A 56,334-nucleotide genomic window follows, 5' to 3' on the forward strand; every position below is an offset into this window, starting at 1 on the left:
AAGCACTGCCCGGCAATCCCTATGACGGCCACACGCTGGCAAGCGTCATCCCCGACATGGAAAAGACCATCGGCAACGAGATCGGCCGCATCCTCGCCGACGCCGGCTATCGCGGCCACAACGCACCGCAGAGCCACAAGCTCAGGGTCTTCACCGCGGGCCAGAAACGCCGCGTCACCCCAGCCATCAAGCGCCAGATGCGACGGCGGTCGGCGGTCGAGCCCGTCATCGGCCACATCAAGAGCGAACACAGAATGGGCCGCAACTACCTCGCCGGCCAGCAGGGCGACACCCTCAACGCCATCCTGGCCGCCGCCGGCTACAACTTCTCCCTCCTGCTCAGGTGGCTGAAGGGGTTTTTGTCGCTCTTGATTGCCCTGCTTCAAATCCGGCCGAAGCCGGTCGCCGCTTAGGGCTCGGATTGTTCACGGTCGACGATTTGATGCGGTAGTCGCCTATGAGCGGTCAAAACGAACGCAGCTGGTTCGCCGATCGACCAAACGGCGAGCGCACTGTGCTTTGCTCAGACCGCCACCGAGTGCCTCGCCGTTCCCCCTTTGAAATATGTATCGAACTTGGCCGCGATGGTTCGAATGAAGGGGCGACTTTCAGTCCGTACGAGGAAACTGTCACCATCGAATTCAAGCGCTCGGGCAGGATCGTGGAGTGCGATGGACCTCGAGCGATGAAGGAGCTGCTCGCCGGCTTTGCCGAACCGCTCCACCAGGTCGACTGCCGAGAAGGCAAAATCACACATCAGCCGCTCGATGATCCAGCCACGGACGCGATCGTCGTCGGAAAGGGCAACGCCGCGGACGGCAGCCAACCCGCCATCCGCAACCATGCGCCCGTACCCGGCAGTCGAAGCCATGTTCTGCACGTAGCCTTGGCGAAAACGACCGATGGACGAAGGGCCAAGTCCGATCAGTGTCGGGCAGCGATCCTCAGTGTAGCCCTGAAAATTGCGATGCAAAACCCCTGCGCGGGCCGCTATGGCCAGCGCATCGTCGGGCTTCGCGAAATGATCGAGTCCTATTGCCTCATATCCCTTGGCGACAATTGCCCGCGCCGCGAGTTGAGATTGGGCGAAACGCTCAGTGGGACTCGGCAGCCATGCCTCGTCGATCATCGTCTGATGCTTCTTGAACCAGGGCACATGTGCGTAGCCGAACAGGGCCATCCGGTCTGGCTCCAAGGTCAGTGCCTGCGCCACCGTGGAACAGATCGTCTCGCGTGTCTGATTCGGGAGCCCGTAGAGCAGGTCCAGATTGACCGATTCGACGCCCCGCGAACGAACCCCGTCGACGACTGCCTTGGTCTGCAAAAAACTCTGCTCACGATTAATTGCTTTTTGCACTTGCGGATCGAAATCCTGCACGCCGAGGCTCGCCCGCGTTACGCCGATTTGAGCAAGTGCATCAAGGCGCGCCTTGTCCATGTCGTTGGTTTCGATTTCGATGCTGACCGTAGCATCCGGGAGAAGGTCGAAGCTGTCCCGCAAGGCCGCTCCAAGAGCAACCATATCATCGGGCCTCAGAATAGTTGGCGAACCGCCACCGAAGTGGATTGCACGGACATGTGCCTTGCCGCTCACCAGACCGGCAATCGTGACGATTTCGGCATTCAGCGAGCGCAGATAAGCGGCCACCGGCTCATATTGGTGCGTCTGCTTGGTGTGGCAGGCGCAGAACCAGCAGAGCTTGTCGCAGTAAGGAATGTGCAGGTACAGCGAGATTTCGTCGCCGCTTTCCAGCGTCTCCAACCAGCCACGGTAAATGGCAGCATCGATCCCCGAATGGAAATGCGGCGCCGTCGGATAGCTGGTGTAGCGTGGGACGTTCTCGCTGAGTTTGACAGCTATTTCCGATTGCATCTCGCGTTCACCGTGTTGCCCGCCGGAACACTGCACGCATCGCTGAAGCAGACCCTGATCTCGATCAGCCGCGCTCATGGACAAACCGCCGCAGGATTTCTCTACCCTGGATGGGTATCCTGCCGGCAGTTAGGATCGGGTAAGGCGAACGCATGACCTTTCGGCAAGACATTCATAGTTCCGGCATTCCTGTTCTTTGCTTCCCTTGCGAGGCACGGCGTCGCGGTGTCTGCGGTGCGCTCGATCCAGACAATTTGGTTGGGCTCGCCAAGACTTGCTCGCGTCGCCGGATCGAGTCAGGAATGGAGTTGACCGGCGAGGCACAGAACGTCGACAGCTACTCCAACGTGCTTTCAGGCGTGGTAAAGCTATCAAAGAGCCTGTCGGATGGGCGCCAGCAGATCGTCGGTCTCCAGTTTGCACCGGATTTTCTGGGACGTCCTTTCAAGGAGGAAAGCTCGATCAATGCGGAAGCGGCAACAGCAGTCACGCTGTGTTCGTTTCCGCGAGCGGCCGTCGAACGGATGATGAAGGCGTCACGGGAATTCGAGCATCGCCTGCTCAAACAGACGCTGAATGAACTCGATGAGGCGCGCGAGTGGATGGTGACGCTGGGGCGCAAGACAGCTCCGGAAAAGGTGGCGACTTTTCTCCTCATGATGGCCCGGAATATCGATTCCAGTCTCGATGCGGCTTCCGGGTCGGCCTCCTTCGATCTGCCGCTGACGCGTGCCGAAATGTCTGATTTCCTTGGAATCACCAGCGAGACCGTGAGCCGCCAACTGACGCGATTGCGGGCTGACGGGGTGATTCGGATTGAGAACGCACGCCATGTGACGGTGGACAGCATAAGCCGTCTGGAGAAGCGCTGTGGCGGCGGACGCGAGCGGCCCTAAGCGGCGAGGCCATGTCGCATGACTCCGGGGCGGGCCGTGTTTGCCTTTTAATGCGATGTCGCCGCGCCTTCGACGAAGCGGCGTCACGGTTGTCGAGACAAACAGCTTTCGGGCTTTGATAGGAACGTGACCAATCGCCAGGTGTGTTTCGGCACATACCGGCGAAGCATGGTCCTTAATCTGCCACGGCTCGGCGGAACGATCGCGTTCGTTTCCAATGGGATCCGAACAACGTTTGGCAGGGCATCGGCAATAGCATCCAACGCGCGCAGAGCCTCAGCTTTCGCCTCAGCGATCGCGTCTGCGCCCGCCCAACCCAGGGAACGCCTTCCATGAGGGAGTGAGCCCGCGCTGCGTTCCTCGTTCATTCGCCACCTGCTGATTGCGCCGCACAAAATCGTGCGGCCTGACATAGATCAGGGCGAGGGGGCGGCGGCTGCGCGATTAGTGCGCTGCGGATTTGGCATCCACCAGATTCGAGATCGGGATCTGCAATGAAATTCGGCACAGAGATCGTCCTTCTAAGCGTGTTCGCTTTTGCGGCCCTGGTGGCCGCCGGCTTCGGCGTGGATGAACCTTTCCGCCGACACATGTGGGTGTTGTTCTTCGCAGTGGCTGGTTTCACTGCGATCCTGTTGCGCAACACGGAGTTCAGGCCAGCAGCTCCGATTGACCCATCCGCTTACATGGATGGTCCGATCCGCTACGGCGCGATCGCCACCGTGTTCTGGGGTGTCGTCGGCATGCTGGTCGGCGTGGTGATCGCGCTGCAGCTCGCCTACCCCGATCTCAACATCCAGCCCTGGTTCAATTTCGGTCGTTTGCGGCCGTTGCACACATCCGGTGTCGTTTTCGCCTTCGGCGGCAACGCGCTGCTTTGCACGTCTCTGTATGTCGTGCAGCGCACCTGCCGCGCGCGCCTCTTCGGCCGTGATCTCGCCTGGTTCGTCTTCTGGGGCTACCAGCTGTTCATCGTCATGGCCGCGACCGGCTACCTGCTCGGCATCACCGAGGGCCGCGAGTACGCCGAACCCGAATGGTATGTGGATGTCTGGCTGACCATCGTCTGGGTCGCCTACCTCATTCTGTTCCTTGGCACGATCCTGAAGCGCAAGGAACCGCATATCTACGTGGCCAACTGGTTCTACCTGTCGTTCATCGTGACCATCGCGATGCTGCATGTGGTCAACAACCTGTCCATACCAGTCTCGTTCCTGGGCTCCAAGAGCTACTCCGCCTTTTCAGGGGTCCAGGACGCCTTGACGCAATGGTGGTACGGCCACAACGCGGTCGGCTTCTTTCTCACCGCCGGCTTCCTCGGCATGATGTATTATTTCGTGCCCAAGCAGGCGAACCGGCCAGTCTATTCGTACCGGCTGTCGATCGTCCATTTCTGGGCTATCATCTTTCTCTACATCTGGGCCGGGCCGCATCACCTGCACTACACCGCCTTGCCCGATTGGGCGCAGACGCTCGGCATGGTGTTCTCGATCATGCTGTGGATGCCGTCCTGGGGCGGCATGATCAACGGCCTGATGACGCTGTCCGGCGCCTGGGACAAGCTGCGCACCGATCCGATCATCCGCATGATGGTGATGGCCGTCGCCTTCTATGGCATGTCGACCTTCGAAGGCCCCATCATGGCGATCCGGGCGGTCAATTCGCTGTCGCATTATACCGACTGGACCATCGGGCACGTCCATTCGGGTGCGCTCGGCTGGGTCGGCATGATCTCGTTCGGCGCGATCTACTACATGGTCCCGAAGCTCTGGAACCGTCAACGGCTCTACTCGCTGAGGCTCGTCACCTGGCACTTCTGGCTGGCGACACTCGGGATCGTCGTCTACGCCGCGGTGATGTGGGTGTCCGGCATCATGCAGGGCCTGATGTGGCGCGAATATGGCGAGCAGGGCTTCCTGGTCTACTCCTTCGCCGAAACCGTCGCCGCCATGCACCCCTACTATGTCATGCGCGCCATCGGCGGCGCCATGTACCTCTCCGGCGCCCTGATCATGGCCTGGAACATCACCAGGACCATCCTCGGCCACCAGCGCGAGGAGGAGCCGATGCCGAGCCCCGTCGCCATCCGACCTGCGCGATCAGGAGCCAGGTAATGGGCTTGATGGACAAACACGCAATCATCGAGAAGAACGCCACGCTTCTTCTCGTTGGCTCGCTGCTCGTGGTGACGGTCGGCGGCATCGTCGAGATCGCGCCTCTCTTCTATCTCGACAACACGATCGAGAAGGTGGAAGGCATGCGCCCCTATTCGCCGCTCGAACTTGTCGGGCGCAACATCTATATGCGCGAGGGCTGCTACCTCTGTCATAGCCAGATGATCAGGCCGTTCCGCGACGAAGTTGAGCGCTATGGCCACTACAGCCTGGCTGCCGAGTCCATGTACGATCACCCCTTCCAGTGGGGATCGAAGCGCACCGGGCCGGATCTCGCCAGAGTTGGCGACCGCTACTCGAATGCATGGCATGTCGCGCATCTTACCGACCCGCGCTCGGTGGTGCCGGAATCGATCATGCCGAGCTATGGGTTCCTGAAAGACACGCCGATCGACGTGAAGGATTTCTCGACGCATCTGGTCGCCAACAGGCTTGTAGCCGTCCCTTACACCGATGACATGATCGCCCACGCCAATGCGGATCTGGCGGCGCAGGCCGATCCCAATGCCGACACATCAGGCCTTGAGGCGCGTTACCCAAAAGCCAAGATCGGCGACTTCGACGGCAACCCGCAACAGGTCACCGAAATGGATGCCCTGCTCGCCTACCTGCAGATGCTTGGCACACTGGTCGACTTCAAAAATTACGACGAAGCCGCCGGCTACCGCTGAGGAGAACGCTGATGACCTACAATTTGATGCGGGCGTTTGCCGACAGCTGGGGCCTGGTTGCGATGGCGCTGTTCTTCGTGGGGTGCATCGCCTTTGCCCTACGCCCCGGCAGCCGAAGGCTGGCCGACGAAGCGGCCCGCATTCCGCTCGAGGACGAGTGATCATGAGCGACGAGCATATCGATGAAATCTCTGGCGTCTCGACCACCGGTCACGAATGGGATGGTATCCGGGAGCTGAACAACCCGCTTCCCAGATGGTGGGTTATCACTTTTTACGTCACCATTGTCTGGGCGATAGGCTACACCATTGCCTATCCAGCATGGCCTCTGTTGCACTCGGCGACAACGGGTGTGCTCGGCTATTCCAGCCGCAACGAGGTCAGGAACGAGCTGACCGCGGCTGAGGCCGCCAAGGGCAAATATATCTCGGCGGTGGAGTCCAAGAGCGTCTCGGAAATCGCCGCGGACGACGGCCTGCGCGAATTCGCAATCGCCGCCGGTGGCGCCGCTTTCAAGGTCAATTGCGTACAATGTCATGGCTCCGGCGCCCAGGGTTCCAAGGGCTTTCCCAATCTCAACGACGACGACTGGCTGTGGGGCGGCAAGGCCGAGCAGATCCAGCAGACGATTACGCACGGCATCCGCTTCGCATCCGATCCGGACACGCGCCTGTCGGAAATGCCGGCCTTCGGCGACATCATTACCGCCGACCAGATCGCACAAGTCAGCGCCTACGTGGCCAGCCTTTCCGGCAAGGTCCGCGATGCAAGTCTGATCCAACCCGGCGCCAAGGTCTTTGCCGAGAATTGCGTGGCCTGTCACGGCGACAATGCAAAAGGCAACAGGGAATTCGGCGCCCCCGACCTGACCGATGCGATCTGGCTCTATGGATCCGGTGAGACAGCCATCGCCGCACAGGTCCGTGCGCCAAAACAGGGCGTCATGCCGGCCTGGGTTGGCCGTCTCGGCGAGATCAAGGTCAAGGAACTTGCAGTTTATGTCCATTCGCTTGGCGGCGGAGAATAGGAATGGAAGGTCCTATTCTTCGGTCCCCCCTGCCAAGCGGACGAGGCCCGGCGTGAGCCGGGCCTCGACACCATCCCTAATGCGATCTGCACAACCCGGCAAGGCTATCCTACGGCGAGGCTTTACGACAGGTGCCCCTGACATTGGCTGGGAAAGTGGAGTTGCACATGCGTGACAAGACGCAGTTGACAGGGCTCGAAACAGAAACTGTCAATTCCGCCAAAACCCGCAAGCCGCTTTATGCCGCGCGTCAAAAGATCTTTCCGAAGCGCGCCTCGGGCAACTTTCGTCGCTTCAAATGGCTGGTGATGACGATCACACTTGGCATCTATTACCTGGCTGCGTGGCTGCCTTGGGCTCGCGGTCCATTTGCCCCGGACCAGGCAGTCCTGCTCGATCTCGCGAACCGGCGCTTCTACTTCTTCTTCATCGAGATATGGCCCCAGGAATTCTTCTATGTGGCCGGCCTCCTGGTCATGGCGGGCGTCGGTCTTTTCCTGATCACCTCGACTGTCGGCCGTGCCTGGTGCGGCTATGCATGCCCTCAGACGGTGTGGGTCGATCTGTTCCTCGTCGTCGAACGTGCGATAGAGGGCGACCGTAACGCTCGCATGAAACTCGATGCAGGCCCCTGGACCGCCCGCAAGCTGATGCTGCGCTTATCGAAGCACGCCGTCTGGCTGGTCATCGGTGCGGCGACCGGCGGCGCCTGGATTTTCTATTTTGCCGATGCGCCGACGCTGGTTGGCGAACTCTTCACCGGCACCGCGCCACCCGTCGCCTACATCACTGTCGCCGTGCTGACGGCTACCACCTACACGTTCGGCGGTCTGATGCGCGAGCAGGTCTGCACCTACATGTGCCCATGGCCGCGCATCCAGGCAGCGATGCTCGACGAAAGTTCGCTCACCGTCACCTATAATGACTGGCGCGGCGAACCGCGTTCGCGTCATGCGAAGAAGGTGCAAGCTGCAGGGCAGTCCGTCGGCGACTGCGTCGACTGCAATGCCTGTGTCGCGGTCTGCCCGATGGGGATCGACATTCGCGACGGCCAGCAGCTCGAATGCATCACCTGCGCGCTCTGCATAGACGCCTGCGACGGTGTCATGGACAAGCTCGGCAAGGAGCGCGGGCTGATCGCCTACGCGACGCTCTCCGACTACAACGCCAACATGATGCTGGCGACCGCGGGCGGCTTCAGTTCAATCAATCCGTCGCTGGTCAGGACCGCTGATGGCCTGTTCTCCGACAAGGTGGCGCATTTCCATGTCAGCAAGATCTTTCGGCCGCGCACCTACGTCTACATGGGCTTGTGGTCGCTGATCGGCCTCGGCCTGCTCTGTTCGCTGCTGACGCGCGATCGGCTCGAAGTCAACGTGCTGCATGACCGCAATCCGCAATTCGTCACGCTGACCGACGGATCCATCCGCAATGGCTATACCGTCAAGCTGCTCAACATGATCCCCGAGCCGAGGACGATCGTCGTAACCATGCAGGGCCTTGAAGGCGCTGACATGGTCGTCGTCGGCGACGACATCCCCGCAGGCCGTTCCTTCGCCATTCCGGTCGAACCCGACCGCCTGAAAATGCTGAGGGTCTTCGTTCGCCAGCCGGCGGACCAGATCCGCGCTCCGGCACAGACCTTCAAGTTCCGCGTCGAGGACAGAGCCAGCTTCGAGTCGAACGAGTACACCGCCACCTTCAACGCGCCGGAGCCCCCCAAATGACTGCCAATGTACAAAAGCCTCGTGAATTCACCGGCAGGCACATGCTGGTCATCATCCTGGCCTTTTTCGGCGTGGTCATCGCGGTCAATCTGACCATGGCAACGCTCGCCAGCACAAGCTGGACTGGCCTCGTCGTCGAAAACACCTATGTGGCGAGCCAGCAATTCAACAAGCAGGCCGAGGAGGGGCGCGCGCAGGCAGCCCTTGGCTGGACCGGCAAGCTGACCATTGCATGGGGCGAAGTTCGCTACGGCCTCACCGACGCCGCCGGCAAGCCGGTTCCCTTGCACGGCGTCAAAATGCTGTTTCGCCATCCCGCGTACGAGAAGGAGGACAAGTCGGTCACCCTCGCACCCGCCTCGGGCCAGGAATTCGCAGCCCAGCACATGCCGAAGGACGGCGTCTGGATTGTCGAAGTCGACGCCGACGCCGGTCTGGATAAACCGTATCGCGACGTCCGCAGGATCATGATTTCCCATGGAGCGCTGCAATGAGTTGTTGTGCACCGGGCGCCGAAATGGCGCTTGATCTGGGCAGCACCACGTCGGTCCTGCCGTCTAGTCAAGAGATCAGGCTGGCGAGCCGATCGCTTGGAGATGATCTCCGCCAAACCGATCTTTCGGTGCCGAGCGTTCATTGCGCAGCTTGTATCCAGACGATCGAGACGGCGTTGGGAACGCTCGATCGCGTCGAGAGCGCCCGCGTCAACCTGTCGACGAAACGGGTCTCGGTCCGCTGGCGTGGCGACGAGGTTCCACCGTTCGTCGCCGCGCTTGGACGGCTCGGCTACCAGGCGCATCTCTTCGCCCCCGAGATTGATGAAAAGGACAGGACGCTTTCGGAGTTGATCCGCGCCGTCGCGGTTGCCGGGTTCGCGGCGGGCAATATCATGCTGCTTTCGGTCTCTGTCTGGTCCGGGGCCGAAGGGGCTACCCGCGACCTGTTTCACTGGGTCTCCGCATTGATCGCCATCCCAGCGCTCGCCTTCGCCTGCGGCATCTTCTTCCGCTCGGCCTGGAATGCGCTGCGTCACGGCCGCATGAACATGGATGTGCCGATCGCGGTCGGAGTATCCCTTGCCTACGCCATGAGCCTCTATGAGACGATCAACCATGGCGACCACGCTTATTTCGATGCATCGGTGTCGCTGCTGTTCTTCCTGTTGATCGGCCGCACGTTGGATCACGTGATGCGCGAACGTGCCCGCACCGCGGTGAAAGGCCTGTCGCAGCTGGCCGCACGCGGCGCCATGGTGCTGCGCGGCGATGGCGCGCGCGACTATCTGCCGGTTGGCGAGATCGAACCGGGGATGCAGCTGCTGATCGCGGCCGGTGAAAGGATCCCCGTCGACGGCAAGATCATCCACGGAGCGTCTGATCTCGACTGCTCGCTGGCCTCAGGCGAAAGCGCGCCGAAAAACGTGGCGCCGGGCGAAGCCGTGCAGGCCGGCGTGCTCAATCTTACCGGCCCGCTGACGATCGAGGCGACCGCCGCCGCGAAGGATTCGTTCCTCGCCGAAATGGTTCGGCTGATGGAAGCCGCAGAGGGCGGTCGCGCGCACTATCGCCGCATCGCTGATCGCGTGTCGGCACTCTACGCGCCCGTGGTTCATCTCACCGCCTTCGTGACATTCCTGGGTTGGATGGCGGCGACGGGCGACTGGCACCGGGCGATGACGATCGCCATTGCCGTTCTGATCATCACCTGCCCGTGCGCGCTCGGCCTCGCCGTACCGATCGTTCAGGTGGTCGCCGCGCGGCGTCTGTTCGAGAACGGCATCATGGTCAAGGACGGTTCGGCCATGGAGCGCCTGGCGACGATTGATAACGCAGTGTTCGACAAGACCGGAACGCTCACGCTCGGACAACCCCGGCTCCTCAATGCATCGTCGATCGATCCGGCCATGCTGGCAATCGCGGCAGACATGGCCGCGCACTCGCGTCACCCGTTTTCAAAGGCCATAACCGGCTTTGCCGCTCCTGGCGGGCAACACAAATTCGATGCCGTCACAGAGCATCCGGGGTTCGGGATCGAAGCCACTGTCGCCGGAAGCATCTGGCGGCTGGGTCGACGCGGATGGGCTGGATGGAAGGCCCGGACCGGTGGTGAAGGCAACCATGGCTATGGCGGAACGGTGCTGACAAAAGACGGGTTCATTGTCGCGACCTTCGATTTCGAGGATGCGCTGCGCGCCGACGCGGCGGCGGCGATCAAGCGATTGAACGATACTGGGGTGTCGATGCAAATGCTGTCGGGCGATACCGCAGGTGCCTGCGGTGAAGTTGCAAGAATGCTGGGTGTCGAGGACTTCGTTCCGTGCCTGCTGCCGTCGGGCAAGGTCGAGCGCATCGAGACCCTGGCGAAAGACGGACACAAGGTTCTGATGGTTGGCGACGGCCTCAACGACACGCCGGCGCTGAGCGCGGCGCATGTCTCGATCGCTCCGGCCACCGCCGCCGACATTGGCCGCAATGCCGCCGACTTCGTATTCCTGCGCGAAAGCCTTCTGGCAGTGCCTCTCGCGCTGGACGTCTCGCGCAAGGCGGGACACCTGATCCGCCAGAACATCGCGATTGCGATCGTCTACAATGCCGTCGCCGTGCCGATCGCCATCCTGGGCCACGCCACGCCTTTGTTAGCGGCGATTGCCATGTCTGCCTCATCGGTGCTTGTTATTGGAAACGCATTGCGCTTGCACGGCTTCGGGGCGAATGCGACGCTGCAAGTTATTCAAAAAGTCGGACGCTCCGCAGTCAGCTATTCGGCATAATCCTCGTGACGACGTTGCTCTATCTCATACCAGTGGCCCTTTTTCTGGGTGCACTGGGTGTGTCCGGCTTCGTCTGGGCATTGCGAAGCGGTCAATACGAAGATCTCGACGGAGCCGCCGAGCGGATACTAATTGATCGGGACGACAAACCGGAACGCTGATTTCAATCCGCTGTGCATAAGATGCGCGGATCGCGCTCGTCAGTCGAGCCGGCTCGGTCGGGAACAAGCTGTCCATGCTCCATGCTCCATGCTCCATGACCATCTTGACCTAAGCTGCACACTACATTTGTGAAAAGCCTCTGTCGTGCGAAGGACTGCCTCCCATTGCACCCAGTATGAGGCGTGTGATGCCACGAGAGTACCTCGCGTGGCCGGACGAGAGCTTGGCAATGTGCGCACGGGTTCCAAAGTGGAACGTCACGGTCGATCACCTGACCGTGAACCGCCAGTGCCGATTGGTCATGTCTGGCTGATCCAGATCAGGGTCATACTCATCGGCGTGGTCTATTGACCAGTCTTCGACGGAGAAATGCATGACTTACGGAAAGATTGGTCGTCATTATCAGCACCTTCACGGTTCTGGGTTTTCTGTCGTGTGGTCGGCCATGCCTTGTGCTTACGGCGCAGCCATTAGCTGACCGGCGTCGTGTGTATCTCGCTTGCTGGCTGACCATCCGCGTGGCTGCGCGGACAGGGGGCCGATCAACAGCTTTCGCCTTTGATGGGTTGTGTGCGTCGTTGCCGATCCATCCCGATTCCCGGCCCGCGCCTTGAGGCTATGCGACGGTACCGGAACCCAGCGCACGTCACGCGGTTCCGCGCGCGTGGTGTCCGCTCGTCACGACGATGAACGAACAAGCGGCTGGAGTACCATGAACACCGTACACATCATCGACTGCCACAATGCAAATGACTACTTCGCCGACAGGCAAGAGGGACCGATCGTGCAGCACTTGTTAAAGGCTGTCAACATCCGCGCGGAGCTCCACATGGCGTTGAACCGAACGAAATTTGGTGAGGCTGTAGTACGAGCGATGGAGGCGGAGTGCGACGTGCTTCACATCGCCGGGCACGGCAATGGTGACGGGATCGCTTCGTCCAGTGGGCGAAGTGGCCTTCTTTGGGCTGACTTCGTAAAAATGTTCCAGGGCTCGCATCCAGCGCCGAAGATCCTCGTGATGTCAACGTGCTGCGGAGCATCATCGGGGTTGGGACGTGCGTTTTCGAAATCGATCAACCGTCCGAAGTTGATCATTGGTTCGAGTGACGCGCGCTATTTCGACGACTATGTCGCCGCGTGGGCTTTGCTCTATCGGCGACTGAATTGCAAGGACATCGACATCGAAGCCATGCAGCAGGTTCTTGATGAGATATGCGCGGTCGTGGATAAAAGTTTCCGCTACCTTGGCTGGGATGACGAGAGAGAGCGCTACGTTCGATACCCTCACCCTCGCAAGAGAGCCCGCTTCGACGTCGTGGAGCGTGAGTAGTATGCGCAAGGGTTCCAGGTGGAATGTGGCGATCGATGCGGCGCGGCCGTCGCTGACCAGCGTCGCGAGTGTCTCGCTTGCTGGCGGCGATCTGCGCGGCTGCGCGGCGAAAGGGCGGGATCGGTTAGCCGCATCCACCTCTGAGCGCTTTGAGTGCTTCGTTGCCGATCGATGCGAATCTCCCGGCCCAGCGCCTTTAGGCAATGCGGCGGGCACGGAGCTCATGTCACTCGGCTCAGTTCCACCGTTACACGAGGATAGGCGACCGGATGGCGGCACGCTGATGGGCTCTGACGATAATTTTGACATCGTTGTCGTTGGAGCCGGCCCGGTCGGCCTTTCGTTCGCTGCGTCGCTTGCCCAAAGCGAACTCAAGGTGGCAGTTGTTGAACAGAACACATTCGATAGTCTGGCGAATCCGGCTTTCGATGGTCGCGAAATCGCGCTGACCAACGCTTCGATCAGAACCCTTCGCGAGCTCGGCGCCTGGGATGTCATCCCGGCTTCGGACAAATCAGCACTTCAAGGCGCGCGCGTGCTCAACGGCTCGAGCGCATTCGCTCTTCGTTTCGATCCTCCCAGCAACTCTGGAGAACCGCTGGGGGTTTTGGTTCCAAATTGCCGGATCCGCGAGGCGCTGTTCAAAATCGTCCGCTTGCAGGATCGCGCCCGGCTGTTGTGCGGCCACTCGGTCGTCGATGCAACAAACAGCCAAGAAGGAGCAGTCGTAACGCTCTCTAATGGCGCGCGTTTAACTGCTCGGCTGGTTGTTGCCGCGGATTCGCGTTTGTCCGCCACGCGTGATCTGCTAGGCATCGGCGCCGATATCAACCGGCTTGGCCACTCGATGCTGATTTGCCGAGTGAGGCACGAGCGCGCCCACCACCAGTTCGCCATCGAATGGTTCGATCACCATCAGACGATAGCGATATTGCCCCTCGCGGAGGGCATGTCGTCGCTGCTGCTCACATTGCGCTCAAACGAGGCCTATAGACTGCTTGCCTTCGATGATGATTTGTTCCTGTCGGAGTTGACGAAACGGTGTCGAGGGCGCCTTGGAAAAATGACCTTGGCAAGCAAGCGCCACACCTATCCGCTGGTCACGACCTGGGCGCACAAATTCCGGGCGCCGAGCGCCGCACTCATCGGCGACGCTGCCATCGGCATGCACCCGGTGACCGCTCACGGATTCAACATCGGTCTCAGCAGCCAGAAGCAACTCGCCCGTGGAATCATGACTGCGTGCCGCGACGGCCGCAATGTTGGCGACCCCGACATGCTGCATATATACGAAAGGCGGCTGCGCCTGTCGGCGGCGCCGCTCTACCATGCAACGAACATATTGGTTGGACTCTACTCCAGAGACCACCTGGCGGCACGGCTTGCAAGGCATCTGGGGCTTCGCTTTGCCCAACATGTTCCCCTTGTCCGGCATGGGATTTCGGCGGAGCTCCAGCGGTGATACTGCACCAGCAGTCGCATTTTTGCGCGTGCTGGGCGAGCGATGAGAGAGTGCATGATGCACCGGAGTAATCCTGCTCCCCGACGCTGATCTCCGATTGAAGAATTAACCCGTCCTTCAGGGGGGCTGCATAGGCTGCGGACAAGCAGGAGTAAGCAAGCTGACCCGTCCAGCCTTGGAAAAAGAAGATCCGCTGGAGGCGAGAATCCTTCAGGACCAGCTCGCTGATCTGAGGGCAGGCCTTTTCGTCTCAATGCCGATAAGCATTGTGCTGTCCGGGCTGATTTTGACCGTGCAGGCCCTTTCCGGGAACGGTCTTGCTGGCGCGGCCTGGTTTTCGGTCGTTAATGCGATAAATGCCGCCCGCCTTGCACTCGCCCGTCATCAGCTGAAGGAACCCGGAGTCCAGGATGATCTGACACGGGTTTGGCTGCGGCTTCGCTGGTTTGGCAGGCTTGCTCTTCTGGCGGGATTCACCTGGTCATTCCTTGCCGTCCTAACGGCTGGATACACGACGTCTCAAGCATCGCTGCATCTAATAATTCTGGCGGGCATTTCAGCTGGCGCGGTCACGTACGGCAGCTCATATGCTGCGGCAGCGATATGCTTCATCACACCGCCACTCCTCATTGCCGCCGCATGTTTGCTGACGAAGGGAGCCCCGGAAAACTACATTCTGGCTTTTGCCGTCCTGCTTTTCGAGGGCGGCCTGGTTCGATCCTCGTTCGTTGGACAAGCGCGCTTCCGTGACGCGAGCCGCCTGAGACATCAAGCCGAGCGGCTTGCCGCGGAAATGGAGCGCAATTCCAGGGAGGACCATCTTACCGCGCTCCTCAACAGGCGGGGCCTCGAACATGCAATCGATCAGTTTGAGAACACCGATGGACCCTTTGTGGCCATGCTGATTGATCTGGACGGGTTCAAATCTGTCAACGATACCTACGGTCACAGAACGGGTGACGAGCTGCTTGCCAGGATCGCCCGCCGAATAGAGGAAGAAGCACCGGAGGGCTCAACGCTCGCCCGCATCGGTGGGGATGAATTCGTGCTGGTTTTTTCTTCGCGAAAGAATTCTCCTTCTCCCACCAATCTCGCGTCCAATCTCATAGCCAAGCTTGCTCGCCCCTATCCTGGGATCGCATCAGTCCGCATTGGAGCGTCTATAGGAATCTACTTGGCTGAAAACCCCGGACTAACGGAAATGTTGTTGCGGGCCGACATCGCCCTTTACACAGCTAAGCGCCGCGGCAGGAATGAATTTTGTCTGTTCGATGCCGAGCTAGCCCGGGAGTTGCAACGCCGCCAGTCAATCGAACGCGATCTTCATTCGGCGATAACGATGAGAAGCTTGGTCGCTTGGTTTCAGCCAATCGTAAGACTCGAAACTGAAGCCGTCGTCAGTTTTGAAGCCTTGCTAAGATGGTCTCACCCGCTTCACGGTCCCATTTCTCCGCCCGAGATCATGACAGCGGCACGCGAAACTGGAATGCTTCAGCTGCTAACTCAAACGGTATTCGCCGACTGTTGCGCTCTTATCGAGGGCTTGGTCAAAGCTGACCGTCGTGATGTTCGTGTGGCGATGAATGTTTCACCGTGCGAGTTGGAAGCTGGCGATATTGACGAGATGATTCTTAATGGTCTGGCGGCAAAAGACCTCCCTGCAACGATGTTCGACATCGAGATTACCGAAGAAGCCCCAGTGGATCCGGACAGAGTGGATGAAAAGCTCGCCCGGCTTTCACATGCTGGCATTTCTATCGCGCTCGATGACTTCGGCACCGGTTTTTCGACGTTGGCATCGCTCAAGGACAGTCGGATCAGGAAGGTGAAAATAGATCAGGGCTTCGTTCGCGGCTTAGCCAAGTCCCGGGAGAATCGGCTGCTTGTCAAAGCGGTGATTGATCTTGGTAGGACGCTCGGGATCGAGGTCATGGCCGAGGGCGTTGAAACAGAGGCAGATCGGCAAACTCTGTACAAGCTTGGCTGCAGAACCGCGCAGGGCTTCCTGTTCTCTAAGGCAGTGCCTCTCCATTTGGCACTTGATTCGGTAGTAAAAGAGCACGCGAAGGAGTTGTGACCGGCCTCTCCGTCCGTGCTGCTCGCGGAACTTTCATGTGGGGTGGACCTGACGCGCGAAAGCCGTTTCGGACGGTAGAGTTATTACGGGGGCGAAACTGAGCACGTGGTTTGGATAGCAGCAATCCGGTCCACCGGCGCACATGCAGCGGCTTCATACAAGCGTTCAAGTTGCGAGATGAGCTTGAGTGAACGACGTCGGAGAATTGCGTCCTTTGGACGCTGGTTTCGCGGTTCCCGTAGGATTCGATTACGGGAAGCGTTCTTGGCTGCTTCTCGGCTCAGCGCTCATCGGGATGAACAACGTACCCGCGGTCAAGGTCTTCGCGACCTCAACCCAGTCACCATCCCGCAACAGCAGCGGTCGGGTCCTGATCAAGCGCTCAGCCTCAGCACAGGTGCTGGAGCAACGGTAGAGCGCGGAAAACGTGTATCGGAATGCGCTGGCTCACCATAGGAAGCTGCCACGGCATGTCGAATGTCCCCAGGGGGCGGACCGTTCCCTTGCATTTGTCTCGATGACGGGCTCTCAAAGCTAAAGCCAAGAGAGCTTTATAAAAATCGCACCCGATCGGCTGCGCAACGACGACCAGCTGAGGCCCGATCGGGTGCTAAGGTCGTGCCAAAAAAGGCGCGTCACTGTCGCATTTCTAGCCGGCTTGCGATCGGACGTCATCTCTTGGCGATCGCGGCCCCTTCTCTCAAATGCGCTTAGCGGCGCCGATGGCGAATAGCGCAAGCTTTTCCACCCGTTTCTACTCCACTACCGAGACTCGTCACCAACCTCCTTTTATTCGCTTCCATATGGCCCATCCTGTCTCCAATCGAGGAGGAGCGCGAACATGGGCCAAGCCGTAGAACGTCTCAGTCTCGGGAATTCTTCTGCTCGCCAAACTGCCGTTGTCGCCGGCACCATATTTGGCAGGGTGACAGTGCACGACAAGATATCAGGCGTTCTTGTCTGGGCTGAACTATGCTTGCAAGCCATAACCCAAAAATCGCCGATCCCTTTGAATTCGAGCCGGATGAATGGGTGTTTCAAAATTTTTGGCGGTTTTAGGCAGAACCCTCCGATGGCCCGCGTACCGGTCAAGCTTCGTGAGCACTTTAGGTTCGTCGATCAGGCATAGGTTTCTTTCCCATGCCACATGCTGGCCGTTTGCCTAGTTCGGAAGCCCTCGAGAGGCGTTGCTCGTCTTGGTATGGCGTCGCCCCTTTTTCCGATCCATCGGCCACGGAGCTAGAATGGTGTCTAGCTGTTGCCGCCTACTTGGTCATCCGGCATGGAGATGCCTATATACCGACCTTCGAAAGGCTGGAATACGAGGTCGAACAAATGCGGCGGAAGCTCGGAAATCGCGAGCGAGCGCAGCGCGTGCTGGCCACGCTCAACCTAAATGGCTCGGACAGCTGGAGCCGTGAGGTTGGTTCTCAAGGCCTGGATGGCGCCGCAATCACATTCGCCCGGGCGGGGTAAAAGCGATTTTTTGGAGCCACTCGCGCTTTTGCGCTAACGAAGGTCCCGCGCCGTATTTGGGCCGGATCCATTTGTGGCCCATCAGAGAAGCAATTACCTTCTCCGGCGCCTCAACTGCCGTCAGCCGGTCCTCGAAAGTGTGTCGCAGGCTATAAAGACTATGCTCGGAAGTCGGCAGAAGTTCCTTGCTGGCGAGCACCTTGTTGACGAGCGCTGAAAGTGACGCGGCCTTGTCGCGATAACGAGGAAAGCCGTCCGGATGGAGCTTGATGGCTGCAAGTGCGCCGCCAACCAAGGGAATGTCACGGGCTGAATGACCGGTCTTCAAGCGACGGCCATTGGGGCGCACCCGCACATGCGGGATTTCTCGATCGAGGTGGATTGTTTCGGTGGTGAGGTTTGCCGCTTCAGAAAGCCTGAGTCCGGTATCGGCAATCACATAGATTAGATGGCGGGCTTCGTCATTGAGTCCGTCGAGCGCGCCTTCAGCGAGTATCTTCTCCTGAATGAACTCCGCTGTGAACGCAGCGCGTTGCCCGGGGACGGCGCCGGAAAGACGCAGGTTTCGAAAAACCGGCTCCAGCTTGAGCTGGTGAGTCAGATCGACGACGCGCAGCATTTTCGAAACATGGCCGATGTCCTTGTTGGCCGTACCGATATCAAGTCCATCCTCAACGATCCGCTTTTGCCACCACTCGCGGAACGCGATTGCGTCGTCCCGAGTGAGGCTTGCGATCTCCTTGTCGCCAATGACTCCAACCAGATTGGCAACTGCGCGCTTTTTGGGGTTACGCCATTTCTTGATTTGGTTGGGCGACATGGTCAGCAAGTTCTGTTGCTCGATCGTCTCGAATTCCTTGATAAGACCGCTCAGGCGGACCGCTGGCCGCTTCTCCCCACCCATGACGGCCGAGACGTCCTGCGCGTCCTCGATCGATTTTTTGTCGAGGAGCAGCTTGATACGGGCCATGAGTTCGTCGAGCGGCCCCGCTGCTAGTTCCTCGTTAGTGCGATAGGCCAATCCAAATGACCGCGCGCGCTTCCTCGCGGCTTCGAAACGCAGCCCCGCCTCGGCGGATTGGCCTTCCCGCAGTCTACGCCAATACGCCTCCAGCCCCGCGCCGAGGCTTTGCACTGCATCTCGCGCCCGTACACCGCGGGGATCGTCAGCCACGGCGACGCCCGTGGAAATGCGTACTAGGCAGCGGCGATCAAACGCCGCGAATTCCTTCGGCACCCTGCGGACGAGATACCAGATGCCTTCACGTTTATGCGGCTTTGGCGCTGCGGAACGTCGCATTATCTTTCTCTAATGTTACACAGTTTGTTACACAGTCTAAGATATGTTTCGCTTCGTGCTGGTCAAGCGCAACAAGGAAGCTTTTGAAAGGAAAGGATTTTTATGGAAGCTAAATGGCGGAGAGGGAGGGATTCGAACCCCCGATGGGCTTGCACCCATGCCGCATTTCGAGTGCGGTGCATTCGACCACTCTGCCACCTCTCCGCGGTCATGGTCGGCCGTTGTCGGCGCGGCGCACTAGATAACGGCTGATCGGGCAGGTTACAAGGCCAAATCCGCGGGGAAATTCAGCTGGCCGTCCCGGACCTTGCCTGGACCGATGCCGCCCGTCCTCGGCAGGCAATGTCGGCTGGTGCGCCAGGGCAAGGAATCGGGCTGTTTGCCTTGACTCCCACGCAACCTTCGGTTAGGGACAGCGCGCAATCGGCGTGGAGGGTTCTTCCGCGCCGCTTGTTTTTTGAACCCGCAGACTGACAAAAAGACGGCCGAACCGCCAGAGGCGGTTCATCAAGGCCGACCGAACAGCGAAAGGCAAAAAATGTTCGCAGTCATTAAAACGGGCGGTAAGCAGTATCGCGTTGCCGCCAACGATCTCCTGAAGATCGAAAAAGTCGAAGCCAATGTCGGCGACATCGTCGAGATCGGCCACGTGCTCGCGCATGGCGAGGGCGAGAATGTCACGTTCGGCGCGCCGTTCGTCGATGGCGCTCTGGTCACCGCCGAAGTCGTCGAGCAGGGCAAGAACCGCACGGTCATCGCTTTCAAGAAGCGCCGCCGCCAGAATTCGCGCCGCAAGATCGGCCATCGCCAGCTTTTGACCACCGTGCGGATCTCCGAGATCCTGCTGGGTGGCGCCAAGCCCGCCAAGAAGGCCCCCGTCAAGGCGGAAGCCAAGGCTGAGGTTGCTGCCGAGGCCGCGCCGAAGGAAGCCAAGGCCAAGAAGGACGCCCCCAAGGAAGAGGCGAAGGCCGAGGCCGTCGCCGCGCCGCTGTTCAAGGCGCCGAAGGGCGAGCCGGACGACCTGACCGTGATCAAGGGCATCGGCCCGGTCGCCGCCAAGGATCTCGCCGAGCAGGGCATCATCACCTTCGCGCAGCTCGCCAAGCTCAGCGACAAGGATGTCGCCAAGATCGACGAGCACATGCCGTTCAGCGCCGACCAGATCAAGGACTGGCGCGAACAGGCCAAGGAACTGGCGAAGAAGTAATTTTTCCGGCGAAACAACAGCCGGATCGGACTTGAAACGGAACGCGAACGCGTTCATAAGGCCTTTTAGGCGCCTTGCGGCGCAACGGAGTTAGTTAGATGGCACACAAGAAAGCTGGCGGCTCGTCGCGCAACGGTCGCGACTCGCATTCCAAGCGTCTGGGCGTGAAGAAGTTCGGCGGCGAAGCCGTCATCCCGGGCAACATCATCATTCGTCAACGCGGCACGACCTGGCATCCCGGCGTCAATGTCGGCATGGGCACGGACCATACGCTTTTCGCGCTCGAAACAGGCGCCGTGACGTTCAACAAAAAAGCCAACGGCCGAACCTACGTATCGGTCAACCCGATTGCCAAAGCCGCGGAGTAGCCGGTTCCGCACTAGAACACCGGCGCCCATCTCGGGAACCGGTGTCTGGCAAAGCCAGGAAAAGGATCAGGGGAGATGGGTTTCCATCTCCCCTTTTTCTTTTGCCTGGAGGACGTTGAAATGGTTGCCGAAGCGGAAGACTCAGAGGACGAAAGTTACGCGATAGATTGTCCGGTGCTGGTTACGGAGCGGCTGGTCATGCGCGCTCCCGAGGAGCGGGATATCGCCCAACTGGTCGAGCTTGCCGACAACCGTCACGTCGCCGAAATGCTGGCCCGCATGCCGCACCCCTATGGCGAAGCCGAGGGGCGTGCCTTCCTCGCCATGACCAAGGCGCGCCGCGCCGGCATCGCCTATGCGCTGACGCTGGCCGGCACCGACACTTTCGTCGGCTGCGCGGGCTTGAACACCACCGATCGCGGGCTGGAGCTCGGCTACTGGATCGGCGAGCCCCACTGGAAGCGCGGCTATGCGACCGAAGCAGCGCACGCGCTGGTCGATCTCGCCTTCCAGAAGACGTCGATTCAGGTGCTGCATGCCTCGACGCGGGTCATCAACCCGGCCTCGCGCCGGGTGATCCACAAGTGCGGCTTCCAGTATGCCGGCCAGGGCATGCTGAACTCGATCGTCGCCGGCCAGGTGCCAGTGGAGCGATACAGGCTGGACCGGAAGACGTGGACCAGCCTCAGGAACTGGGTCCACTTTTGATGCATCGGGTTGGTGAGACCAATGGTTGAGGGCAGAACCGATATCGGAACAGTCGCGATCGTGCCGTTGGCTCCGGGGCATATTGAAAGCTTTCATCACGCGCTCGATGTCGTCTCGCGGGAGCGGAAGTACCTGTCCTTTCTCGAGGCGCCGCCGCTGGATCACGTCAGGGAATTCCAACTGGGGCGTATCGGGAGAGGCGATCCAGGATGTGTGGCTGTCGTTGGTGGCGAGGTTGTCGGCTGGTGCGACATCACTCGCCATGATCGGCTCATACACGCCCATCGCGGCTCGCTTGGAATGGGTCTTCTCCCCGCCTATCGGGGCGGTGGCCTCGGGCGGAAGCTCATCGAAGCGACGCTGGCGCAAGCGCGTGAGGCTGGCTTCGTCCGTATCGAGCTTTCGGTGCACTCCGACAATGCGCGCGCCATTTCGCTTTACGACAAGGTCGGGTTTGTCAGGGAGGGCGTGCAGCGCGACGCTGTCTATATCGACGGGGAACACCGGGACGCGATCATGATGGCGATCGTCGAACGTCAGAATGCAGCCGGATAAGAAGCCATCAGCCCAGTTCGACCCAGACCGGGTGGTGGTCGGAACCGGCGGCTTGCCGGTCTACCCAGAGGCGCTTCAGGGATTTGGCAAGCGACGCGCTGGTGAAGACATAGTCGATGCGCTTGTGGCGGCTGGCGTTGGTGGGGTCCTTGGGATCGACCCAGGAGACGAGATCCTCGCCGGCGACATCGAGGCGCACGGCGGCATCGACGGCGAAGTCGGCGGTCAACGGCATGCCGAATTCATGGTCCGGCCGGCCGGCAAGTTCGACATATTCCGGCGAGCCGGCCAGCATGTTGAAATCGCCCATGCCGACAAAGGCTTCCGGATGGGGCAGTTCCGGCAGGCCGATCTCGGCGACGCCGGACAATGCGCCGCCTTCGAGCGCATAATTCAACAGGCGCTGGCGCAGGAACTGAATCTGGCTGGCGCGCTCGACCGGGCTGCGGTGATCGAGATGGATGGAATAGAAGCGGATGAAACCAAGCGGCGTCTCGATCAGCGCTTCGAGTGCGCCGCGCTGGAAGTTCATCATCTCGAAGCTGCGGCTGCGCGGCAAGAGCAGGTTGCGCGACAGATGAATGGGCGTCTTCGACAAGACCATGTTGCCGAGCTGGAAGGTGGTGGTGATGGCGCGGCCGTTCTCGATGCGCGAGCCGATATTGGCCTCGAAATTGCTGCCATAGACGGCGAAATAATCGGGCAGCGCCTCGCCGATCTCGGCGACCATGTCGCGGCTGCCGTTCCTGGGATTGTTGCGGGTGACCTCCTGCAGCGCGATCACGTCGGCGCCGCGCACGGCATCGGCGATGCGCCCGACATCGTAGCGCCCATCGAGACCGATGCCGTACTGGATGTTGTAGGTTACAAGCTTCATTCCGACATCTCCGGCCGACCCCACACGGCCATAGTCACAAAACGGCCTCGCCCTTGGCCGCGCCTTGGTTTAGAGCAAGGCCCAAGGTTTAGAGCAATGCCGCAAGGCCAATAAAAGAAACTGCGATCCCATGAAATTTCTCGATCAAGCCAAGGTCTATGTCCGTTCCGGCGACGGCGGCGCCGGTTCGGTGTCGTTCCGGCGCGAAAAATTCATCGAATTCGGCGGGCCGGATGGCGGCGACGGCGGCCGCGGCGGCGATGTCTGGCTGGAAGCGGTCGATGGGCTGAACACGCTGATCGACTATCGCTACCAGCAGCACTTCAAGGCCAAGACCGGCGTCCACGGCATGGGCCGCAACATGACCGGCGCCAAGGGTGCCGACGTCACACTGAAAGTGCCGGCCGGAACGCAGGTCTTCGAGGAAGACAACGAGACGCTGATCTGCGACCTGACCGTGGTCGGCCAGCGCTTCCTGCTCGCCAAGGGTGGCAATGGCGGCTTCGGCAACCAGCATTTCAAGACCTCGACCAACCAGGCGCCGCGCCGCGCCAATCCAGGCCTGCCGGGCGAGGAGCTCAACATCTGGCTCAGGCTGAAGCTGATCGCCGATGCCGGCCTGGTCGGGCTGCCCAATGCCGGCAAGTCGACGTTCCTGGCGGCCGTCACCGCGGCCAAGCCGAAGATCGCGGACTATCCGTTCACGACGCTGCATCCGGGCCTCGGCGTCGCGCGCATCGATGCACGCGAATTCGTCATCGCCGATATTCCCGGCCTCATCGAAGGCGCGCATGAAGGCGTAGGCATCGGCGACCGCTTCCTCGGCCATGTCGAGCGCACGCGTGTGCTGCTGCATCTGGTTTCGGCACAGGAGGAAAATCCGGGCAAGGCCTACAAGACCGTGCGCGCCGAACTCGAAGCCTATGGCCACGGCCTGATCGACAAGGTCGAGATCCTGGCGCTGAGCCAGGTCGACACGCTCGACGCCGACGCACGCAAGAAGAAGGTTGCTTCACTCAAGCGCGCCGCCGGGCGTGCGCCGATGCTGCTGTCTGCCGTCACCGGCGAGGGTGTCGAGGCGGTGCAGCGCGCGCTGATGGCGGTGATCGCCGAAGCCCGCGCGCAAATTGCCGCCCCGGTCGAGACGCGCTGGGAAAAGTAGGGCCATGCAGTCGCTCAGGAAATACCGGCGCATCACCGTCAAGATCGGCTCGGCGCTGCTCGTCGACCGCACCAGCGGCCTGAAGCGCGACTGGCTCGCCTCGCTCGCCGACGATATTGCCGTGCTTGCCAATGGCGGCGCCGAGATCCTCGTCGTGTCGTCGGGCGCCATCGCGCTTGGCCGTACCATTCTCGACCTCGGCAAGAGGGCGCTGAAGCTCGAGGAAAGCCAGGCAGCGGCGGCCGTCGGCCAGATCGCGCTCGCCGGCGCCTGGTCGGATGCGCTCGGCAAAGGCGCCCTGAAATCGGGCCAGATCCTTTTGACGCTCGGCGACACCGAGGAACGCCGCCGCTACCTCAATGCACGCGCGACGATATCGACGCTCTTGAAGATGAAGGCGGTGCCGGTCATCAACGAGAACGACACGGTGGCGACATCGGAAATCCGCTATGGCGACAATGACCGGCTGGCCGCGCGGGTGGCGACGATGATGGGCGCGGACCTTCTGGTGCTGCTGTCCGACATTGACGGGCTCTACACCGCGCCGCCAGCGCGCGACCCGCAAGCCAAATTCATTCCGTTGGTCGACCGCATCACGCCTGACATCGAGGCGATGGCGGGTGCGGCGGCGTCCGAGCTGTCGCGCGGCGGCATGCGCACAAAGCTCGATGCCGGCAAGATCGCCACGGCCGCCGGCACGGCAATGATCATCACCTCCGGCACCCGGCTGTCGCCGCTGATGGCGATCGAGCGCGGCGAGCGCGCCACCTTCTTCAAGCCGAGCGCAAATCCGGTCAAGGGCTACAAGACCTGGATCGCCGGCCAGCTCGAACCGGCCGGGCGGCTGACCGTCGATGCCGGCGCCATCGGCGCGCTCATTTCGGGCAAGTCGCTGCTGCCGGCCGGCGTGAAACTGGTCAGCGGCAATTTCTCGCGCGGCGATACGGTGGCGATCCTGTCGCCCGAGGGCCGCGAGATCGCGCGCGGGCTGGTTGCCTACGATGCCGCCGATGCCGTAAGGATCGCAGGCCTGAAGACGGCCGAGATCGAAACCGTGCTCGGCTACGAGGCGCGTTCGGCGATGATCCACCGCGATGATCTCGTGGTGAGTCACGCTGGAGGCGACATAAGCGGAGGATGAGCCATGCTGAAGCTGCATGAAAAATCCGGGGACGATACCGTGGCGCTGATGGCCAATATCGGCCGCCGTGCCCGCGCTGCCGCGCGACCGCTGGCCATCGCCACCACCGCCGCCAAGAATGCCGCGCTTGTCGCCATGGCCGAGGCAATCCTCGCCCGGGAACGGGACATTCTCGACGCCAACGCTGTCGACGTCTCGAATGGTGAGGAATCCGGGTTGTCGGCCTCGTTCATGGACCGGCTGAAACTCAATCCGGCGCGCATCCGCGCCATGGCGGATGGCATCCGCGAAATTGCCGAGCTCAAGGATCCGGTTGGCGACGTCATTGCCGCATGGGATCGCCCCAACGGCCTGCACATAGAGCGCGTGCGTACGCCGCTCGGTGTCGTCGGCGTCATCTATGAAAGCCGGCCGAACGTGACGGCGGATGCCGGCGCGCTTTGCCTCAAGGCCGGCAATCCGGTGATCTTGCGCGGCGGCTCGGATTCGCTCAATTCCTCCTCGGCGATCCACGCCTGCCTGGTCGAGGGGCTGAAGGCGGCCGGTCTGCCCGAGGATGCCATCCAGTTGGTGCCGACCACCGACCGCGCCGCGGTCGGCGAAATGCTCAAAGGGCTTGGCGGCAATCTCGACGTCATCATTCCGCGCGGCGGCAAAAGCCTGGTCGGGCGGGTGCAGAGCGAGGCGCGGGTGCCGGTCTTCGCCCATCTCGAAGGCATCTGCCATCTCTATATCGACCGGTCGGCCAATCTCGACATGGCGGTGCGGATCGCGGTCAACGCCAAGATGCGGCGAACCGGTGTCTGTGGTGCCGCCGAAACGCTGCTGGTCGACCGCGCGGTCGCCCCCAGCCATCTGGTGCCGATCCTCGATGCCCTGCGCGCCGCCGGCTGCGAGATCCATGCCGATGCCGAAGTGATGAAAGTCTTCTTCGACGCCAAGCCGGCGACCGATGCCGACTGGGTAACGGAATATCTCGACGCCATCATCGCGGTGAAGCTGGTCGACGGCATCAGTGGCGCGATCGACCACATCGAGACCTTTTCCTCGCATCACACCGAGGCGATCGTCGCCGAGGATGGCCAGGCGGCGGAACGGTTCTTCAACGAGATCGATTCGGCGATCCTGCTGCACAACGCCTCGACGCAGTTCGCCGATGGCGGCGAATTCGGCATGGGCGCCGAGATCGGCATCGCCACCGGCAAGATGCATGCGCGCGGGCCGGTCGGCGTCGAACAGCTGACCTCGTTCAAATACCGTGTACGCGGGTCCGGACAGGTGAGACCTTGACGCTGTTCGTCGCCAGAGCCTGAAGCGATGCTGGCTTCTTCCGAACCGGCGGTACCGTCCCACTATCTTCGCATGCCGCACGCCGAAAAGGGCCTCGCGGTGGGTCTGTTCGGCGGCTCGTTCAACCCGCCGCATGTCGGCCATGCGCTGGTTGCCGAAATCGCTTTGCGGCGCCTGGCACTCGATCAGTTGTGGTGGATGGTGACGCCGGGAAATCCGTTGAAAAGCACACGCGAACTGGCGCCGCTGAGCGAGCGCATCGCGTTTTCCGAGAAGATCGCCAAGAACCCGAAGATCAAGGTCACGGCCTTCGAGGCGGCACACAATGTGCGCTACACCGCCGACACGCTGGCTCTGGTCAAGGCGCGCAATCCCGGCGTCGACTTCGTCTGGATCATGGGCGCCGACTCGCTGCGCGATTTCCACCGCTGGCAGCGCTGGCGCGAGATTGTGCTCACCTTTCCGATCGCGGTCATCGACCGTCCGGGCGCCACGCTGTCGTTCCTGTCGTCGGTGGTTGCCAAGACCTTCGACTACGCCCGCATCGACGAGGGCGACGCACCGCTGCTCGCCCGCATGAAGGCGCCGGCCTGGACCTTTATCCACGGTCCGCGTTCATCGCTGTCGTCGAGCGCGATCCGCGAGATGGCGAAGGGCTGAGCGGCCGGTTCGGGTGGCGGAATCATCGGGCCAGCGATGTCGTTTTTGCAGCGGCATCCGCCCAATCAATAGGCGATGCTGATCGGGCATGCTGGAAAAGACCCACCCCACACTCGATCCCGAGCAAGGCGACACGCCCGCGCCGCTGATCGCGATTGCCAGCGTCATCGTATCGATGGCGCTGATTGCCATCGGCAATGGGCTGATGTTCGCCTACATCCCCGTGCGGCTCGGCGTGGAGGGGTTCGATCCGGTCTGGGCCGGGCTGATCGTCACCGGTCTGTCGGCCGGCGGCCTTGCCGGCTGCATCCTGACCGGGCCGCTGGTGCGCAGGGTCGGCCATGCACGCGCCTTCATGGTGCTGTCGGCGCTGATCGCGCTGTCCAATGCCGCTATCGGCGCCGGACCGCACCCGCTGCTGTGGATCGTGGCGCGGGCGCTTTACGGCTTTGCCATATGCGGCCTGTTCATCGTCGCGCAGAGCTGGCTCAACGACGCGCTGCCGAACGCCATACGCGGCCGGGTGATGGCTGTGTTCTACGTCGCCTATATTGCCGGCCTCGGCGTCGGCTACGCGACGCTTGCCGTCATCGACATCCACACGGCCGCGGCGTCGTTGATCGGCATCACCTTTACCGCCCTGTCGATCCTGCCTGTCGGCATGACGCGGCTTGCCCAGCCGCCGGCGCCGCAGGCGGCTTCGGTGGCGTTGCGCCAGGCCTGGCGGATCTCGCCGGTCGGCGTCGCCGGCATGCTGGCGGTCGGCGGCCTGTCGATGATCATTTCCGGCTTCGCGCCCATCCACGCCACCGCCAAGGGCTACAGCCAGGCTGATGTCGCGCTGCTGCTGTCGGCGATGCCGGTCGGTACGCTGATCCTGCAGATACCGCTCGGCTGGCTTTCGGACCGCACCGACCGGCGTTACGTGCTTGCCGGCGCCGCGGCGCTCGCGGTCGTCGCCAGCGTGCTTGCCATCGCCTTCGACGGCGGTGCGCTGATGGTCCTGTTGGTGATCTACCTGATCTGGGACGGGGCGGCGGAATCGATCTACGCTCTCTCCAGCGCGCATGCCGCCGACCGCGCCAGGAAGGATGAACTGCTCGCGCTGTCGAGTTCGATGCTGTTTGCCTGGTCGCTCGCCGGCTTCATCGTGCCGGGCATCGTCACGGCGCTTTCGGCTGTCTTCGGCACGGGAACCTTCATCTATGTCGGCATCGTCATCGCCTCGGTATTCTGCCTGTTCGTGCTCTGGCGGGTGATCGCGGCGCGGCCCGTTCCGGCGGGCGCCACGGGCAGCTTCGCGCCGATGTCGGCGCAAGCACCGTTGCCGGTGGAACTCGCCTTCGCGCCGGACGAAGAGGTCCGCCACAGGGGCGGCTGATTATTGTTTGCGGGCCTCGGGTGGCGGCGCTTCCGGGGGTGGCAGCGGGATGGAGATGCCTTCGCTGTCGAAGGCCTGCTTGGCGCGTTTCGTCATGTCGATTTGGGTGGCGAAATAGTCCGCCGCCGCGGTCCAGTAGCGCAAGGTGAGCGAAACGGTCGTGTCGCCGAGTGCGGCCACGAAGGCGATCGGCGCCGGTTCGCGGCGGATGCGCTTCTCGGCGCCGGCAATGGCAAGCAATGTCTTCTGCGCCCCATCTATGTCGTTCCAGGAGCCGATGCTGAGCGTGATATCGGTGCGGCGCACGCCGTTGCGGGTGAAATTGCGTACCGGCTGATTCCACAGCGTCGAATTGGGGGCCAGTATGTAGACGCCGTCGGCGGTCCTGAGCTTCGTGGCGAAGAGGCCGATTTCCTCGACCGAACCGGCAATGGCGCCGACCTCGACGGATTCGCCGATGCGGAACGGCCGCAGCGCGAGCAGCATGATGCCGGCCGCGATGTTCTGCAGCGTGCCTTGCAGGGCGAGACCGATGGCCAGGCCGATGGCGCCGATCGCGGCGATGATCGATGCGGTCTGCACGCCGAACTGGCCGAGCACCATGATGACGACAAGGATCAGGATGGCGTAGCGCACGATCTTGGAAAAGAAATGCCGCAGCGTCGCGTCGAACCCGTGGATGTGGCCGAGGCCAGCCGAGATCGAGCGCTCGGCAAGGTTGGCAACGATGTAGCCGACCACCAGGAGGATGACGGCGCCGATGGCGGAGAAGGAATAGGAGACGATCAGCGTACTGAGCTGAGCGAGGCCGGCCTGGACGGTGAGAAGGGTGTTTTGCGGGTCGATCGGCATGGCGGGATTCCGGTTGGTCGGTCAGCCGATAACCGCTGCCGGACGCCTGGGTTCCGATGTTTTTTCGTGTCGCGCGGAACAATATGCCAGTCGGCAAGTTCGCGTCAGTTGGGGCTCCGTCTTGAAACTGCAACGGAACTCTGCCTATCTAAGTGGTGTCACCTGCTTTCAGGGGTGATTTGGTTGTTCTTGCTGCGAAAGGAAATACACTGAGAACAGCACTGCGGAAGAAGGCCGATATCATGCCTTCGCCGGCCAGGATCAGCGTAGACGACGCCGTGTCCCGTGCCATCAAGACAGTCCTTGCCAGTCTGGAAGACTCCAAGGCCGAAAATATTGTCTCAATCGACATTCAGGGGAAATCGAGCCTCGGCGACTATATGGTCGTCGCGTCGGGCCGATCGCACCGTCATGTCTCGGCTGTCGCCGACCATCTCCTCAAGGCGCTCAAGGATGCCGGCCTCGGCACGGCGCGCGTCGAGGGGCTGTCCGGCGCCGACTGGGTCCTGATCGATTCTGGCGATATCATCGTCCATGTCTTCCGTCCCGAAGTCCGCGAATTCTACAATCTCGAAAAGATGTGGCAGGCGCCGGATCTCGAGGAAGAGACCCTCCACTAAGCCGATTTTGTCTGATGCATGTCGTTGCCTAAACCGGTTCCCACTTGGGTGACATGCATTAGCGGCTCATAGAGGCGAGGATGAAGATTTCAGTTCATGCCGTGGGCCGAATGAAAGCCGGCCCCGAGCGGGAGTTGGCCGACCGCTATTTCGAGCGTTTCGCCAAGAGCGGGCCCGCCGTGGGGCTCGAATTCGCCGGGATCACCGAGATCGCCGAGGGCCGCGCGCAGAGCGCCAGCGAGCGCCAGCGCGACGAAGGCTCGCGCCTGCAGGCGCAGCTGCAGCCAGGCACTGCCCTCATCCTGCTCGACGAGCGAGGCAAGAGCCTGTCCTCCCAGGATTTCGCCAGCCATATCGGACAGTTGCGCGATGGTGGGCGCAAGGCGCTGGTGCTCGCCATTGGCGGCGCCGACGGCCACGATCCGCCGCTGCGTAACCAGGCCGAGCTGGTGATGTCGTTCGGGGCGCTCACCTGGCCGCATCAGCTGGTGCGCGTGATGCTGGGCGAACAACTCTACAGGGTGGCGACCATCCTGTCGGGCCATCCCTATCACAGGTCCTGAAAGCGCCGGGTAGCACCGAATTTAGCCCCAATGCCGCGTAAATTCATCTGGGGGCTGCTTTTGCTTTGCAGGGCGTTTTTGCGAACCCTTTGGGCGACGGGCGCTAACATGGTTGATGATTCGTTAACGAAGCCGCGGATAGAATCGATCGCGAATGTCTGAAGGCTATAAATCGACGACGGGCTCATCGACCGGGGGCTCCTGGAGCGCGCGCTGCGGCATCGCGGCGGCGGTGATGCTGCTGTCGCTCCATGCGGCGCGGGCGGAAAACACGCTCGACATGGCGCCCGATCCGGACCAGAGCCGCGCCGAATACGAGCAGGTTTCCAAGGAAATAACGCTGTCGTCGGAACGGCTGGCCAAGCTCGCCGCCGATATCGCCGCGGTCAAGAAGGACCACGCCTCGATCACCGCCGCGCTGATCCAGTCGGCGATGACCGAACAGAAGCTCGGCCAGGACATCGAGGACATCGGCGCCAAGCTGGAGGGGCTGAAGGGCCAGCAGCAGAAGATACGCGCTTCACTGTCGGCGCGGCGCGACGTGCTGGCCGAAGTGCTGGGCGCCCTGCAGCGCATGGGGCTCAATCCGCCGCCGGCGATCCTGGTCAAGCCGGAGGACGCGCTGTCGTCGGTGCGCAGCGCCATCCTGCTCGGCGCCGTGGTGCCGGAACTGCGCCAGCAGACCGATGCGCTGCTGGCCGATCTCAAGGAACAGACCCGGGTGACGGCCTCGATCGAGGCCGAACGGGCGCGGCTGACGGTCGCGGTCGGCGACCAGGCGGCGGAGAAGAGACGTCTTGGCATGCTGCTCGAAGCCAAGCAGAAGCTCGAGGCCGACACGAAGGCGCAGATGGCGGCCGAACAGCAGCGTTCCGAGCAATTGGCGGCCAAGGCCAGCAGCCTGAAGGATCTGATCGCCTCGCTCGAAGCGCAGGCGGACAAGAACCGCAAGGCCGCGGATGCCGCGAAGGCAGCCGCCGCGGGCCAGGCCGGCGGTACCGAGCCCGGAGGCGACCAGACGGCATCGCTGCCGGTTCCCGAGGGCAACCGGTTGACGGCGGCAGCGCCTTTCTCGGCGCTGCAGGGACAGATCGCCCTGCCGGTCACAGGCCGCATCAAACGCCGGTTCGGCGACGACGACGGTAACGGCGCCTTGATGCTTGGGGACATGGTTGCGACACAATCGGGAGCCATCGTTACCGCGCCGGCGGATGGGAATGTGCTTTATGCGGGGCCGTTTCGTTCCTATGGTCAACTCTTGATCCTCAATGCCGGCGACGGTTATCATGTCGTCTTGGCTGGGATGAGCAGAATCAGCGTCGCGACTGGCCAGTCAGTGCTCGCAGGAGAGCCGGTCGGCGCGATGGGAGAAGCCCGGGTGGCAAGCACCTCGGTTTCGAAGAATGGAAATGCCACGCCGGAACTCTATGTCGAGTTCCGCAAGGATGGAAAACCCGTCGATCCGGCCCCATGGTGGGCGGACCGTTTTTCTGGAAGGACGTGAAATGATGCGGAAACTGTCGCTTCTGTTTGCCGGTGCGCTGATGGGCGCGTCCGCCATGAGCCTTGTCTATGGCGCACCCGGCTCGGCGGCGAACGCTGCGGGATCGGAGACCTACAAGCAACTGGCGATCTTCGGCGACATCTTCGAGCGGGTGCGGGCGCAGTATGTGACCCCGCCCGACGACAAGTCGCTGGTCGAGAACGCCATCAACGGCATGCTTTCCTCGCTCGATCCGCACTCCTCCTACATGAACGCCGAACAGGCGCAGGACATGCGCGTGCAGACCAAGGGCGAATTTGGCGGCCTCGGCATCGAGGTCACCATGGAGAACGACCTGGTCAAGGTGATCACGCCGATCGACGACACGCCGGCCGCCAAGGCGGGCGTGCTGGCCGGCGACTATATCGCCAAGATCGACGGCGAGGAGGTTCGCGGCCTGACGCTCAACGACGCGGTCGACAAGATGCGCGGCCTGGTCAATACGCCGATCAAGCTGACCATCCTGCGCCAGGGCGCCGACAAGCCGATCGAACTGACGGTCGTGCGCGACATCATCAAGGTCAAGGCGGTCAAGTTCCGGGTCGAGAACGACATCGGCTACATGAAGATCACCTCCTTCACCGAAAAGACCTATGACGACCTCGAGAACGCCATCGACACCATCAAGAAGCAGGTGCCGGACGACAAGTTGAAGGGCTATGTGCTCGACCTGCGCCTCAACCCGGGCGGCCTGCTCGACCAGGCGGTGAGCGTGTCGGATGCCTTCCTCAAGCGCGGCGAGATCGTCTCGACGCGCGGCCGCGATCCCAAGGACGTCACCCGCTTCGACGCCAAGCCCAAGCAGACCGACGACATCAACGGCAAGCCGATGATCGTGCTCGTCAATGGTGGCTCGGCCAGCGCTTCGGAGATCGTCGCGGGCGCGCTGCAGGATCTGCGCCGCGTCACGGTGGTCGGTACGCAGTCCTTCGGCAAGGGCTCGGTGCAGACCATTATCCCGCTCGGCGAGAATGGCGCGCTCAGGCTGACGACGGCGCTCTATTACACGCCGTCGGGCAAGTCGATCCAGGGCAAGGGCATCACGCCCGACATCAAGATCGACCAGCCGCTGCCGCCGGAACTGCAGGGCAGGGACCTGACGCGCGGCGAGTCCGATCTCAAGGGCCATATCAAGGGCGCCGACGAGAGCAAGACCGGCTCCGGCTCCGCAGCCTATGTGCCGCCGGATCCGAAGGACGACCTGCAGCTCATCTATGCCGAGCAGCTGCTGCGTGGCCAGAAGACCGATCCGGCCTTCCCGCCCAATCCGGAAAAGGCCGTGCTCAACCAGTAAGGCCGGCAACCGGCCTGGCCGGTTGAACGAAGCAATGCGATGCTGCCGGGACCGAGAGGTTCCGGCAGTTTGATTCGGGGGCAGGACCAGGCCTCCAGGGACGGCGCCAAGGGGGCGCCAGGATTGATGAATTCGTGCATGTCTTCCCGAAGGAGGTCGCCTTCGGACCGTGCACCGGGGACAGGGCTTGGCTGATATCGGCAAGGACATCGAACGCCCGCTTGGACAGACGGTCCGGGCGCCGCGTGCCGCCGGCAAGATCAGCGTAGGCGTGATCGCGGCGAGCGCGGTCGTGCTGGCCGTGGTCGGCGTCTCGGCCGCGATCGCGCTCAGGGAAAAGCCGTTTCGAAAACCACAGGAAGTCGCCGTTTCGACACCGAAAGTGACCGCGGCGGCCGAGCCCGCCGCGTCCCCTCCCGCATTGGCTCCGGCAGCGACGCCAAAGGTGGAGACGCCGGCGAAGGACTTGTCGACCAAGAGCGGCGGTCCGCAGATCATCCATGTGCAGACGGAAGAAGGCGATGGCCCTCCCAAGGCGGCAGTCGTCATTCGCGATCCGTCGACAGTCGGCCAGAACCTCAAGATCGCGCATATTCCCGACAGGGCGCTGATCGAAACCAGCGAAACCGGGCCCTTGCCGATGCGCTCCGCCGATGGCCGGCGACCGTTCGACGTCTATGCGCGGCCATGGTCCGGCACGCGCGGCGCACGTGTGGCCATCGTCATTGGCGGGCTCGCGGTTTCACAGACCGGCACCCAGGCGGCGATCGCCAAGCTGCCGGCGGAAGTGACACTGGCCTTCGCGCCGCAGGGCAACAGCATCGGCCGCTGGATGCAGGCCGCGAGGCAGAGCGGCCATGAGATCGTCATGCAGGTGCCGCTCGAACCGTTCGACTATCCCAATGTCAACCCCGGCCGCAACACGCTGACGGTGGCGGCGACCCCCGACGAGAATCTCGCGAATCTGCATTGGGCGCTGTCGCGGACGACGAACTATACCGGCGTCATGAACTATATGGGCGCGCGTTTTTCCTCCGACGCGGCGGCGATGCAGCCGTTCATGGCCGAGCTCGGCAAAAGGGGCCTCGCCTATATCGACGACGGCTCGTCGGCGCGCAGCCTGGCTCCGGACATGGCGTTGAAGGATGGCGTGCCCTTCGTCGCCGGCGACACGGCGATCGACGCGGTGCAGGATCGCGGCGCCATCCTGAAGAAGCTCGACAGTCTCGAAGCGACCGCGCGTGCCAAGGGTACCGCCGTCGGTATCGGCTCGGCTTTCGACCTGACGGTCGACACCGTCACCGCCTGGATCGCTGAAGCGAAGAAGCGTGGCATCGAGATCGTGCCGGTTTCAGCGGTGGCCGTCGATCCGCAAAAAGGATAGACGATGTGGACAATCAGCTTGTGACGATTTCAGCGATGGCGAGAGAAGAGCTTTCTCTGTGCTTCGTTGAGCGCGCTATCCCAATCGACCTCGCGCTTAGATCGCGGGATTTGCCGATGTTCATTGTTGTAGAATAGTGTCCCATGGATTCCGAGCGCATCGCGCTTAAGGATAGGGCGGCTCCAAAGCGGAGCTAGCATGCGGCCAGCCTCCTCTTCGCCTAGCCGTTCGAAGAGGTCTTCGGCCAATTCCATATCTCGCCCGTCGGGGAAGATGGCGGCGAACTCCTCCTCGGTTGCCTGGAATATGCTGAAGGTAGCGTTCAGAGCGCCGTCGATGATTTGGATATTTTTCATAAGATGTATTTTCGCATTCGACCGCAACAGCGGCAACTGGCCGGGTGACAGCCAACTCGAACGCGGCGCAGTTTCCGCGCTTCCGGTGTAAGCCCAGTTTGGGTACGCTCCGTTCTCGATCCGCCCAGTCGCACCGCGTCGTCGGAGCGATTCTCAAAACAGCTGGAAACTGACTAATGTCCAAAAAGACGATCGACCGCGAAACGCTGCCCTATCGGCCCTGTGTCGGGCTGATGATCCTCAACGGCGATGGCCTGGTCTGGGTCGGGCATCGCATTGCCGAACCCGACAGCGAATTCGCCGGCACGACGCAGCTCTGGCAGATGCCGCAGGGCGGCATCGACAAGGGCGAGGAGCCGCTGCGGGCGGCGGAGCGGGAGCTCTATGAGGAGACCGGCATGCGCAGCGTCTCGCTGCTGGCCGAAGCGCCGGACTGGATCAACTACGATCTGCCGGATCATCTCGTCGGCATTGCCTTCAAGGGCAGGTATCGCGGCCAGGCGCAGAAATGGTTTGCGTTCCGCTTCCACGGCGATACCAGCGAAATCCAGATCAACCCGCCGCCGGGCGGCCACACCGCCGAATTCGACAAATGGTCGTGGCGGCCGATGCAGGATCTTCCCGACCTGATCGTGCCGTTCAAGCGCAAGGTCTATGAAGATGTGGTGGCGGCGTTCCGGCACCTGGTGCCGTAGCTGGACGAGTTGCGACGGCGTTCGAAGGACCTTGGTTGCCGTGCCGGCGCGTCGGTCCTATTGATGTTAATCCGCTACAAGGAGGGTCGCCATGAACGACACCCCCGCAAGGTCGCTGCCCCATGACGTCGCCGCCGTAGGCCAAGCGGCTGCCGGGGCGATCTTGACCATCGATCTCGGTGCGATCCGCGAAAACTACCGACGGCTGAAGGCAAGGCTGGGCGGCGTGCGCTGCGCCGGCGTGGTCAAAGCCAACGGCTACGGTCTCGGCGCGAGCCAAGTGGCATCGGCGCTGATGAAGGAAGGCTGCGGCATCTTCTTCGTCGCGCTGCTGGCCGAAGGCATCGCGCTGCGCAAGGCGATCGGGGCCGGACCTGAGATCTACGTGCTGAACGGATTGCCGCCAGGCTCCGAGCCGGAGGCGGTCGCGTCCGATCTGTGCGCGGTCGTCAACAGTGGCGCGCAGTTGGAAGCCTGGCGCGCGGCGGCGCATCGCGTTGGCCGAAAACTTCCGGCCGCCATCCAGGTCGACAGCGGCATGTCGCGGCTTGGCATGGCGCCAGCCGAAGTCGAGGCGATGGCCGGTGATGCCGCCGCGTTCGACGGCATCGCCGTCAGATATGTGATGAGCCATCTGGCCTGCGCCGACGAGCCGCGCCATCCCGCCAATGAACAGCAGAGGCTGGCCTTCGAGCGGTTGCGCGCCATGCTGTCCGAGGCGCCCGCTTCGCTTGCCAATTCCTCCGGCATCTTTCTGGGGCCGTCCTACCATTATGATCTCGCCCGCCCTGGCGCCGCGCTCTACGGCATCAATCCGACGCCCGCCGAACCCAACCCGATGCTGCCCGTGGTGCGGCTGCAGGCCAAGGTGGCGCAGACGCGCAGCGTCGAACAGGGCACCGGCATCGGCTATGGCCACACCTATCACGCGGAAGCGCCGCTCAGCCTGGCGACGATCTCGTTCGGCTATGCGGATGGCTGGCTGCGCCGGTCCGCGTCGGCCGCCTGGTTCGAGGGGGTGCGCCTGCCCTTCCTCGGACGTGTGTCGATGGATTCGATCATTCTCGACATTTCCGCCCTGCCGCCCGGCAAGCTTCGCGAAGGGGATCTCGTCGAACTGCTCGGCCCTTCGCAAAGCGTCGACGACGCCGCCGGCCATGCCGGCACTATCGGTTACGAAATCCTGGCCAGTCTCGGCACACGCTTCCACCGGCGCTATGTCGGCGGTTGAGCGGTTTGGCCGCGCTTGACAAGCGGACGCCTGTCGGCAAGGTTCGGCGCATGAGCAACCTCGCTTATATCAGAACCTTGTTCAGGGTCTGCCCGATCGCGGGATCGTAGCCCCGGCGCGGCCGCCTTTCGGCGTTCGTCCGTACCGGGGCATCCATACATCCACCCATCGCCATCAAGCCGCACCGCTCTCCGCGGCTGCCGGCTTTCATCAGGCCGCCGTCAACGCGGCGGCAAGCGCGCATCCGTTCGATGCGTCGATCCATGAGGTTTGCCATGCAACATGCAACGGGACTGCATCCATCCGTCCAAATTCTAATCAGCGACACCGACCATGACAGGTTGACCGGCCTGGCCCGGACCGTGCTCGACCGCGCGCCCGAGACGGCCGATGAGCTGCTCGCGGAATTGGACCGGGCGGTGATTACGGAAGCGGCGGCAATTCCGGCCGGCGTCGTGCGAATGGGGTCGACAGTCACGGTTCGCGGTGAAGGCGGTGATATCAGGCGCATCACGCTGGTCTATCCAGGCGACGCCGACATTGCCGAAAACCGGATCTCGGTGCTGACGCCGATGGGAACGGCGCTTGTCGGCGTCAGCACCGGACAAGTGGTGTTCTGGAGCGGCCGTGGCGGCCGCAAACTGTCGGCAACCGTGGAGGCGGTCGATACGCCCGCCGGCGGCGGCGAGCACTGATCGTGGAGGCGATAATGAACAACGGAAGCTGCCGCCTGACGACGAAGGATTTCGCCGTCCTGGAAGTAATGCTCGAGCGCCGGCGGGCATTCGCGGATCCGATGGTCGCGATGATCGAAGAGAAGCTTTCCAATGCCGGCGTCGTGCCCATCGAGTCGGTCGAACCCGATATCGTGACGCTGAACAGCCGGGTGGTGTTTTGCGTCGATGCCGGTGCGGTCGAGACGCGCACCCTGGTGCAGAACGACGTGCGCGGACCGGTCGGCTCCAGCCTGTCGGTGGCGACCAGGCGCGGCCTGTGCATGCTTGGCATGGCGCAAGGCCAGACGGCATCGCTCGAACACGCCGACGGCAGGCGCGAATCGATCCGGATCAAGGCGGTGCTCTATCAGCCGGAAGCCGCTCGGCGGGCAGCCCGGGAAAGAGCTTCCGCTGGCGGATCGCGGCCACATGGGCTGACCCTCGTCTACAGCGCTGACACGTCTATCCGGCCTCTTGGCGAGACGGCAGGAATGCGGCAGACAGGGAAAGACGACGATCCCGGTCCGTCGGCGGCGTGAAAAGCCACGGCGCATGGTTGAGAAGATCGGAATCGATTTTCGCCGGCGATCGTGCGCAAATCGCAGATGTGGCCGTGTCCTTCGGCATGAAGGACACGGCGTAAGGAGTGAATGATGAAGATCATGGTGCTGGGCAGTGGCGTCATCGGGGTGACCACGGCCTATTATCTCGCTGAGGCCGGCCATGAGGTGACGGTGATCGACCGCCAGAAAGGCCCGGCGCTGGAGACCAGCTTTGCCAATGCCGGCGAGATTTCGCCCGGCTATGCCTCGCCCTGGGCCAGCCCCGGCATTCCGCTCAAGGCGATCAAGTGGCTCCTGATGAAGCACGGCCCGCTGGTGGTCCGGCCGGCCTTCGACCCGCATATGTGGACATGGCTGGTCAAGATGCTGCGCAACTGCACCGCCGAGCGCTACGCCATCAACAAAGCGCGCATGGTGCCGCTGGCGGAATACAGCCGCGACACGCTGAAGGCGCTGCGCGAAGCGACCGGCATTGCCTATGACGAGCGGACCCAGGGCACGCTGCAATTGTTTCGCACGCAAAAGCAACTCGACGGCACCGGAGGCGATGTCGAGGTGCTGAAGAAATATGGCGTGCCGTACGAAATCCTCGACCAGGATGGCTGCATCGCGGCGGAGCCGGGGCTGGCCGGCGTGCGCGAGAAGTTCGTCGGGGGGCTGAGACTGCCGCATGACGAGACCGGCGACTGCAAGATGTTCACCGACAGGCTGACCGAGCTCTGCGTGGCGCGCGGCGTCAAGTTCGAGTACGACGTGACCATCTGGCGCGTCATCCGCAGCCGCAATCGTGTCGCCAATCTGAGCACCAGTGCGGGCTGGAAGGCGGCGGACGCCTATGTCATGGCGCTGGGCAGCTATTCGGCGGGTTTCATGCGCCGGATGAAGCGGTCGATCCCGGTCTATCCGGTCAAGGGCTACTCGATCACGGTGCCGATCAAGGACGCCGCCGCCGCACCGGTGTCGACCGTAATGGACGAGACCTATAAGGTCGCGATCACCCGGCTTGGCGACCGCATCCGCGTCGGCGGCACGGCCGAGATTTCCGGCTTCGATCTCAGGTTGCACGAATCGCGACGCCGCACCCTGGAACACTCGGTCGGCGATCTCTTTCCGGGCGCCGGCGCCATGCGCGAGGCGACGTTCTGGTGCGGGCTGCGGCCGATGACGCCGGATGGACCACCGCTGATCGGCCGCACCGAACTGTCCAACCTCTATCTCAATACCGGCCATGGAACGCTGGGCTGGACCATGGCCTGCGGCTCGGCCAAGGTGCTGGCCGACATCATCTCGAACCGGGTACCCGACATCGACGTGCGTGCCCTGGCGCAGGAGCGTTATCTTAAATAGCCCGCGCGCGTCTCGCCGGCGCGCTCTGTTCCTTGCTTTGATGCACGTCGTTGCCCCAAAACCGGGGCCACTTTTGGGCGACATCTCTTGGGTGGATGCAATTCCGGGCGGAAAACCGCTTCGCACTTTTCCTGGAATTGCATCAGAACGCCTGCCTGACCCAGGCCTCGTCGAACAGCAGCCGGTAGGCCCACGGGATCGTCAGTTTGGTGGAAACCGGGTTCGAGTGGGCGAGATAGTCGTCATAGACCGGCTTCATCCTGGCGTAGAAGGCGGGGTCGAGCACCATCATGCCGTTCTCGGAATCGTGGAAGAAGCTGCGGTTGTTGAGGTTGACCGAGGAGATGGCGACCAGCTTTTCATCGATCAGCATGATCTTGGAATGCAGCACCACGTCAGGTGCCTTGAATTCGCGGATGTCGATGCGGTCGCCATATTTCTCGACGAACAGCTTGTTGAGCGCGGTGAGGAACCTGCCGCCGATATCGCCCTTGAGGTCGATGCGGCCGACAATGTCGATCTTGACGCCGCGGGCGAGCGCCCGATCGAAGGCCCGGGCGAGGCTCGGCGTCAGATTGAGGTAAGGGTTGACGATCTGGATATGGTGCTGGGCGGCGTCGACCAGCTCGACGAAATAGGCCTCCAGCGCGTGGTCATCCTCATAGGGCACCGAAATGAAATGCCGGACATTGCCAGATGGCAGGCCATCTCCGTGGACCGGGACGGAGAAGGGACGCACCAGGTTTGTGTCGGCGTCGCGCAGCCATATTGTCGACAGATGCGCGGCGAGCGTCTCGACCGTCGCCGTGTCGGCGAACTCGATGTCGAAGTCGCTCCAGTTCGAATAGTAGTTCAGCGAAAGGCCATCGGTCTTGCCGTATTGCTCGAGGTCCGGATAGCGGGACAGATCGATCGGCCGGTGGAACAGGAAGCCATCATGGATGTTGCGGCCGCCGATGATGACGCGCGAACGCGCGGGGTCCTGCGCCAGCGTCGCCAGCATCTTGATATGATGGGTCTTGTGCAGCTGTGAAATCTGCTCGTCGATCGGCGCGCCATGATCCGCCCGCCAGCGGTATTCCTGCAGCTCGACATTGGGGAACTCGGCCGCCAGCCGGTGCAGCATGGCGTCGTCCTTGTCACGTTCAAGCACGTCGGTGACCATGATGCGCACCTTGGCGCCAAGCGCTGCATGATGGCGGATCAGCCGTTCGATGATGCGCCCGGAAAAGTCGGCCTTGAATTCGAGCGAGGACAGATAGATCAGCTTCAGCCTTGGCACCTTCGAGAAATCGAGCGGCAATTCCGGATCGCCCTTGTCTATTGCCGCATCGGACAGCGGCGCGCCCATCAGTGCCTCGACCTTGGCGTTGAAGCCGTCGCGCGATTTGCGCAGCAGCCTGGGGTGGCCGATCGGCATGGCGCAGGTCTGCGACAGCCACCGGCCGGCATAGAACGCGCGCTCGAGGGCGTCGAGGCCGGCGCCGTCGGGGACCGGGCAGCGCTGGTAGCGGCTATCCAAACTGGCGAGCGCCGGATCGGCGGTCTCTTCGCGCCGGATGGTGAGCGGCGCGCCGGTGGGCGCGAGGCTGGAGCGGATCCTTGCCGTGCACCGGTTCAGGTCATCGGCCGGAAACAGGCTGACCGTGTCGTTCTCGCTCGACAGGCGAAGGCGGAATGCCGCGCCGGCGGCAATGGTGCGTGAGGCTCCGGCGGCGCGGATCGCCAATGCGCCGTCGCAACTGCCTTCGATATCGGCTGGCTGCTGGCCGGCCTGGCGCACGACGATCTCGGTGTTGCGTGCCTGCAAGCCGGAAAAATCGAAGGTCTTGGAAGCCGAGGCCCGCGCCGCCGCATCGATGTAGAGCGTCTGCCGCGACACCCGCCAGCGGCCGTCGAAATGGCCGTCGCCGCCGCCCCCACTGGCCGGCGGCAGATGAGCGTTGGCGACCGGTCCGGCCAGTTGCCGTAGTGTCGAATATGTTGCCTGGAAATCGCGGTTCTGGACATCGCGGCGGTTGCGCCCGAACGGGCCGGTGCCGTTGGCTCGGTCCATGGCGCCGAGCTGGTTGTTGGCAAGCAGCGCCAGGAACCGTCTTTCGTAGTCGCTGTCGATGGCATTGCCGAAGAACCACGCCGCCGCGAACTGTGGCCCGGGCGTGCCGGCCGACAGCGAGGGCCGCGCGCAAGCTTCCTGTCCCGCCAGGAAGTCGCAGGCATTGCTACCCGCACCGGCACAACCGGCAAGGGCAGCCAGCCCGAACAGGGCGAGGATGACGATCGTGCGGCTATTCACCCGTTGGCTCCGGCCTTCATGGCGCTCAACTGCGCCGGGTCGCGCGGCGGCATGAAACCTTGCGGAAAAACCTTGCAGACGGGTATGGCGAAGGTGGCGATCAGCAGTTCGGCCTCGCTGCGCGTCTTGCGCGGTGCCGTCTTGTCGTCGCGGATTGCCCGCGCCGAGGCGACAAGGGCGCCGTCGCAGTCGCAATGGTCGCGGCGGGCGATGTAGCAGGCGTCATGGGTTCGGCAAACGGCGTCGAGGCGGTCGACCGGCCGGGCCGACAGATCGCCGGTGCGGGTGCCGGGACCGCAGTAATTGCCGATGACGAAAGGCGAGGGGCGCGCCATGGCGTAGCGGATCGGCCTGGGCAATTCGGCTTCCGGTACCTTTGTCCATGGATTGGCGCATGCGGAGACAAGAAGCAGCGGCAGGATGGCAAGAACGGCTCGCATGTCTATCCGCGCCAGCTTTCTGAAAGATGTCCCCACCCGGCGCCCGCCTTGCGTGGCCGAGGGCCGCACGCCTGATGCCACACTGGCTGGTTTTGTGGCAAGGAAAAGGCGGCGTGTGGGGACCGGCTGTGTTTGTGCCGTGACGGCGCTTCTACAGGAAGAGGCCCCGCTCACGCTCAACCGCCTTGGTGATGAAGCTGGCGACGATCTGGACGCGGCGCAGCGGCCTCACCGATTCATGGTAGACCAGCCAGTAGGCGCGGCGGATGGGCGCGACCACGTCGACGGCCACCAGCTCCGGCATCGAGCGGGCGACGAAGGTGTGCAGGATGCCGATGCCGGCGCCCGAGCGCACGGCTTCGGCCTGGCCGAGCGCGGAAGAGATGGCGAAGCTGGTGCGCCAGTCCGCGCTGAATTCGGCCGCGTAGTCGAGCGACGGGCTGACGATGAGGTCCGGCACATAGCCGATGAGGGTGTGCCGGCCGAGTTCGGCGGCGGTTCTGGGCAGCCCATTGGCTTCGGCGTAGGCGCGCGACGCGAACAGGCCGAGCGAATAGTCGACCAGCTTTCCGGCAACCAGCCGCCCTTCGGTCGGCCGCTCGACGGTAATCGCGATATCGGCCTCGCGCCGCGACAGCGAAAAGGAGCGCGGCACCGGCACGAGCTGGATGGTGAGTTCGCGGTGCAGGGCGGTGAGTTCGCCCAGCCGCTTGGCCAGGAAGGCGACGCCGAAGCCGTCGGGTGCACCGATGCGCACGGTTCCGGACACGTCGTCGCCTTCGCCCGATATGGTCGAGCGGGCGGCGATCATGTCGCCTTCCATGCGCTCGGCGATGTCGAGGAAGCGCTCGCCTGCCGGCGTCAGCTCGCTGCCGGTGGTCAGGCGGCGGAAGAGTTTTGTCCTCAGTGCTTCCTCCAGGGCCGCGATGCGGCGCGAGACGGTGGCATGGTTGAGCTCCAGCCGCCGCGCGGCGCCAAGGATCTGGCCGGCGCGCGCCACGGCGAGGAAGATGCGCACGTCATCCCAGTTCAAGGGCGTGGTCCGACAGGACGGAGGGGCGTGCGAGGGAACTCAACTTAACGATTCCAGCGATGACAAACTCACCCTACCATTTGCGACAATTGATGCACAGGCACCCACCGTTATCTATTTTCCGCACAACGGTTGCGTTCTCCCTCGCGTTGCCTTCGCCACCACAAAGGCGGACAATGCGCCATCACAAACAAGGGAGAGAAATCATGATCGACTACGGTCATTTCATCGGCGGCAAGCGTGTCGCCGGCACCAGCGGGCGCAAGCAGGACGTCATGCAGCCGATGGACGGCTCGGTGCGCGGCACCGTGGCGCTGGCCTCGCAGGCGGAACTGCGCGCGGCGGTCGAAAATGCCAAGGCCGCGCAGCCCGCATGGGCGGCCACCAATCCGCAGCGCCGCGTGCGCGTGCTGATGAAATTCCTCGAACTGGTCGCCCGCGACTACGACGAACTGGCCGACATCCTGGCGCGCGAACACGGCAAGACCATCGCCGACGCCAAGGGCGACATCCAGCGCGGCCTCGAAGTGGTCGAGGTCTGCATCGGCGCGCCGCATATGATGAAGGGCGAATTCACCGACGGCGCCGGCCCCGGCATCGACGTCTATTCGATGCGCCAGCCGCTCGGCGTGGTCGCAGGCATCACGCCGTTCAATTTCCCCGCCATGATCCCGCTTTGGAAAATCGCGCCGGCGATCGCTTGCGGCAATGCCTTCATCCTGAAGCCTTCGGAGCGTGATCCGGGCGTGCCGATGCGCATTGCCGAACTGTTCATCGAGGCCGGGCTGCCTGCCGGCATCCTCAACGTCGTCAATGGCGACAAGGATGTCGTCGACGCCATCCTCGACGATCCCGACATCAAGGCCATCGGCTTTGTCGGCTCGACCCCGATCGCCCACTACATCTATTCGCGCGGCACGGCGGCGGGCAAGCGCGTGCAGTGCTTCGGCGGCGCCAAGAACCACATGATCATCATGCCCGATGCCGACATGGACCAGACCGTCGACGCGCTGATCGGCGCCGGCTACGGTTCGGCCGGCGAGCGCTGCATGGCGATCTCGGTCGCCGTGCCGGTCGGCAACGACACGGCCAACCGGCTGATGGAAAAGCTGATCCCTCGCGTCGAGAGCCTGAAGGTCGGCCCGTCGACGGATTCGGCCGCCGATTTCGGCCCGCTGGTCACCGCCCAGGCGCTGGAGCGCGTCAAGGGTTATGTCGACACCGGCGTCAAGGAAGGCGCCAAGCTGGTGGTCGACGGCCGCGGCTTCAAGATGCAGGGTTACGAGGACGGCTACTATATGGGCGGCTGCCTGTTCGACAACGTGACCGCGGACATGCGCATCTACAAGGAAGAGATCTTCGGACCGGTACTCTCGGTTGTGCGTGCGCCGCGCTATGAGGATGCGATCAAGCTCGCCAACGACCACGAGATGGGCAATGGCGTCGCCATCTTCACCCGCGACGGCGATGCCGCCCGCGACTTCGCCAGCCGTGTCCAGGTCGGCATGGTCGGCGTCAACGTGCCGATCCCGGTGCCGATCGCCTACTACACGTTCGGCGGCTGGAAGGCGTCTTCCTTCGGCGACCTCAACCAGCACGGCCCGGACGCCTTCCGCTTCTACACCAAGACCAAGACGGTGACCTCGCGCTGGCCGTCCGGCATCAAGGACGGTGCCGAGTTCGTCATCCCGACGATGAACTAAGCCGGACGGTTTCTTGGCTGCGCGTCCTCGCCTTCGGCTGCGGGCGCGCGGGCCGGCATCAAGGACGGAACCGAGTTCGTCATCCCGACGATGAGCTGACCTGACGCTCCCCTAAACCGAAGTTGAGAAAGCGCGGTGCAAACCGCGCTTCTTTTTCATGGGCGTCGGGAATGTGGGGGCTTTCGTCCGCTTAAGCCTTGCGCCGTCCAGCTGCGCCGCCGCGAGCGCAACGTCAGGTACATTATGCCAATGCCTCGCGCCCCGCGAGCATCTCCACATTCTAATAATTCCATCGCCGTGTGATGGAACCAACAGACCACCATCCGCCTTAGGCTTTATTCCTGCCACGCGTGCAGGCAATCAAACAGCGCCGGTGGCAGCCGGGGTTCTCGTCTGGCGCAAGGAGGTGTCAGATGACACGATTTCTTATGGCGACACTTTTGGCGGCGGCCGCGATGACCGGTGGAATCGCGCCAGCGAACGCGGCGGCGCAATGCGCGGCGCGCGCGGACATCATCAAGGCGCTCGGCGACAAATTCCACGAAACCGAGGCCGGGCGCGGCCTGATCAATCCGAACGTCGTCCTCGAGATCTTCATCTCGGATAAGGGTAGCTGGACCGTGCTGGCCTCGGACACCAAAGGCCAGAGTTGTGTTCTGTCGGTCGGCGAAGGCTGGGACAGCCCGACCATCACCGCGGCGATGCCGGGCGCTTGACGGCGCGACGCTGCAGCGGGACCTCCCGGCGGCGGCCTTCAGACCGTCGGAATTGTGCCGCCATCGATGACGTACTCGGCGCCGTGGATTGCGGATGCGCGATCCGAAACGAGGAAGGCCACCAGTTCCGCGATCTCTTGCGGCCATGCCGGCCGGCCGATCGGGATGCCGCCCATCGCGTCCATGATACCTTGGCGGGCGGTCTCCTCATCCGAGCCCGAATGGGCCGCCAGCCGCTTCACCATTGCCTCCGAGGCGGTGGTGTGGATCCAGCCCGGCGCCACTATGTTCACGCGAATGCCTTGTGGGCCGAGTTCCTTGGACAGCGCCTTGCTGTAATTTGAAAGGGCCGCCTTCGCCGCCGCATAGGCGATGGTGGATTCGTGGAGCGGCAACCGGCGCTGGATCGACGAGATGTGTACGATCGCCCCGGAGCCCTGCTCGATCATGCGCGGGACAAGCAGGCGGTCGAGCCGCACCGCCGCAAGCAGATTAAGATTGAGTTCATCCTGCCAGATCCGGTCGGACAGCGCCGCGAAACCGCCGCCTGGGCTTTTCGACCCGCCAACGCTGTGAATGACGATGTCGATGCCGCCAAGACGGTCGATGATGGCGGCGGCCACGTTTGCCGCACCGTCGAGAGTGGCGACGTCAGCTTGCACGAAGAGTTCCGCCGGTGATCCGGCGTCGGGCGAACGGGCTGTCGTCGCGACCGTTGCACCTGCTGCGGCAAGCCGGTGAACGATAGCTTCGCCGGCGCCTTTGGTGCCGCCGGTGACCAGCACGCGCCTGCCCCGGAACTCCTGGTCATCGATCGCGAATGTCTGCCGGATGGTCATAGGCCAATCTCCAGTTTCGCGATCCGGTCGCCGCCCAGCGTGAAATTGTAGTGGAGCGTTATCGGGCTGCCGGGGAAGTCACCGGAGACGATACCGGCGATCCGCCATGCGTTGGCTGTGACACCGGCCTCCTTCACCTCGACTGTCGCGTGATATTTGTCGGTCGTACTTTGCATCCACCTGCGGATCGCTTCGGTTCCGCGATGGGTCTCGCCTTCGTCCTTGACGATGGCGTCCAGCGTGAAAGGCGCGAGCATCGCGCCGATGTCGTGGCGGTTGTTGGCGGCGAAATAATCCGCCAGCGGCGGAGGAAGGGTCACGGTCACGGTTTGTCTCCAATTGGATGCCGCCGTCTGTGGGAGGGGGCGGCTGTTGTCGGCCGCTAAGATGAGGTATGCTGGAGAAATGACAAGAACCGACGAAAAAGTAAGGTACTTACCCGAAAGTGAGGCTGAGACGCTGACGCCGCTCTCCGCAGCGAGCGGTGTGGAAAACGTGCTACGCATCCTCGAGGGCCGTTGGAAGCTGGTGATCCTGTTCCATCTGTTCGGCGGCAAAGTGCTGCGCTTTTCAGACCTCGAGCGGGCGATACCGGCTATTTCGCAGAAAATGCTGATCCAGCAGCTCCGGCAGATGGGCGCCGACGGGATTGTCCGCCGTATCGTTCACCATCAAGTACCGCCAAAGGTCGAGTATTGCCTGACCGATTGGGGTCAGGCCCTGTGCCCGGCTCTCGATGCCCTGTTGAAATGGGCGGCGCAAAAGGGCTCCGCCGACGCCTGACCGAGCCTATCGTGTCGCAGCCACCTCGGCATGGCCGCGCAGCAGCGCCATCAGCTTCTTGGCGTCCTTGGCGGCGCCCTCCTCGTCGCCGTCGAGGATCGAGCGGATCAACGCGACATGGTGCTCAGCGGATTCCGCCAGCCCGGTGTCCGACTTGTAGCGGAACCAGAAGCGGCGGCTGTGGGTCTGCAACGGGGCGGCCAGCCGGGCGGCGAACGGATTGTCGGCGGCCAGCGCCAGCGCTTCGTCGAGCGCCTTGTCGGCCTGGATGAAGGCAAGCACATTGCCCGAGATCACCGCCTTCTGCATGGCAAGCGCGGCCTCGTGAAACAGGTCGGCGGCCTCGCGGGTGACGAAGCGTGCGGCCGATCGTGCGAGCACCACCTCGACGCCGCGCCTTGCGTCGAGCACGCGCAGCCAGTCGCCGGGATGCAGCGGTGCGATCGCGATGCCGGCACGCGGCCTGACATCGAGCAGTCCCTCCCAGGCCAGCCGCTGGATCGCCTCGCGCACCGGCGTGCGGCCGAGCGCCAGCCGCTCGATCAGGGAGCCCTCGGTGACAAAACTCGCCGGCGCCAGTTCGAGCGTCACGATCATGTGTTCGAGGACGCGATAAGCCCTGGTCGCCGCGGGCTCGGACACGGTGCTTGCTTCCATGGATATCAAAGGCGGTCTCCTGATATATCTAAAATATATCATAACAGATTCCGCATTGACAGCGGCTTTCCTAACAGATATACGGCTGATATATCAGATGGAGAGATAGTCATGTGGACCGGAGTTTTCCCCGCCGTCACGACCAAATTCACCGCCGACGACCGGCTCGATCATGCCGAGATGGAGCGTTGCTTCAGCCTGCAGATGGAGGCCGGCTGCGACGGCATCATCGTCTGCGGCTCGCTCGGCGAAGGGCCGATGCTGTCGCCTGACGAGAAGATCGAGGTGCTGAAGACCGCGCAGAAGGTCGCTGGCAAGAAGCCGGTGCTGCTGACGGTCAACGAGGCCGGCACCCGCGAGGCCGCCAGCATCGCCAGGCGCGCCGCCAAGGAAGGCGCCAACGGCCTGATGGTGGTGCCGAGCCCGATCTATCATACCAACGCGGAAGAGACCGTGGCGGCGCTGCGCGCCGTGGCCGAGGCCGGCGACCTGCCGGTCATGATCTATTCCAACCGGCTCGCCTACCGCGTCGATGTCACCGTCGACCAGATGGAGGAGCTTGCGTCGGACAAGCGTTTCGTCGCCATCAAGGAATCCTCCGACGACATCCGCCGCTCGACCGAGATCATCAACCGCCTGGGCAGCCGCTACGACCTGTTCACCGGCGTCGACAATCTCGCCTTCGAGGCGCTGTCGGTGGGCGCCATCGGTTGGGTGGCCGGCCTGGTCACCGCCTTCCCGCGCGAAACCGTCGCCATCTACCAGTTGATGAAGCAGGGACGCCGCGAAGAGGCGCTCGCCATCTACCGCTGGTTCCGGCCGCTGCTCGACCTCGATGTCTCGACCTATCTGGTGCAGAACATCAAGCTTGCCGAAGTGTTCGCCATCAACACCAATGACCGCGTGCGCATGCCGCGCATGCCGCTCTCGGGCGAACGCCGCAAAGCGGTCGAGAAGATCGTCAAGGATGCGCTCGCGGTGCGGCCGACGCTGCCGCAGTTCTGAATTGGCGATGGCGCAGGCCCCCTCATCCGGCCGCTTCGCGGCCACCTTCTCCCCAGGGGGAGAAGAGTTCGCCAGCGTTGGCGTCAGCCTCTTCTCCCCAGCGGGGAGAAGGTGGCCCGAAGGGCCGGATGAGGGGGCTGGCACGGAGAAGCGAGAGAGGGCGTTTTGCACTGTGCGCCGCCATGAGTAACAATGCCGTAATCGACATCGCCATCATCGGCGGCGGCATCATCGGCATTTGCGCGGCGGCTTTCCTTGCCGAGGCGGGGCTGGATGTCACGGTCTTCGACCGCACCGGCATCTGCGAGGAGACGAGTTCCGGCAACGCCGCCGCCTTCGCCTTCTCCGACGTATTGCCGCTGGCGCACAAGGGCATGATCCGGCAGCTGCCGAAATGGCTCGCCGATCCGCTCGGCCCGCTCAGCATTCCGCCCGTCTACCTGCCGAAGCTGCTACCCTGGCTGGTTCGCTTCTGGCGCGCCGGCGCGCCAGGGAAATACGAGGCGAGCCTGACGGCGCAGGCCGGCATGATGAAGCTTGCCGAGGCCGAGTGGATGGATCTGCTTGATCGTTCCGGCACGCGGCCGATGCTGCGTGAGGACGGTTCGCTCGAGCTCTATGAAAGCGAAGCCGAGTTTCGCGCCTCGATGTCGGGCTGGGCGGCGCGCGAGCGCTTCGGCATCGGCTTCCGGCACGTCGAGGGCAAGGACCTGGCGGACTTGCAGCCGGGGCTGTCACCGCGTTTCGTCAGGGGCACCTTCGTGCCGGGATGGAAGACGGTCGCCGATCCAAAACTGCTCGGCAAGGCCGTGTGGGCCTACGCGCAGTCCAAGGGTGCCCGTTTCGAGATGGCCCGCATCGACCGGGTCGCCGCCGGTCAAGACGGCGCGACACTGACGCTGGCAGACGGCTCGAACAGGCAGGCCAGGCACCTCGTCATTGCCGCGGGCGCCTGGTCGCACCTGCTGGCGCGGCAGCTCGGCGACCGCATTCCGCTGGAAACCGAACGCGGCTACAACACGACATTGCCGAGAGCCGCGTTCGACGTGAGGCGGCAACTGATCTTCTCCGGCCACGGCTTCGTCATCACCCCGCTCGACACGGGCCTGCGCGTCGGCGGTGCCGTCGAGCTTGGCGGCATCGAACGGCCGCCCAATTTCGACAGGGCGAAAGCGCTCTTGCGGAAGGCGCAGGCATTCCTGCCGGGGCTCGATCCCACGGGCGGACGCGAATGGATGGGGTTCCGGCCCTCGCTGCCGGATTCGGTGCCCGTCATAGGCAAGGCAGCGCGAAGCCGGTCGGTCATCTATGCCTTCGGCCACGGCCATCTCGGCCTGACCCAGGCTGCGGCAACCGGGCGGTTGATCAGGGAATTCGTTCTGGGGCAGACTTCGTCCGTCGATCTGGTCCCCTTCAGCCCACAACGATTTTGATTTTTTCGGGTTTTGATTTTCGAGGAGCGACATGGCCAAGAAATCCTTCTTCTGCATCGACGGTCACACCTGCGGCAACCCAGTGCGGCTGGTCGCCGGCGGCGGCCCGCTGCTGCAGGGCTCGACAATGATGGAACGGCGCGCGCATTTCCTCGCCGAATACGACTGGATCCGCACCGGCCTGATGTTCGAGCCACGCGGCCATGACGTGATGTCGGGCTCGATCCTCTATCCGCCGACGCGCGAGGACTGCGACATCGCCATCCTGTTCATCGAGACTTCAGGCTGCCTGCCCATGTGCGGCCACGGCACGATCGGCACGGTGACGATGGCCATCGAGCACGGGCTGATCGTGCCGAAGACGCCTGGCGTGCTCAGGCTCGACACGCCGGCCGGCCTCGTCATCGCCGAATACAAACAGGTCGGCGAGTATGTCGAGGAGGTGCGCATCACCAACGTGCCGTCGTTCCTCCATGCCGAAGGGCTGACGGTCGAATGTCCCGGGCTCGGCGAGATCACGGTGGATGTCGCCTATGGCGGCAATTTCTACGCCATCGTCGAGCCGCAGGCGAATTATCGCGACATGGCGGATTATTCGGCCGGCGACCTCATCGCCTGGAGCCCGGTGGTGCGGCAACGGCTCAACGAGAAATATACCTTCGTGCATCCGGAAAACCCAGGGATCAACCGGCTGTCGCACATGCTGTGGACCGGCAAGCCGACGGTCGAGGGCGCGGATGCGCGCAATGCCGTCTTCTACGGCGACAAGGCGATTGATCGCTCGCCCTGCGGCACCGGCACCTCGGCGCGCATGGCGCAGCTCCATGCCAAAGGCAAGCTCAAGGCCGGAGACGCTTTCGTCCATGAATCGATCATCGGGTCGCTGTTCAAGGGCAAGGTCGAAAAGGAGGTCAACTTGGCCGGGAAGCAGGCAATCATCCCCTCGATTGGCGGTTGGGCGAGGATGACCGGACTGAACACCATCTTCATCGACGACCGCGATCCGTTCGCGCATGGTTTTGTGGTCAAGTAGGGAGAATCCTGACCCTACGGAAAGGAGTGTGACGAAAAAACGAACCGTGTCAGGAACGCAACGATTCTTCTCATCACCTAATTTTGACGGTGATTTCTTCGAAACGGAGCGCATGATGAGGCGCAATCGTCAAAGACATTGCGTTATGCCAATGATAGGGTCCGCGATAGTCCAGGGGCTGGGCGGAAAAAACGGGCGATCGGGAAGGCGTGGTTGGAAACACGCGGAGGGATCAAAAAAAATCACGTTGCAATCCGGCCTCGAAACTTTACGACTAGGGGAAATACGAAAAGGAATGCGTCTGCATGGGCGACATTCCAGGGGAGCCATGTACACATGCAGTACTTCGTCCAGCAGCTTATCAATGGGCTGACGCTGGGATCGATCTATGGGCTGATCGCGATCGGCTACACGATGGTCTACGGCATCATCGGCATGATCAATTTCGCCCATGGCGACATCTTCATGGTGGGCGCTTTCACGGCGCTGATCGTCTTCCTCATCCTCGGCGCGCTGTTTTATTCGGTGCCCGTGGTCATCGCGCTGCTGGTCATGATGATCGTGGCGATGCTGCTCACCAGCCTCTACAACTGGACGATCGAGAAAGTGGCCTACCGGCCGCTGCGCGGTTCGTTCCGGTTGGCGCCGCTGATCACCGCCATCGGCATGTCGATCGCGCTGTCGAACTTCGTCCAGGTGACGCAAGGGCCGCGCAACAAGCCGATCCCGCCGATGGTCAGCCAAGTCTACAACATCAACGGCGTCAGTGTGTCGCTGAAGCAGATCATCATCGTCATCGTCACAGCTTTGCTGCTGGCGGTGTTCTGGTACCTGGTCAACAAGACCTCGCTTGGCCGGGCGCAACGCGCCTGCGAGCAGGACCGCAAGATGGCGGCACTGCTGGGCATCGACGTCGACCGCACCATCTCGATCACCTTCATCATGGGTGCGGCCCTTGCCGCCGTCGCCGGCACGCTTTTCCTGATGTACTACGGCGTCATCGCCTTCTCCGACGGCTTCGTGCCGGGTGTGAAGGCCTTCACGGCTGCGGTGCTTGGCGGCATCGGCTCGCTTCCGGGGGCCGTGCTCGGCGGACTGCTGATCGGCTTCATCGAGAGCATGTGGTCGGCCTATTTCTCGATCGACTACAAGGATGTCGCCGCCTTCTCGATCCTGGCGATCGTCCTGATCTTCCTGCCTTCCGGCATATTGGGCCGGCCAGAAGTCGAAAAGGTCTGAGACCATGGCCGTAACCGTATCTCCAGAGCGCGACACCGTCGCCAGTCCCGTGCAGCGCGCCCTGCGCGAGGCCTTCTATGCCGGCGCCATCGCGCTTGGCCTGTTCGTGCTGTTCATCGGCCTCAAGACCGACCAGAACATGTCCAACGAACTGGTCGTGGTGCAGCGCTGGGGCCTGCTTGCCGCGGTGGTGATCGCCACCGCCGTCGGACGCTTCCTTTACGTTGCCTACGGCCAGCCCTTCATGGCCAACCAGAAGGTCGCCAACGTGACCACCGGCCTCATGCCGGCAAGCGTGGCATCCCGCTTCTTCACCCTGCCGGCCTTCATCGGAGCGGCGGTCGCCATGGTGCTGCTGTTCGTGTTCAACAGCTCTCTCGCCGGATGGGTTGGGGCAGAGCCGGCCGGCTATCTGCAATTCCTGCGTGCCCTGTCGGTCATCTATGTGCTGGCCTGCGTGATCTATTACTTCCGCGCCTTCATCCATGCCAACTTCACCAAATTGGGCATCTCGGCCCTGGTGCTGTACCCGATCCTCGTGGTCGCGGTGCTGTCGCTCAACGCCTGGTCGATCACCGGAGGGCTGCAGGGCTCGTTGAAATGGGTCGATAATTTCGGCATCCAGATCCTGATCTATGTGATGCTGGCCTGGGGACTGAACATCGTCGTCGGCCTCGCCGGTCTGCTCGATCTCGGCTACGTCGCTTTTTATGCGCTTGGCGCCTATGCCTATGCGCTTCTCGCTACGCATTTCGGCCTGTCGTTCTGGATATTGTTGCCCGCCGCGGGCGCCATGGCAGCGCTCTGGGGGGTGCTGCTCGGCTTTCCCGTGCTGCGCCTGCGCGGCGACTATCTGGCGATCGTGACGCTCGCCTTCGGCGAGATCATCCGCCTCGTGCTGATCAACTGGCGCGAGGTCACCAATGGGTCGGCCGGCATCTCCGGCATTCCCAAGGTCAGCTTCTTCGGCCTGATGACCTTCAACGTGTCGGACCCGAACTACATCGCCAAGGTGCTGAACATCGCCACGTCCAGCGCCTACTACAAGATCTTCCTCTACTACCTGATCCTTGGGCTCTGCCTGTTAACCGCCTTCGTCACCATCCGGCTGCGGCGCCTGCCGGTCGGCCGCGCCTGGGAAGCCTTGCGTGAGGACGAGATCGCCTGCCGCTCGCTGGGCATCAACACCACCACGACCAAGCTCACCGCCTTTGCCACCGGCGCCATGTTCGGCGGTTTTGCCGGCTCCTTCTTCGCCGCCCGGCAAGGTTTTGTCAGCCCGGAATCCTTCGTCTTCCTGGAATCGGCCATTATCCTGGCCATCGTCGTCCTTGGCGGCATGGGCTCGCTGGTCGGCATCGCCGTCGCCGCGATGGTGATGATCGGCGGCACCGAGGCGCTGCGCGAACTCGATTTCCTCAAGCAGGTCTTCGGGCCCGATTTCACACCGGAGCTCTATCGCATGCTTCTGTTCGGCATGGCCATGGTCATCGTCATGCTGTGGAAGCCGCGCGGCTTTGTCGGCAGTCGTGAACCAACCGCCTTCCTTAAGGAGCGAAGGGCTGTCTCAGGCTCCTTCACCAAGGAGGGCCACGGCTGATGAATGCGACCACGCAAATGAACGACGCCATCCTGCAGGTCGAGCATCTGTCGATGAAGTTCGGCGGTCTGGTCGCCATCGGCGACCTGTCCTTCACCGCCAGGCGCGGCGAAATCACCGCGCTGATCGGTCCCAACGGCGCCGGCAAGACCACGGTGTTCAATTGCATCACCGGCTTCTACAAGCCGTCGGAAGGCATGATCACGCTCAACCGGGCCGACGGTTCCAGCTACCTGCTGGAACGGCTGCCCAACCACGAGATCCCGGCGCGAGCCAAGGTGGCGCGCACCTTCCAGAACATCCGCCTGTTCTCGGGCATGACGCTGCTGGAGAACCTGCTTGTCGCCCAGCACAACAAGCTGATGAAGGCTTCGGGCTATACGATCCTGGGCCTGTTCGGCTTCAGCGGCTACCGCAAGGCCTCGGCCGAATCGGTAGAGCTTGCCAAGCACTGGCTGGAGAAGGCCGATCTCGTCGATCGTGCCGACGATCCGGCAGGCGACTTGCCCTATGGCGCGCAGCGGCGGCTCGAAATCGCGCGCGCCATGTGCACCGGTCCTGAGCTGCTGTGCCTCGACGAACCGGCGGCCGGCCTCAACCCGAAGGAATCGGCGGCTCTCAACGAACTGCTGATGGGAATCAAGCATACGACCGGCACCTCGATCCTCTTGATCGAGCACGACATGTCCGTGGTCATGCAGATTTCCGACCATGTCGTGGTGCTGGAATATGGCCGCAAGATCTCCGACGGCAATCCGCAGTCGGTGCGCACCGATCCGCGCGTCATCGCCGCCTATCTCGGCGTCGATGACGAGGAGGTCGAGACAGTGCTCACCGAAGTCGGCGACGAGGACGTCATCGAGCAGCTCGACATAGGGCCGGATGCCGCGCATGGCCCGGGGACATCGTCGTCATACCTGGCCGGACCAGTGAGCGACACGGTCGGACACAGCGAGGGCGAGCGCATCACTGTGTCGAAGGGCGCCTCGAAGGCGGCGCAAGTCGATGCCCGTGTTGCGACCGTGGCGAGCAAGCCGGTGGCGGCCAAGCCGGTTCCCGCAGCCAGGCCGCCCGCAAAGACGGGGGCTGCGAAGGCCGCGGCGAAGAAGCCGGCTGCCAGGGCACCGGCGGCAAGGGCCGAAGGTGTTTCGAACCGCCTCGCTGCCCCCCGTGGCGGCAAGGCCGACAATCTGACCCGCATCAAGGGCATCGGTACGGTCAACGAGAAGAAGCTCAACGAACACGGCATCTTCCACTTCGACCAGATCGGCGCCTGGAAGAAGGCCGACGTCGAGGCGGTGGAGGCCTATCTCGCCTTTGACGGGCGCATCGCGCGCGAGGAATGGGTTAAGCAGGCGAAGCTGCTCGGTCAGGGCAAGGATACGGAATTCTCGCGCCGCGTCGATGCGGGCAAGGTGGCGACGAGTCATGCTTCCGGCAAGGCCGCGAGCACAGGCAAGCCCGTTCAGGGCAAGCGTGGAGGGGGCAAGTGATGGCCACGACAACGCTGCTCGATATCAAGGGCGTGGAGACCTACTACGGCAACATCCGGGCGCTGAACGGCGTCAATGTCACCGTCAAGCAAGGGGAGATCGTGGCGCTGATCGGCGCCAACGGCGCCGGCAAGTCGACGCTGATGATGACCATCTTCGGGGCCCCACGCGCCCGCACCGGCACCATCACCTTCGCCGGGACCGATATCACCCAGCTGCCGACGCACGAAATCGCACGCATGCGCATTGCCCAGTCACCCGAGGGCCGGCGCATCTTCCCGCGCATGACGGTGATGGAAAACCTGCAGATGGGCGCCAGCCTCGACAACCTCAAATATTACGGCGAGGACGTCGAGAAGGTGTTCACGCTGTTCCCCAGACTGAAGGAGCGGATCGCCCAGCGTGGCGGCACCTTGTCGGGCGGCGAACAGCAGATGCTGTCGATCGGACGCGCATTGATGGCGCGGCCGAAACTGCTGCTGCTCGACGAGCCGTCGCTGGGCCTGGCGCCGCTGATCGTCAAGCAGATCTTCGATGCCATCCGCGAATTGAACCGCACCCAGGGGCTGACCGTGTTCCTGGTCGAGCAGAACGCGTTCGGCGCGC

General features: G+C 62.8%; 54 protein-coding genes and 1 tRNA gene (1 of these 55 only partly in view). 42 read left to right on the forward strand and 13 right to left on the reverse strand.

All coding sequences use genetic code 11. The features are described from left to right. The coding region (locus EN850_RS31420; protein ID WP_189340297.1) for a transposase at window positions 1–413 on the forward strand (413 nt) is incomplete at its 5' end. A gap of 110 nt (window positions 414–523) precedes the next feature. On the opposite strand, the gene hemN is transcribed toward EN850_RS31420, so the two are convergent. After that, window positions 524–1,873, reverse strand: a complete 1,350-nt coding sequence (hemN, locus tag EN850_RS31425) for an oxygen-independent coproporphyrinogen III oxidase (protein WP_063169226.1) — start codon at window positions 1,871–1,873, stop codon at window positions 524–526. Window positions 1,874–2,025: 152 nt separating this feature from the next. Here hemN and EN850_RS31430 point away from each other — a divergent pair, with 152 nt between their 5' ends. The 12 genes from EN850_RS31430 to EN850_RS31485 all read left to right on the forward strand — a co-directional run bounded on the left by EN850_RS31430 (window position 2,026) and on the right by EN850_RS31485 (window position 16,169). Continuing rightward, window positions 2,026–2,769 carry a Crp/Fnr family transcriptional regulator gene (locus EN850_RS31430; protein ID WP_024502861.1) on the forward strand — a complete coding sequence of 248 codons (744 nt, stop codon included), beginning with the start codon at window positions 2,026–2,028 and terminating at the stop codon, window positions 2,767–2,769. A 494-nt stretch (window positions 2,770–3,263) separates the two neighbouring features. After that, window positions 3,264–4,883 carry a cytochrome-c oxidase, cbb3-type subunit I gene (gene ccoN, locus EN850_RS31435; RefSeq protein ID WP_024502862.1) on the forward strand — a complete coding sequence of 540 codons (1,620 nt, stop codon included), beginning with the start codon at window positions 3,264–3,266 and terminating at the stop codon, window positions 4,881–4,883. Further along, window positions 4,883–5,614, forward strand: a complete 732-nt coding sequence (ccoO, locus tag EN850_RS31440; protein ID WP_063169224.1) for a cytochrome-c oxidase, cbb3-type subunit II — start codon at window positions 4,883–4,885, stop codon at window positions 5,612–5,614. Before ccoN ends, ccoO begins: the two co-directional genes overlap by 1 nt. Window positions 5,615–5,625: 11 nt before the next feature. Then, entirely contained in the window at window positions 5,626–5,775 is a 150-nt protein-coding gene (locus EN850_RS31445) for a cbb3-type cytochrome c oxidase subunit 3 (protein ID WP_024502864.1), read from the forward strand. A 2-nt stretch (window positions 5,776–5,777) separates the two neighbouring features. Next, a complete protein-coding gene (gene ccoP / locus EN850_RS31450) occupies window positions 5,778–6,641 on the forward strand; it encodes a cytochrome-c oxidase, cbb3-type subunit III (RefSeq protein ID WP_063169223.1) in 864 nt (287 codons plus the stop codon). A gap of 167 nt (window positions 6,642–6,808) precedes the next feature. Further along, window positions 6,809–8,368 carry a cytochrome c oxidase accessory protein CcoG gene (gene ccoG, locus EN850_RS31455; protein WP_127309307.1) on the forward strand — a complete coding sequence of 520 codons (1,560 nt, stop codon included), beginning with the start codon at window positions 6,809–6,811 and terminating at the stop codon, window positions 8,366–8,368. After that, a complete protein-coding gene (locus tag EN850_RS31460) occupies window positions 8,365–8,862 on the forward strand; it encodes a FixH family protein (protein WP_127309308.1) in 498 nt (165 codons plus the stop codon). Before ccoG ends, EN850_RS31460 begins: the two co-directional genes overlap by 4 nt. Beyond that, on the forward strand, window positions 8,859–11,138 hold the full coding sequence (locus EN850_RS31465) for a cation-translocating P-type ATPase (RefSeq protein ID WP_127872164.1): 2,280 nt from the start codon (window positions 8,859–8,861) through the stop codon (window positions 11,136–11,138). The genes EN850_RS31460 and EN850_RS31465 overlap by 4 nt, the downstream gene beginning before the upstream one ends. Before the next feature lie 5 nt (window positions 11,139–11,143). Then, window positions 11,144–11,299 carry a cbb3-type cytochrome oxidase assembly protein CcoS gene (gene ccoS, locus EN850_RS31470; protein WP_081714250.1) on the forward strand — a complete coding sequence of 52 codons (156 nt, stop codon included), beginning with the start codon at window positions 11,144–11,146 and terminating at the stop codon, window positions 11,297–11,299. 713 nt (window positions 11,300–12,012) lie between these two features. Continuing rightward, entirely contained in the window at window positions 12,013–12,630 is a 618-nt protein-coding gene (locus EN850_RS31475; protein WP_127247245.1) for a hypothetical protein, read from the forward strand. A gap of 280 nt (window positions 12,631–12,910) precedes the next feature. Beyond that, on the forward strand, window positions 12,911–14,092 hold the full coding sequence (gene ubiM, locus EN850_RS31480) for a 5-demethoxyubiquinol-8 5-hydroxylase UbiM (protein ID WP_189340299.1): 1,182 nt from the start codon (window positions 12,911–12,913) through the stop codon (window positions 14,090–14,092). Window positions 14,093–14,267: 175 nt separating this feature from the next. Then, window positions 14,268–16,169, forward strand: a complete 1,902-nt coding sequence (locus EN850_RS31485) for an EAL domain-containing protein (protein WP_082826564.1) — start codon at window positions 14,268–14,270, stop codon at window positions 16,167–16,169. A gap of 1,453 nt (window positions 16,170–17,622) precedes the next feature. On the opposite strand, the gene EN850_RS31490 is transcribed toward EN850_RS31485, so the two are convergent. Both EN850_RS31490 and EN850_RS31495 read right to left on the reverse strand, forming a co-directional pair. After that, window positions 17,623–18,945 carry an integrase gene (locus EN850_RS31490; protein WP_063169217.1) on the reverse strand — a complete coding sequence of 441 codons (1,323 nt, stop codon included), beginning with the start codon at window positions 18,943–18,945 and terminating at the stop codon, window positions 17,623–17,625. Between the two features lie 114 nt (window positions 18,946–19,059). Next, a tRNA-Ser gene (locus EN850_RS31495) sits at window positions 19,060–19,149 on the reverse strand. A gap of 334 nt (window positions 19,150–19,483) precedes the next feature. Here EN850_RS31495 and EN850_RS31500 point away from each other — a divergent pair. The 4 genes from EN850_RS31500 to EN850_RS31515 all read left to right on the forward strand — a co-directional run bounded on the left by EN850_RS31500 (window position 19,484) and on the right by EN850_RS31515 (window position 21,783). After that, complete coding sequence (locus EN850_RS31500) at window positions 19,484–20,152, forward strand: 50S ribosomal protein L21 (protein WP_135863263.1); 669 nt, start codon at window positions 19,484–19,486, stop codon at window positions 20,150–20,152. 98 nt (window positions 20,153–20,250) lie between these two features. After that, a complete protein-coding gene (gene rpmA / locus EN850_RS31505; RefSeq protein WP_013529063.1) occupies window positions 20,251–20,520 on the forward strand; it encodes a 50S ribosomal protein L27 in 270 nt (89 codons plus the stop codon). 120 nt (window positions 20,521–20,640) lie between these two features. Next, a complete protein-coding gene (locus EN850_RS31510; RefSeq protein WP_189521853.1) occupies window positions 20,641–21,228 on the forward strand; it encodes a GNAT family protein in 588 nt (195 codons plus the stop codon). Window positions 21,229–21,249: 21 nt separating this feature from the next. Continuing rightward, a complete protein-coding gene (locus EN850_RS31515; protein ID WP_136092851.1) occupies window positions 21,250–21,783 on the forward strand; it encodes a GNAT family protein in 534 nt (177 codons plus the stop codon). 7 nt (window positions 21,784–21,790) lie between these two features. On the opposite strand, the gene EN850_RS31520 is transcribed toward EN850_RS31515, so the two are convergent. Continuing rightward, window positions 21,791–22,660, reverse strand: coding sequence for an endonuclease/exonuclease/phosphatase family protein (locus tag EN850_RS31520; RefSeq protein ID WP_136092852.1), 870 nt, complete (start codon window positions 22,658–22,660; stop codon window positions 21,791–21,793). Window positions 22,661–22,790: 130 nt separating this feature from the next. On the opposite strand from EN850_RS31520, the gene obgE reads away from it, so the two are divergent. The 5 genes from obgE to EN850_RS31545 all read left to right on the forward strand — a co-directional run bounded on the left by obgE (window position 22,791) and on the right by EN850_RS31545 (window position 28,294). Beyond that, a complete protein-coding gene (obgE, locus tag EN850_RS31525) occupies window positions 22,791–23,822 on the forward strand; it encodes a GTPase ObgE (RefSeq protein WP_136092853.1) in 1,032 nt (343 codons plus the stop codon). 4 nt (window positions 23,823–23,826) lie between these two features. Beyond that, entirely contained in the window at window positions 23,827–24,963 is a 1,137-nt protein-coding gene (gene proB / locus EN850_RS31530; RefSeq protein ID WP_127872160.1) for a glutamate 5-kinase, read from the forward strand. A 3-nt stretch (window positions 24,964–24,966) separates the two neighbouring features. Next, a complete protein-coding gene (locus EN850_RS31535; RefSeq protein WP_136092854.1) occupies window positions 24,967–26,253 on the forward strand; it encodes a glutamate-5-semialdehyde dehydrogenase in 1,287 nt (428 codons plus the stop codon). 27 nt (window positions 26,254–26,280) lie between these two features. After that, the gene (locus EN850_RS31540) at window positions 26,281–26,913 is read left to right on the forward strand and encodes a nicotinate-nucleotide adenylyltransferase (protein WP_246689307.1); all 633 of its coding nucleotides are present in this window, start codon (window positions 26,281–26,283) and stop codon (window positions 26,911–26,913) included. An 88-nt stretch (window positions 26,914–27,001) separates the two neighbouring features. Then, window positions 27,002–28,294 (forward strand): MFS transporter, encoded by a 1,293-nt coding sequence (locus tag EN850_RS31545; RefSeq protein ID WP_136092855.1) that lies wholly within the window; start codon window positions 27,002–27,004, stop codon window positions 28,292–28,294. Here EN850_RS31545 and EN850_RS31550 read toward each other — a convergent pair whose 3' ends face one another. Then, window positions 28,295–29,146 carry a mechanosensitive ion channel domain-containing protein gene (locus EN850_RS31550; protein WP_127275334.1) on the reverse strand — a complete coding sequence of 284 codons (852 nt, stop codon included), beginning with the start codon at window positions 29,144–29,146 and terminating at the stop codon, window positions 28,295–28,297. A gap of 242 nt (window positions 29,147–29,388) precedes the next feature. Here EN850_RS31550 and rsfS point away from each other — a divergent pair, with 242 nt between their 5' ends. From rsfS to EN850_RS31575, 5 genes are all read left to right on the forward strand, one after another. Continuing rightward, window positions 29,389–29,766, forward strand: a complete 378-nt coding sequence (gene rsfS, locus EN850_RS31555) for a ribosome silencing factor (RefSeq protein ID WP_023777607.1) — start codon at window positions 29,389–29,391, stop codon at window positions 29,764–29,766. Window positions 29,767–29,846: 80 nt separating this feature from the next. After that, window positions 29,847–30,329 (forward strand): 23S rRNA (pseudouridine(1915)-N(3))-methyltransferase RlmH, encoded by a 483-nt coding sequence (gene rlmH, locus EN850_RS31560; RefSeq protein WP_136092856.1) that lies wholly within the window; start codon window positions 29,847–29,849, stop codon window positions 30,327–30,329. Between the two features lie 154 nt (window positions 30,330–30,483). Beyond that, entirely contained in the window at window positions 30,484–31,833 is a 1,350-nt protein-coding gene (locus tag EN850_RS31565; protein ID WP_136092857.1) for a murein hydrolase activator EnvC, read from the forward strand. A 1-nt stretch (window position 31,834) separates the two neighbouring features. Further along, window positions 31,835–33,166, forward strand: a complete 1,332-nt coding sequence (locus tag EN850_RS31570) for a S41 family peptidase (RefSeq protein WP_189591251.1) — start codon at window positions 31,835–31,837, stop codon at window positions 33,164–33,166. Between the two features lie 187 nt (window positions 33,167–33,353). Then, a complete protein-coding gene (locus tag EN850_RS31575) occupies window positions 33,354–34,550 on the forward strand; it encodes a divergent polysaccharide deacetylase family protein (RefSeq protein WP_136092858.1) in 1,197 nt (398 codons plus the stop codon). Window positions 34,551–34,579: 29 nt separating this feature from the next. Here the strand turns inward: EN850_RS31575 and EN850_RS31580 are convergent, their stop codons facing one another. Beyond that, window positions 34,580–34,906: a hypothetical protein gene (locus tag EN850_RS31580; protein WP_135882244.1), complete on the reverse strand. Its 327-nt coding sequence runs from the start codon at window positions 34,904–34,906 to the stop codon at window positions 34,580–34,582. 176 nt (window positions 34,907–35,082) lie between these two features. Here EN850_RS31580 and EN850_RS31585 point away from each other — a divergent pair, with 176 nt between their 5' ends. Together EN850_RS31585 and alr are read left to right on the forward strand one after the other, a co-directional pair. Continuing rightward, the gene (locus EN850_RS31585) at window positions 35,083–35,601 is read left to right on the forward strand and encodes an RNA pyrophosphohydrolase (protein WP_135882243.1); all 519 of its coding nucleotides are present in this window, start codon (window positions 35,083–35,085) and stop codon (window positions 35,599–35,601) included. Window positions 35,602–35,692: 91 nt separating this feature from the next. Continuing rightward, window positions 35,693–36,832: an alanine racemase gene (gene alr / locus EN850_RS31590; protein ID WP_136092859.1), complete on the forward strand. Its 1,140-nt coding sequence runs from the start codon at window positions 35,693–35,695 to the stop codon at window positions 36,830–36,832. Window positions 36,833–36,896: 64 nt separating this feature from the next. Here the strand turns inward: alr and EN850_RS31595 are convergent, their stop codons facing one another. Beyond that, window positions 36,897–37,097: a hypothetical protein gene (locus EN850_RS31595; RefSeq protein WP_127281267.1), complete on the reverse strand. Its 201-nt coding sequence runs from the start codon at window positions 37,095–37,097 to the stop codon at window positions 36,897–36,899. 10 nt (window positions 37,098–37,107) lie between these two features. On the opposite strand from EN850_RS31595, the gene rnk reads away from it, so the two are divergent. From rnk to EN850_RS31610, 3 genes are all read left to right on the forward strand, one after another. After that, window positions 37,108–37,527 (forward strand): nucleoside diphosphate kinase regulator, encoded by a 420-nt coding sequence (rnk, locus tag EN850_RS31600; RefSeq protein ID WP_135863249.1) that lies wholly within the window; start codon window positions 37,108–37,110, stop codon window positions 37,525–37,527. Window positions 37,528–37,541: 14 nt separating this feature from the next. Beyond that, on the forward strand, window positions 37,542–38,087 hold the full coding sequence (locus EN850_RS31605; protein ID WP_136092860.1) for a nucleoside-diphosphate kinase: 546 nt from the start codon (window positions 37,542–37,544) through the stop codon (window positions 38,085–38,087). Window positions 38,088–38,201: 114 nt separating this feature from the next. Beyond that, complete coding sequence (locus EN850_RS31610; protein WP_136092869.1) at window positions 38,202–39,458, forward strand: D-amino acid dehydrogenase; 1,257 nt, start codon at window positions 38,202–38,204, stop codon at window positions 39,456–39,458. A 142-nt stretch (window positions 39,459–39,600) separates the two neighbouring features. On the opposite strand, the gene EN850_RS31615 is transcribed toward EN850_RS31610, so the two are convergent. From EN850_RS31615 to EN850_RS31625, 3 genes are all read right to left on the reverse strand, one after another. After that, the gene (locus tag EN850_RS31615) at window positions 39,601–41,754 is read right to left on the reverse strand and encodes a phosphatidylserine/phosphatidylglycerophosphate/cardiolipin synthase family protein (protein WP_136092861.1); all 2,154 of its coding nucleotides are present in this window, start codon (window positions 41,752–41,754) and stop codon (window positions 39,601–39,603) included. Further along, complete coding sequence (locus EN850_RS31620) at window positions 41,751–42,194, reverse strand: hypothetical protein (RefSeq protein ID WP_127281232.1); 444 nt, start codon at window positions 42,192–42,194, stop codon at window positions 41,751–41,753. The genes EN850_RS31615 and EN850_RS31620 overlap by 4 nt, the downstream gene beginning before the upstream one ends. A 151-nt stretch (window positions 42,195–42,345) precedes the next feature. Beyond that, entirely contained in the window at window positions 42,346–43,227 is an 882-nt protein-coding gene (locus EN850_RS31625) for a LysR family transcriptional regulator (protein ID WP_127872154.1), read from the reverse strand. Window positions 43,228–43,433: 206 nt separating this feature from the next. On the opposite strand from EN850_RS31625, the gene EN850_RS31630 reads away from it, so the two are divergent. Next, window positions 43,434–44,930: a CoA-acylating methylmalonate-semialdehyde dehydrogenase gene (locus EN850_RS31630; protein ID WP_127872153.1), complete on the forward strand. Its 1,497-nt coding sequence runs from the start codon at window positions 43,434–43,436 to the stop codon at window positions 44,928–44,930. A gap of 413 nt (window positions 44,931–45,343) precedes the next feature. Then, window positions 45,344–45,646, forward strand: a complete 303-nt coding sequence (locus EN850_RS31635; protein WP_127280981.1) for a hypothetical protein — start codon at window positions 45,344–45,346, stop codon at window positions 45,644–45,646. Between the two features lie 38 nt (window positions 45,647–45,684). On the opposite strand, the gene EN850_RS31640 is transcribed toward EN850_RS31635, so the two are convergent. Together EN850_RS31640 and EN850_RS31645 are read right to left on the reverse strand one after the other, a co-directional pair. Beyond that, complete coding sequence (locus tag EN850_RS31640; RefSeq protein WP_127872152.1) at window positions 45,685–46,485, reverse strand: SDR family oxidoreductase; 801 nt, start codon at window positions 46,483–46,485, stop codon at window positions 45,685–45,687. Further along, window positions 46,482–46,811 carry a nuclear transport factor 2 family protein gene (locus EN850_RS31645; protein ID WP_127276538.1) on the reverse strand — a complete coding sequence of 110 codons (330 nt, stop codon included), beginning with the start codon at window positions 46,809–46,811 and terminating at the stop codon, window positions 46,482–46,484. The genes EN850_RS31640 and EN850_RS31645 overlap by 4 nt, the downstream gene beginning before the upstream one ends. A 79-nt stretch (window positions 46,812–46,890) precedes the next feature. Between EN850_RS31645 and EN850_RS31650 the strand changes: the two genes are divergently transcribed. Beyond that, complete coding sequence (locus tag EN850_RS31650; protein ID WP_127276536.1) at window positions 46,891–47,268, forward strand: winged helix-turn-helix transcriptional regulator; 378 nt, start codon at window positions 46,891–46,893, stop codon at window positions 47,266–47,268. Between the two features lie 6 nt (window positions 47,269–47,274). Here EN850_RS31650 and EN850_RS31655 read toward each other — a convergent pair whose 3' ends face one another. Next, window positions 47,275–47,967 (reverse strand): GntR family transcriptional regulator, encoded by a 693-nt coding sequence (locus EN850_RS31655; RefSeq protein ID WP_189343586.1) that lies wholly within the window; start codon window positions 47,965–47,967, stop codon window positions 47,275–47,277. 69 nt (window positions 47,968–48,036) lie between these two features. Here EN850_RS31655 and EN850_RS31660 point away from each other — a divergent pair, with 69 nt between their 5' ends. The 7 genes from EN850_RS31660 to EN850_RS31690 all read left to right on the forward strand — a co-directional run. Beyond that, window positions 48,037–48,930, forward strand: coding sequence for a dihydrodipicolinate synthase family protein (locus tag EN850_RS31660; RefSeq protein WP_127276532.1), 894 nt, complete (start codon window positions 48,037–48,039; stop codon window positions 48,928–48,930). 182 nt (window positions 48,931–49,112) lie between these two features. Further along, window positions 49,113–50,363 (forward strand): FAD-dependent oxidoreductase, encoded by a 1,251-nt coding sequence (locus EN850_RS31665; RefSeq protein ID WP_189591254.1) that lies wholly within the window; start codon window positions 49,113–49,115, stop codon window positions 50,361–50,363. A 31-nt stretch (window positions 50,364–50,394) separates the two neighbouring features. Next, on the forward strand, window positions 50,395–51,396 hold the full coding sequence (locus tag EN850_RS31670) for a 4-hydroxyproline epimerase (protein ID WP_127872150.1): 1,002 nt from the start codon (window positions 50,395–50,397) through the stop codon (window positions 51,394–51,396). Between the two features lie 336 nt (window positions 51,397–51,732). Further along, window positions 51,733–52,635 carry a branched-chain amino acid ABC transporter permease LivH gene (locus EN850_RS31675; RefSeq protein ID WP_127276526.1) on the forward strand — a complete coding sequence of 301 codons (903 nt, stop codon included), beginning with the start codon at window positions 51,733–51,735 and terminating at the stop codon, window positions 52,633–52,635. A gap of 4 nt (window positions 52,636–52,639) precedes the next feature. Then, entirely contained in the window at window positions 52,640–54,235 is a 1,596-nt protein-coding gene (gene livM / locus EN850_RS31680; RefSeq protein ID WP_127276524.1) for a high-affinity branched-chain amino acid ABC transporter permease LivM, read from the forward strand. Further along, the gene (locus EN850_RS31685) at window positions 54,235–55,728 is read left to right on the forward strand and encodes an ATP-binding cassette domain-containing protein (RefSeq protein WP_136092862.1); all 1,494 of its coding nucleotides are present in this window, start codon (window positions 54,235–54,237) and stop codon (window positions 55,726–55,728) included. Before livM ends, EN850_RS31685 begins: the two co-directional genes overlap by 1 nt. Beyond that, a protein-coding gene (locus tag EN850_RS31690; RefSeq protein WP_127276520.1) for an ABC transporter ATP-binding protein crosses the window boundary here: on the forward strand, window positions 55,728–56,334 show its 5' portion. Its footprint extends 122 nt past the window's final position; 607 of the gene's 729 nt are visible here — the first part of the coding sequence; its start codon is at window positions 55,728–55,730; its stop codon lies beyond the right edge, outside the window. Before EN850_RS31685 ends, EN850_RS31690 begins: the two co-directional genes overlap by 1 nt.

Origin of the sequence: Mesorhizobium sp. M8A.F.Ca.ET.207.01.1.1, assembly GCF_004794715.1 — a bacterium.
Classification (GTDB): Bacteria; Pseudomonadota; Alphaproteobacteria; order Rhizobiales; family Rhizobiaceae; genus Mesorhizobium.

Excerpts from the sequence above, each read along its gene's own strand:
- EN850_RS31665 (WP_189591254.1), top strand. The coding sequence starts at position 49,113 with ATGAGTAACAATGCCGTAATCGACATCGCCATCATCGGCGGCGGCATC.
- EN850_RS31540 (WP_246689307.1), top strand. The coding sequence starts at position 26,281 with ATGCTGGCTTCTTCCGAACCGGCGGTACCGTCCCACTATCTTCGCATG.
- EN850_RS31550 (WP_127275334.1), bottom strand. The coding sequence starts at position 29,146 with ATGCCGATCGACCCGCAAAACACCCTTCTCACCGTCCAGGCCGGCCTC.
- EN850_RS31610 (WP_136092869.1), top strand. The coding sequence starts at position 38,202 with ATGAAGATCATGGTGCTGGGCAGTGGCGTCATCGGGGTGACCACGGCC.
- EN850_RS31475 (WP_127247245.1), top strand. The coding sequence starts at position 12,013 with ATGAACACCGTACACATCATCGACTGCCACAATGCAAATGACTACTTC.
- EN850_RS31515 (WP_136092851.1), top strand. The coding sequence starts at position 21,250 with ATGGTTGAGGGCAGAACCGATATCGGAACAGTCGCGATCGTGCCGTTG.
- EN850_RS31430 (WP_024502861.1), top strand. The coding sequence starts at position 2,026 with ATGACCTTTCGGCAAGACATTCATAGTTCCGGCATTCCTGTTCTTTGC.
- ccoP (WP_063169223.1), top strand. The coding sequence starts at position 5,778 with ATGAGCGACGAGCATATCGATGAAATCTCTGGCGTCTCGACCACCGGT.
- EN850_RS31670 (WP_127872150.1), top strand. The coding sequence starts at position 50,395 with ATGGCCAAGAAATCCTTCTTCTGCATCGACGGTCACACCTGCGGCAAC.
- EN850_RS31510 (WP_189521853.1), top strand. The coding sequence starts at position 20,641 with ATGGTTGCCGAAGCGGAAGACTCAGAGGACGAAAGTTACGCGATAGAT.
- EN850_RS31465 (WP_127872164.1), top strand. The coding sequence starts at position 8,859 with ATGAGTTGTTGTGCACCGGGCGCCGAAATGGCGCTTGATCTGGGCAGC.
- ccoN (WP_024502862.1), top strand. The coding sequence starts at position 3,264 with ATGAAATTCGGCACAGAGATCGTCCTTCTAAGCGTGTTCGCTTTTGCG.
- EN850_RS31655 (WP_189343586.1), bottom strand. The coding sequence starts at position 47,967 with ATGATATATTTTAGATATATCAGGAGACCGCCTTTGATATCCATGGAA.
- EN850_RS31445 (WP_024502864.1), top strand. The coding sequence starts at position 5,626 with ATGACCTACAATTTGATGCGGGCGTTTGCCGACAGCTGGGGCCTGGTT.
- rlmH (WP_136092856.1), top strand. The coding sequence starts at position 29,847 with ATGAAGATTTCAGTTCATGCCGTGGGCCGAATGAAAGCCGGCCCCGAG.
- EN850_RS31685 (WP_136092862.1), top strand. The coding sequence starts at position 54,235 with ATGAATGCGACCACGCAAATGAACGACGCCATCCTGCAGGTCGAGCAT.
- rsfS (WP_023777607.1), top strand. The coding sequence starts at position 29,389 with ATGCCTTCGCCGGCCAGGATCAGCGTAGACGACGCCGTGTCCCGTGCC.
- EN850_RS31460 (WP_127309308.1), top strand. The coding sequence starts at position 8,365 with ATGACTGCCAATGTACAAAAGCCTCGTGAATTCACCGGCAGGCACATG.
- EN850_RS31620 (WP_127281232.1), bottom strand. The coding sequence starts at position 42,194 with ATGCGAGCCGTTCTTGCCATCCTGCCGCTGCTTCTTGTCTCCGCATGC.
- obgE (WP_136092853.1), top strand. The coding sequence starts at position 22,791 with ATGAAATTTCTCGATCAAGCCAAGGTCTATGTCCGTTCCGGCGACGGC.
- ccoO (WP_063169224.1), top strand. The coding sequence starts at position 4,883 with ATGGGCTTGATGGACAAACACGCAATCATCGAGAAGAACGCCACGCTT.
- EN850_RS31660 (WP_127276532.1), top strand. The coding sequence starts at position 48,037 with ATGTGGACCGGAGTTTTCCCCGCCGTCACGACCAAATTCACCGCCGAC.
- rnk (WP_135863249.1), top strand. The coding sequence starts at position 37,108 with ATGCAACATGCAACGGGACTGCATCCATCCGTCCAAATTCTAATCAGC.
- hemN (WP_063169226.1), bottom strand. The coding sequence starts at position 1,873 with ATGCAATCGGAAATAGCTGTCAAACTCAGCGAGAACGTCCCACGCTAC.
- EN850_RS31630 (WP_127872153.1), top strand. The coding sequence starts at position 43,434 with ATGATCGACTACGGTCATTTCATCGGCGGCAAGCGTGTCGCCGGCACC.
- livM (WP_127276524.1), top strand. The coding sequence starts at position 52,640 with ATGGCCGTAACCGTATCTCCAGAGCGCGACACCGTCGCCAGTCCCGTG.
- EN850_RS31520 (WP_136092852.1), bottom strand. The coding sequence starts at position 22,660 with ATGAAGCTTGTAACCTACAACATCCAGTACGGCATCGGTCTCGATGGG.
- EN850_RS31675 (WP_127276526.1), top strand. The coding sequence starts at position 51,733 with ATGCAGTACTTCGTCCAGCAGCTTATCAATGGGCTGACGCTGGGATCG.
- EN850_RS31545 (WP_136092855.1), top strand. The coding sequence starts at position 27,002 with ATGCTGGAAAAGACCCACCCCACACTCGATCCCGAGCAAGGCGACACG.
- EN850_RS31565 (WP_136092857.1), top strand. The coding sequence starts at position 30,484 with ATGTCTGAAGGCTATAAATCGACGACGGGCTCATCGACCGGGGGCTCC.
- EN850_RS31585 (WP_135882243.1), top strand. The coding sequence starts at position 35,083 with ATGTCCAAAAAGACGATCGACCGCGAAACGCTGCCCTATCGGCCCTGT.
- EN850_RS31605 (WP_136092860.1), top strand. The coding sequence starts at position 37,542 with ATGAACAACGGAAGCTGCCGCCTGACGACGAAGGATTTCGCCGTCCTG.
- EN850_RS31570 (WP_189591251.1), top strand. The coding sequence starts at position 31,835 with ATGATGCGGAAACTGTCGCTTCTGTTTGCCGGTGCGCTGATGGGCGCG.
- EN850_RS31535 (WP_136092854.1), top strand. The coding sequence starts at position 24,967 with ATGCTGAAGCTGCATGAAAAATCCGGGGACGATACCGTGGCGCTGATG.
- EN850_RS31650 (WP_127276536.1), top strand. The coding sequence starts at position 46,891 with ATGACAAGAACCGACGAAAAAGTAAGGTACTTACCCGAAAGTGAGGCT.
- ccoG (WP_127309307.1), top strand. The coding sequence starts at position 6,809 with ATGCGTGACAAGACGCAGTTGACAGGGCTCGAAACAGAAACTGTCAAT.
- alr (WP_136092859.1), top strand. The coding sequence starts at position 35,693 with ATGAACGACACCCCCGCAAGGTCGCTGCCCCATGACGTCGCCGCCGTA.
- rpmA (WP_013529063.1), top strand. The coding sequence starts at position 20,251 with ATGGCACACAAGAAAGCTGGCGGCTCGTCGCGCAACGGTCGCGACTCG.
- EN850_RS31490 (WP_063169217.1), bottom strand. The coding sequence starts at position 18,945 with ATGCGACGTTCCGCAGCGCCAAAGCCGCATAAACGTGAAGGCATCTGG.
- proB (WP_127872160.1), top strand. The coding sequence starts at position 23,827 with ATGCAGTCGCTCAGGAAATACCGGCGCATCACCGTCAAGATCGGCTCG.
- EN850_RS31640 (WP_127872152.1), bottom strand. The coding sequence starts at position 46,485 with ATGACCATCCGGCAGACATTCGCGATCGATGACCAGGAGTTCCGGGGC.
- EN850_RS31635 (WP_127280981.1), top strand. The coding sequence starts at position 45,344 with ATGACACGATTTCTTATGGCGACACTTTTGGCGGCGGCCGCGATGACC.
- EN850_RS31580 (WP_135882244.1), bottom strand. The coding sequence starts at position 34,906 with ATGAAAAATATCCAAATCATCGACGGCGCTCTGAACGCTACCTTCAGC.
- EN850_RS31500 (WP_135863263.1), top strand. The coding sequence starts at position 19,484 with ATGTTCGCAGTCATTAAAACGGGCGGTAAGCAGTATCGCGTTGCCGCC.
- EN850_RS31595 (WP_127281267.1), bottom strand. The coding sequence starts at position 37,097 with ATGGATCGACGCATCGAACGGATGCGCGCTTGCCGCCGCGTTGACGGC.